This window comes from Embleya sp. NPDC005971 (assembly GCF_040629175.1).
Classification (GTDB): domain Bacteria; phylum Actinomycetota; class Actinomycetes; order Streptomycetales; family Streptomycetaceae; genus Embleya.
The window spans coordinates 110,104-161,778 of the sequence record NZ_JBEXUX010000017.1 but is presented as its reverse complement, the minus strand read 5'-3'; the positions used below and the strand labels follow the sequence as shown (position 1 = coordinate 161,778).

Below are 51,675 nucleotides of genomic sequence, written 5' to 3'. Positions count from 1 at the left end.
CCGCCGGTGACCGTGGGACCGGGCTGATCTCCGTCAATCCACGCCGACCGTTTAGCACAAGGCCACCCGCTGCCCACCAAGACGCGACCGCCGGCCGCGAACGCCCGACCCACTCGGAAAGGCTCCCCGGCGAACCCAACCCGGCCGCCCTCCCGCTCCGCCGTTGCCGGCGCCTTTCCCGCCAAGCAACACCCACCTCTCGCCGGGAAACCCAAGGCTCCCGGCCGCCGGTGACCGTGGACCCGGGCCCACCTCCACCGGCCCACGCCGACCGTTTAGCACAAAGCCACCCGCCGCCGACCAAGGCGCGACCGCAGGCCGCGAAACGCCCCGCCACTCAGCCCCACCACTCAGCCCCAGCCCCAGCCCCCAACCGAGCCCACGCAGTCGGCGAAGCAAAGTCACCACGCCCGCCGCCATGATCCACGGCACGCACGGCGGCGCCATCTCCTCCGATCCAAGAAGCGTGACCAAGGCCGATCGGCGTGCGTGGTCCGCCTGTTACGCCGGCTGCCAGAGTTCGATGCGGTTGCCCTCGGGGTCCGTTACCCAGCCGAAGCGGCCGACGCCTTCCATGTCCTGGATCTCGTCGGCTACGTCGGCGCCCTTGGCGCGGAGCTGCGCAAGCATGGCGTCCAGGTCGCGGACGCGGAAGTTGAGCATGGTCTGTTGGGAACGGGAAGCGAAGTAGTCGGTGTCGGCCTCGAAGGGCGCAAAGACCGTGAGTCCCGCTTCCTGGTGCCATACGCCGTGCTCGTCCGCATCCAGGCCGAGGAAATCCCGGTACCAGGCGCCCAACGCAGCCGGGGTCGAAGCGCGAATGAAGTATCCACCGATTCCGAGCACGCGTTCCATGCCGTGATTTTGCCAGGCGGCAGCCCGGCCGGGACCCGGACACGCAGACTGCCGGAACGGCTCGCCCGGGACTGCGGACCCCGCGCCACGGAAGCCGGGCGCCGCCCGCGCGTTCGCACCCTCCGGCGACTCGGCCCGACACCCGGACACAGGCCGGCTTCCGCCGCCTCCCCCGCCGTCACCCGCCGTGGGTCCGCAACGCCGGTGCTGCGGACCCACGGGGTGTTCCGGCGCGGAGGCCGTCGGGACGGGGCCTAGCGAGTGAGGGTCCGGACCGTGTAGGTGCCGCCGGAAGGGGGGTTTTCGACGGGAGCGTCGCCGCGCACGGTGGGGGGCTTTTGGAGTTGGGCGGCGGTGGTCTTGGGGCCGCCGGGGCTGCCCAGGCGTACCTCGCCGCGCTTGATCGCGTCGGCCGCGTTGGTCTTCGGCGCTGCCGGGGGGCTGCTGGGGGCGGTGGAGAGGTTCAACGCGGGGACCCACTCGTTGTTCGAGCCGACCCAGGCGCCGCGCCACGCGGAGCCGTCCCATCCATAGGCGGCCGTGAACGTGGCGTGCCAGAGGTTCCCACCGCAGCGGTAGTGGCTTTCGATCCCGACACGGAAGGCGGAGCCGCCGTTTCGGGCCGGGCCTTCCGTGGCGCAGGTGAACCAGACGTTACCGGGCGCATCGTAGGCAAGTAAGTGCTTCTCGACCGACAATACGCCCGTGGGCCTGTTCACGAGCGTGCAGGTGCCGTTGCTGTTTCGCTTGTAGCCGTACGTATATCCCGAAGAGAACGCGTCGGCGTTGGTTATCGATTCACCGCCGACGCACATGTTGGAGTTCGTGTAGGTCAATGCGAACTGTGAGGCGGCCGTGGCTTGGCCGGTGAATCCGAAAGCCAGGCCGGCTGCGGCGGCCGTGACTCCCGCACAGCGGGCGATCCTGCGACGCTTCATGTGTGCTCCTCCGTCATGGCCGGTACGGCTGGGGCGGAAGCGCGCTCGGGCAACACCGGTGGGGGATTGCCTGGACGTACTCGGCACGCCCGGGCAATCCCCCCTCCCTGAGCCGGCTGATCACCGCACGGAATCCTCGGTTGCCGCCCGATTCCCGTGCCCCGCGCCCCCTTTCTCATGGCGCCTGTCCACCCTCTCCCGGCCGGAACACCTTGGTCATCCGCGTTCGGCGCAGCGTTCGTCCGCATTGCGCGCACACCGCCGGCGGGTTCGACGATCGTGACCGGCCCGCTCGGTTCGCCTGCCGGGCGACCGGGGCGGGGCTATCGGCCCGGGCCTCGCGTATGCGGCCGGACTTCGTGCGGCAGGACCCCGTAGACGCTGCGGAACGCGCGGCTGAAGTCGCCGGGACGCAGCCCCCAGCGGGCGGCGGTCTCGCCGATCGTGCGGTGCCGCAGCGCCGGGTCGGCCAGGTTGGCGTGGCAACGTTCCAGACGGCGCCGCCGGATCGATGCGGCCACCGATTCCGGTTCGTCGCGGAAGAGTTCGTGCAGGCTCCGTACGGAGATGTGGTGGTGCGCGGCAATCGCGGCCGGCCCCAGTTCGGAATCGGCCAGGTGGCGGTCGATGAACGCGTGGACGCGTGCCAGCAGTGCAGCCCTGCGGGTGGCGTGAGGCAGGGCGTCGTGGGTGTCGAGGCCGGAGGCAACGACGGTCGCCGCGAGGTCGACGCCGATGGCCGCCATGCGAGCCAGGTCGCCGGGGGCGCTACCGTGCGCGGCTTCGGGAAGTTGTGCGAGGTAGGAGGCGAGGAGGCGGCCCGGCCCGGCGCGAGTCGAAAGGGGTTCGCCAAGCAGCCTGTCGGCGCTCCTGCCGGCCGGCGGGCGCGACGCGCGCGGTAGGCGGATCAGCGTCAGCCGGGACCGGCGACCGACGTCGACGAAGTCGACGTCCAGCGGATGAGAAGTGGAGAACAGTGTCATCCCGCCTGCCTCCAGGCACGCGGTACGGCGTTCCTGCGTCAACCGGATCGGGCCGCCGCGCACCAGCACCAGGTAGTAGCACTCGGGGTCGTACCGGCGGATCTGCACGGCGGAACGGCGGGCCGTCATCGGCGAGAAACCGAAGGCGGCCACCTGGCCGTCCGGCGTCTCCACGGCCTGGGCGTCGCCGCGGAACCGCGCCGTGTAAGCGCTGTCGATGGACACCGCCATGACGTGACGGCCGACCAACTCGGCCCACCAGCCGAACCGTTCCGGTTCCGGAATCGCGTCGGTACTCATCACCGACAGCCCCGTCGGACCAGGCCCCTGTTGTAACGCTCCCCCACCGACGAACATCCCGCGATCATCCCGAACCAACCGCACGCCCGGAAGAGTGTTGTGAACCACACCCACACCCCGACACACACTCGGAACGGGCCGGCCGCGACGACACCGTGACACCGATGCGCCGGAAGCAAACGTGAGGTGTCCTCGCGAAGCCATGCGCCACACGCACCCCCGGGCTGCTCCCGGCCGGACGGCGGGCGCGCGCTCGGAACGCAACACCCGTACGTCGCGACGTAGTCGGCGCCAAAGGCGCGGGCCGGCCCGATCTCCCGGTGCGGGGGACCGGGAGCATCACGATCTCCTTTGCCTTCCGCTACATCGGCTGAACGGACCCGGCAGCACCGCGGCTCCGGCTGGTCGGGACGGGGTTGTCCGGGTCGTCCAGCCATGGCTGTTCGGTGCCGTCCGGGTGGGCGGTGAGGCCGTAGCGGTGGAAGTCGGGGCGGCCCTGGTCGTGCCACCAGCGCCAGGCGGTTTCGAGTTCGGTCCACAGGCGACGTGGGCCGGATTGGGCGACTTCGAAGGTGTCGGCGCCGGGGATGTAGTCGGTGGTCGCCCAGCTCGTGACGTCCGTGTCGAAGAGCCGGAAGCGGTAGGGCTCGTCGCCGCTGGTTCCACCGTCGGTGATGTCCGGGAAGATGTCGGGGACTTGCACGCCGATGGCGAACATCGCGATCCAGTCGCCGACATCGTCGGGCGACAGCGTGGTCGAGGAACGTTCTGCGGCGGCGGGCCACGGGTTGGCCAGGTAGCGCGACCGTGGCGGCTCGACTTTGCGTTCCTGGCGCATGCGCATGAACGCCGAGGACGAGACGAAGTGGCCCGCTGCCGAGCCGTTTCGGCTTCGTCACCCGGTACGGGCGCCGTTGGTGCGGAGTGCGGATCTCCGCTTACCCGGTTCCGGGCCTCCCGCGGTCCCTCACTGGACCAGGTCGACGTGCGGGTGGCCTCCGCTCGCCGGGCAGGCGTACAACTGGAGGTGATTGGCGTCCAGCACGGTGATCTCGGGCGGATTGCACCAACTGTCCTCGGACACGCCGGAAACCCTGTCCTCGTACGGGATCCAACTCGTGCTGTCGGGGTGCCATTCGGACGAAGCGATGGTCAGCAGCGGCGTCATTGCCGTACCGCAGGCCACACAGAACCGCGGCATGGGGTCGGTGAGTCCCCAGGGGGCCCAGCCGCCGATCTTCCAACCGGGAGCGTGGGACATCGCGTTGTCATAGATCTCCTGCGGGTAGGCGTCGTCGACCACGATGCCCGCCGCCCGCCAGTGCGCGGGGTCCGTGATCTGCTGCTTCGACTCCTCGGGGAGTTCCAGGAAATCGGGGTACTCGGTGACCTGCTCCGGCGCGAGCACGCACGGCTCGGGCACGTAGAGGTCCTCGTCCGCGTCGAACGGCTCGGGCGGCGCGGCCAACACGTCGGTGACATCCGCGGCGGTCCGCCAGGACAACTCGATCGGAATGCTCGAGTCCGGCGCGTGCTCCGAAGGGCACCACAGAACCTGCAGCAGGTCGGTCCGCCCGGGCGGCCGCAGCAGGGGTATGTCCCGCGCATACAACTGGGCCACGGGCACCAGGGGGTGGAGGCCGTCATGCTCGATGCGGCAGTACCGCCAGGGTTCCTGTGCGGGCCACAGCAGGGGTCCGCCGATCGAGCTGTCGTGCACCGTGGGAGACCCGGGACGCGGGTGCAACCGGACCGCCGGGCGGGCCAGCGGAGCCAGCGCGGGGAAGACCGCGGCGATGTCGACCGGCCGCGGCGGGGTGGTACGTACGCCAATCATGGCGATGATCTTGTCAACACTCTCCGACAGCGGGCTGCCGACCTGCCCGGCCAGGCTGTTGTCCCGCCACGTGCACAGGAACTCGTACACCGCCTGGTCATCGGGTTCCAAGTGCCGGAACGGCCGCATGGTCGGCCGCGAAAGCGGTGTCCTTGGCCGGTGTTTCACCCGCTCCTCGGCACACATCCGCCCACCCTCTCCACGCTTGCCGGGTTCCGGCATCGGCGAGCGCAATCACCCCGCAACACCCCTTCAACGGCAGGGACTCACCACGACGCTTCGGCGTGGGAACGGCCGCGCCGCGCCACCGGAATCCGCCGGGGCCGAACTCAACGCCGACACCGACCATGACCATGATCACGGTCACGACCCGTGACCGCCCCTCTCCCCCACCCGACCCCACCACTCCCCCGCCAACCGCCCCGGCCACCCTCGAGCCGCCCCGATCGCAAGATCATCCCAATGTCCCGATTCGGTGTTCGACGAAACGGCGCGTAAGCTCCTCGTCCGCCTGCCGTTCGCGCCCCGTCCCGCGATCGAACCGGCGGGCGTGGCGCTGAGCTGGGCACTTCCCGCCCCCGCCCACTGATAGGCGATCACGATCAATGGTTGAGCCATTGCTTATTTCATCTATCAATTCTCCTGTGACATCGTGATCAACGTACGTCCGACCGGGATGGTGAACCTGCCTTCCCGGCCCTTCGCGGAGGAGATTCAGTGCTTACTGTCGGTAACCAGTTCCCCGAGTACGACCTCACCGGCGTTGTGTCGCTGGAAGCGGACAAGGCTTTCGAGCAGATCACCAACAAGTCCTACGACGGCAAGTGGCGCGTCGTCTTCTTCTGGCCGAAGGACTTCACCTTCGTGTGTCCGACCGAGATCGCCGCGTTCGGCCGTCTCAACGAGGACTTCCAGGACCGTGACGCGCAGCTCCTCGGCGTATCCGTGGACTCCGAGTTCGTGCACCTGGCCTGGCGCAAGGACCACCCGGACCTGACCGACCTGCCGTTCCCGATGCTCTCCGACCTCAAGCGCGAGCTGTCCTCGGCCGCCGGTGTGCTCAACGCCGACGGTGTCGCGGACCGCGCGGTCTTCATCATCGACCCGAACAACGAGATCCAGTTCGTCATGGTCACCGCCGGCTCGGTGGGCCGCAACCCCGACGAGGTGCTGCGGGTCCTGGACGCGCTGCAGACCGACGAGCTGTGCCCGTGCAACTGGCAGAAGGGCGGCGAGACCCTCGACGCCGCCAAGCTGATGGACGCCTGATCCATGGGTCTCGACGTCCTGAAGGCCGCACTGCCCGAGTACGCCAAGGACCTCAAGCTCAACCTGGGCTCGGTCGTGGGCAATTCCAAGCTCGCCGAGCAGACGCTCTGGGGCACGGTGCTCGCCTGCGCGATCGCCACGCGTAGCCCCAAGGTGCTGGCCGAACTCGAACCCGAAGCCAAGAGCCGGCTGTCCGACGAGGCGTTCACCGCCGCCAAGGCCGCTGCCGCGATCATGGCGATGAACAACATCTACTACCGGTCGATGCACCTCATCGGCGACCCCGAGTACAGCAACCTCCGGGCCGGGCTGCGGATGAACGTGATGGCCAACCCGGGTGCCCCGAAGGCCGACTTCGAGCTGTGGTCGCTGGCGGTCTCGGCGATCAACGGCTGCGGCCGGTGCCTGGAGTCGCACGAGCAGGTCCTGCGCAAGGAGGGCGTGCCGCGCGAGACGATCCAGGAGGCGATCAAGATCGCCGCCGTGATCCACGCGGTCGGCGTGACGCTGGAGACCGACCAGGGCTGAGCACGCCCTGATCGCCCCGGCGAACACCCGAGACACCCGCTATACCCGCAACATCGGTAGCACCCGTGAGAGCCCGCCCCACCCGGTGAATTCCAGGGGCGGGCTCTCACGCGTTTCCCCAAGTTCCCAACCCCCGAACTCCCCGAACCCGCCCCCCTCACCGCCGAGCCCGCGACCGCCCCGCCGGACGCGACCGAATCGCCCACCGCGAGCGCGTCACCCACAACGCACACGTCGCCCACCACAACCGCGTCAACCCCTGCAACCGCGTCACCCGCCGCAGCCGAATCGGCCCCGGCACAGACCCCGGCCCGGACCCCGCCCCGACCCCGGAGCCCGACCCAGCCCCGGACCCGACCCCCGACCACCCACCGAACGCCGACTCCTCACGCCGCCGGCTCACCGTGCCGCCCCCATCCCGACCAGCGCGACCTCCCGATACAACCCCACCGCGTCCCGCACACCCATCCCGCGATATATCCGGCTCCCGGTCGAGATCGCCGTGCGCAACACCCGCTGGGTGAACGCCGGATCCAGATCGGGGTGGAAGTCGCCGGACCGGATCCCGGCCACCAGCGCCCCGGTCCAGGTGTCGGCGACCTTGGCCCGCTGCGAGGCCAGCCGGCCGGCCGGGAGTTCGTCGCCGCGCACCTCGTTTATCGCCAGCACGGTGGAGACCCCGTGATAGGCATGCGCCTCCACGGTCCGCCCGATCAGGCCGCCCAGCCGCTCCACCGGCGCCGGTTGCGCGGCGGCGTCCTTGTCGAACGCGGTACGCAGATCGCCGAGGAACTCGCCGAGCAGCTCGGCGAGCAACTGCTCCTTGGAGCCGATGTGATGCGCGAGGCTGCCGACCGGCACACCGGCCAGGTCGGCGATCCGACGCACCGTGGTGCTCGCGTATCCGTCCTGCTCGAAGAGCAGGTTGGAGGCGATCCGGATCCGGGTGCGCGCGTCGGCCTGCGGCGGCACCCGGGCCATCCGCCGTTCGGCCTCGATCCGGGCGTCCTCGATCGGGCCGACCCGACGCAGCGTGGGCACCGCGTAGCGCGCCGGCCCGAGCAGGTTGCAGATGCGCTGCGAGGAGTGCCGTCCGGGCCGCACGATGCCGCGCACGAACACGTCCACCAGACGCCCCGCGGCCGCGTCCGGGTCGTAGCGGCCGCTCGGCCGATACCACTGGGCCATCCCCCACACTGCCGATTGCAACATCAGCGACAACAACACGGGGTGCAGGTCCCGGCGCAGACTGCCGTTCTCGACGCCCCGGCGCAACACCCGCCCCCACAGGGTGGATGCCTCGGCGGTGCGGTCGGACAGCCAGACGAAGCCCTCGCTGCGGGAGAGTCGGCGCGACTCGCCGACCACCACGATCGCCGCGTCGGGACTGTTGCCGATCACTTCGAGGCTGTCCCGCAACAGGCCGCGCAGCGTGGCGATCGGCTCCTCGCCACGCTCGACGGTGGCCCGCTGTCGGCTCATGATTTCGGCGAAGAAGCTGTCGAGTACTTCGAGCAACATCGCTTCCTTGGACGGGAAGTGGTGGTACAGGCTGCCCGAGAGCATGTCGGCGGACTCGGCGATCTGCCGGACGGTCGTGGCGCCGTAGCCCCGCTTGGCGAACAGCGCACAGGCGTGTCTGATGATCTCCGCGCGTCGATCCGCTCGCGGCTTGATGTGACGCTCCGCACCCGCTCGATCGCTCAACACGATGCCAAGCGTAGTACGCCTGGGAATCCCATGCGGAATATCACGTTCCGGTAGTCCCTACTCGCCCCACGAGCCCCACCCGAACCACCCGACCGCACACCCGAGTCGCAGTGCGAACGAGTACAAAGCGCATCGGATGCGGGCACGACGACAGTCGCAACGAGCCTTCGAGCCCTCCGGATACCACCTGGGACCGAAAACGAGGCACCCGACCCCGCGCCATCATATCCTTGACTTAGTCATACACTTGGGGCAGGGTGAGATCAGGCTGGATCAATGCGTCGCCATCCGTGGACCGGCCCCGAAGACCGGCCACGCAGGACTCGCTAGGAGCGACCCCATGGGCAACCCCGTCATCGTCGAAGCCGTGCGCACCCCCATCGGCAAGCGCAACGGCCGGCTCGCCGGCCTGCACCCGGTGCAGTTGTTGTCGGCCGTCCAGCGCGGGCTGATCGAGCGGGCCGGGATCGACCCCGAACTGGTCGACCAGGTGATCGGCGGCTGTGTCACCCAGGCCGGCGAGCAGTCCGGCGACATCGTCAAGCACGCCTGGCTGTACGCCGGCCTGCCGCACCGCACCGGTGGCACCACGATCGACTGCCAGTGCGGATCCGCCCAGCAGTCGGTGCACCTGATCGCCGGACTGATCGCGACCGGCGCCATCGATGCGGGAGTTGCATGCGGCATCGAGTCGATGAGCCGCAACCCGCTCGGGCACACCGCCAAGCCCGGCCAGAAGTCCAAGCCGGAGGACTGGGCGATCGACCTGCCCGACCAGTTCACCGCCGCCGAGCGGATCGCCCGCAACCGCGGCATCACCCGCGCCGACGTCGACGCCCTGGGCGTGCGCTCACAGGCCAACGCCAAGCGCGCGTGGGACGAGGGCCGGTTCACCTCGCAGGTGGTCCCGGTCGAGGCACCCGTACTGGACGCCGAGGGCAAGCCCACCGGCGAGACCGTGCTGGTCGACCGCGACCAGGGTCTGCGCGACACCACGATCGAGAGCCTGACCCGCCTCAAGCCGGTGCTGCCCGACGGCATCCACACCGCCGGCAACTCGTCGCAGATCTCCGACGGCGCCGCGGCGCTGCTGATCATGGACGAGGACAAGGCACGCGCGCTCGGCCTGCGTCCGCGGGCTCGGATCATCGCGCAGGCGATGGTCGGCGCCGACCCGCACTACCACCTGGACGGTCCGAACGACGCGACCGAGCGGCTGTTCGCCCGCTCCGGGATGGCGATGTCCGACATCGACCTGTTCGAGGTCAACGAGGCGTTCGCGTCCGTCGTGCTCTCCTGGGCCCAGGTGCAAAAGGCCGACCTGGACAAGGTCAACGTCAACGGCGGCGCGATCGCGCTGGGCCACCCGGTCGGCTCCACCGGCGGCCGACTGCTGACCACCGCGCTCTACGAACTGGAGCGCACCGACAAGCAGTTCGCCCTGGTGACGATGTGCGCGGGCGGCGCCAACGCGTCCGGCACGATCATCGAGCGGATCTGACGCCCACCTACCGGCACCGCACACGATCGAGCCCCGCACGCCGTCCGGCGTGCGGGGCTCGACCCGCGTTCATGGGCGAGTCGTGCGACTCGCGGCCCACTCAGTACCAGTGGTGGCTCTGCCAGAACGTCCACGCCTGGCACGGGCTGCCGTAGCGCTCGTTCATGTAGCTCAGGCCCCACTTGATCTGCGTCTCGGGGTTGGTCCGCCAGTCGGCGCCGGCCGTGGCGTACTTGCTCGCCGGCAGCGCCTGCATCAGGCCGTACGCGCCGGACGACTTGTTCGTCGCGTCGACCCGCCAGCCGCTTTCCTTCGTGACGATGTTGCTGAAGCACGTGTACGCGCTCGAACTCATCATCGACTTGGCGATCGCCTGGGCGTCGGCGGCGGACGCCGACACCTTCTCCACCGCGCCGCGGTTGTCCGAGCGGGCGGCACGCTCCTGGGCCGCCTTGCGGTCCGCGGCCTCCTTGTCGGCCGCGGCCTTGTCCGCCGCCGCCTTGTCGGCCGCGGCCTTCTCCGCTGCGGCCTTTTCGGCGGCGTCGCGCTCGGCCTTGACCCGGGCGGCCTCTTCGGCCTGTACGCGCTGCGCCTCGTCGTAGGCGGCGGTCTGCGCGTCGGCCTGGTGGGTGATCCCGGTGCTCAGTTGCTGCGCCGCAGGGGCGGCAGGAACCTCGAGAAGCTTCGTGGTGCTTGCTTCGTCTACCGTCTGGGCGTCGGCGGACGCGGAAACTCCCGTGCCACTGAATCCGACCACGGCGCCAACGGCCGTGACAGCGGTGGCGGATGCCACGGCTATCCCCCGAACCGAGATCCGGCTCACACACGTTCCTTCCGACAGGCGCGCACCGCGGTCGAGCGGCGTACGAGTCCAACCCCCGGTCTGCCCACGCTCCCGGAGGGAGCATTTCGGCCCTCGCGCCGAACGATCGGTCCGGCGCGTGTGGCGGGCGGCGTACAGCAGGTCATGTGTCGAGTCGTCGGGCAGCGCTGTACGCGAGGGTCTTACAAGTCCAGCAGCCTGCCTCAGCCAAACATTCGGAAGCAATTTTCGAAGACGTGGCGAACATCACAACTCCGGGAAGGCCAAAGGCTTTTCCCTTTCCGCCGCGGACCGTTTCCACCCGGAATATGCGGACACGGCAAGGCCCCGCCGTCGACGTCTCGAAGCAGTCGAGACGTCGCCGACGGGGCCGGCCGAACAACTCCCTCCGGGGGCCTCACCAGGCATCCGTCAGCCGGGCAGGTCCTCCAACATCTCGGTCACCAGGGCCGCGATCGGCGAGCGCTCGGACCGGGTCAGGGTCACGTGCGCGAACAGCGGGTGTCCCTTGAGCTTTTCCACCACCGCGACCACCCCGTCGTGCCGACCGACCCGCAGGTTGTCCCGCTGCGCGACGTCGTGGGTGAGCACCACCCGCGAATTGCTGCCGATCCGCGACAGCACGGTCAGCAGCACATTGCGCTCCAGGGACTGCGCCTCGTCCACGATCACGAACGCGTCGTGCAACGACCGGCCGCGGATGTGGGTGAGCGGCAGCACCTCCAACATCCCGCGGGCGACGACCTCCTCGATCACGTCGGATGTGGTGACCGCCGACAGCGTGTCGAAGACCGCCTGGGCCCAGGGGCTCATCTTCTCGTTCTCGGTGCCGGGCAGGTAGCCGAGTTCCTGACCACCGACCGCGTACAAAGGACGGAAGACCATCACCTTGCGGTGCTGGTTGCGCTCCAGCACCGCCTCCAGGCCCGCGCACATCGCCAGCGCCGACTTGCCGGTACCGGCCCGGCCGCCCATCGACACGATGCCGATCTCCGGGTCGAGCAGCAGATCCAGCGCTATCCGCTGCTCGGCACTGCGCCCGTGCAGACCGAACACGTCCCGATCGCCGCGCACCAGGCGCACCCGCTTGTCCGCGGTGACCCGGCCGAGCGCCTTGCCGCGCTCGGAGACCAGCACCAGTCCGGTGTGGCAGGGCAGGTCGACGGCCTGCTCGATGTGCGTGCGATCGTGTTCGAACAGGGCGTCGATGTCGGCGGAATCGACCGTGAGTTCGGCCATTCCGGTCCAGCCCGAGGTGTTCACCAGTTCGGCGCGGTACTCCTCCGCGTTCAGTCCCACCGCGGACGCCTTGACGCGCATCGGCACGTCCTTGGACACCAGCGTCACATCGTGGCCCTCGGCCATCAGGTGCCTGGCCACCGCCAGGATGCGCGAGTCGTTGTCGCCCAGCCGGAATCCGGGCGGGAGCACGGTCGCGTCGATGTGATTGAGCTCCACCCGCAGGGTGCCGCCGGAATCCCCGATCGGCACCGGGGCGTCCAGGCGCCCGTACTGCGTACGAAGCTCGTCCAACATCCGCAGCGCGTGCCGGGCGAAGTAGCCCAACTCCGGGTGGTGCCGTTTGGCCTCCAACTCGGTGATCACGACGACGGGCAGAACGACCTCGTGCTCGTCGAACTTCAAGAGCGCCGACGGATCGGCAAGGAGCACGCTGGTGTCGAGGACATACGTCCGGTGCTGCGGAGCACGGCGTTGGATCGTGGCCACGGAGTGCCTCGCCCCCTCTCAGGGCACGCGCACCGTGCGCCCTGATCGCTCGGAGTCCGGGCCCCGGCCCGAAGGCCGGGTGCCCGGCCCTCCTGTCGCCGTGAACTGTGGAGCATGTAGAGCACGGAAGGGCCTCCCGGGCAGGTGACGGGGTGTCACCCACATATCGCACCGGCCCACAAGGATGTGCGCCGGCCCGACGGGGTTATTCCCGTCCAGGGCACCGCCAACACAAACCGGATGATCACATGCCGATGGAAACCCGGTCGTGAACGGCGGCGGTGACCGGGTGTCAGGCGCCGTAGCGGCGATGCCGGGCCGAGTAGTCGCGCAACGCCCGCAGGAAGTCCACCTTGCGGAAGTCCGGCCAGAACGCCTCGCAGAAGTAGAACTCCGAATGCGCGCTCTGCCACAACAGGAAACCGGACAACCGCTGTTCACCCGATGTTCGGATGACCAGGTCCGGATCGGGCTGGCCGCGGGTGTAGAGGTGCTCGGCGATGTGCTCGACGTCCAGCACCTCGGCCAGTTCCTCGATCGAGGTGCCCTTGCCGGCGTGCTCCACGAGCAGCGAGCGGACCGCGTCGGCGATCTCGTGCCGACCGCCGTAGCCGACCGCGACGTTGACGAACACTCCGGTCAGGTCGGCGGTCTCGGTCTCGGAGCGCTTGAGCACCTCGCGCGTGTGTTCGGGCAGCAGGTCCAGTGCGCCGACCGGGTGTACCCGCCAGCGGCGCGCGGCGGCCAGATCGGTGACCGCGTTCTCGATGATCACCATCAGATCGGCCAGTTCCTCCGGCGGCCGATTGAGGTTGTCGGTGGACAGCAGCCACAACGTGACCACCTCGACACCGACCTCTTCACACCAGGTGAGCAGCTCGTGGATCTTGTCGGCACCCTTGCGGTGCCCCTCGGCCACCTGTTCGCCGTACGCCTTGGCCCAGCGGCGATTGCCGTCCAGGATGACGCCGACGTGACGCGGTATCACCGTACGGTCGAGCGACGCCTCGATGCGCTTGCCGTATGCGCCGTATGCGAGGTCCCGCAGGCCCATGTCCACCTGCTCCTCCGTCCGTGATCACCCGCGCCGAAAACCCTACTCCCGTCCGACACCCGCTCGACGTCACGCGGCGGAGGGCGGGCGTGAAGATGCGGTGAAGGTCGGCTCGCGGACGGCGTGTCGCGCGCTCATCCGAGGGTGGCTTTCCGAACGCCGAGGGCCCGGCGGGAGAGATCCCGCCGGGCCCGGAGCGTACCGGTATTTTGACGTCGAGTCAGCTTCAGCCGTCGAGTCGCGAGACCAGCTTGTTGTACTCGTCCCACAGGCCCTGCGGGGTGTGCGAGCCGAACTTCTCCAGGTGCTCGGGGACCAGTGCGGCCTCCTGCTTCCAGATCTCGCGGTCCACGGTCAGGAGCAGGTCCAGCTCCGTTTCGGTGAGGTCCAGGCCCTTGAGGTCCAGGGATTCACGCGTGGGCAGTACGCCGATCGGGGACTCGACGCCGTCGGCGAGTCCTTCCAGGCGCTCGACGATCCACTTGAGCACCCGGCTGTTCTCGCCGAAGCCCGGCCAGACGAACTTGCCGTCGGCGTCCTTGCGGAACCAGTTCACGTAGTAGATCTTCGGCAGCTTGTCCGCCGAAGTGGCCTGGCCGATGTCCAGCCAGTGCGCCATGTAGTCGCCCATGTTGTAACCGCAGAAAGGCAACATGGCGAACGGGTCGCGACGCAGCTCGCCGACCGTGCCCTCGGCCGCGGCGGTCTTCTCCGAGGCGACGTTCGCGCCGAGGAAGACACCGTGCTGCCAGTCGAAGGACTCGGTCACCAGCGGCACCGCGCTGGCGCGCCGACCGCCGAAGAGGATGGCCGAGATCGGCACACCCTTCGGGTCCTCCCACTCGGGCGCGATCGTCGGGCACTGGGCGGCCGGGACGGTGAACCGCGCGTTGGGGTGGGCGGCGGGGGTCTCCGACTCGGGAGTCCAGTCGTTGCCCTTCCAGTCGACCAGGTGCGCGGGGGCGTCCTCGGTCATGCCCTCCCACCAGACGTCGTTGTCGTCGGTGAGCGCGACGTTGGTGAAGACCGAGTTGCCCCACATGGTCTTCATCGCGTTGGCGTTGGTGTGCTCGCCGGTGCCCGGCGCGACACCGAAGAAGCCCGCCTCGGGGTTGATCGCGTACAGCCGGCCGTCCTCGCCGAACCGCATCCACGCGATGTCGTCACCGACGGTCTCCACCGTCCAGCCCGGAATGGTCGGCTGGAGCATCGCGAGGTTGGTCTTGCCACACGCGGAGGGGAAGGCGGCGGCGATGAACTTCGGCTCGGCGCCCGAGGGAGGCGTGAGCTTGAGGATCAACATGTGCTCGGCCATCCAGCCCTCGTCCCGCGCCATGACCGACGCGATCCGCAGCGCGTAGCACTTCTTGCCGAGCAGGGCGTTGCCGCCGTAGCCCGAACCGTAGGACCAGATCTCCCGGTCCTCGGGGAAGTGCGTGATGTACTTCTCGCTGTTGCACGGCCACGGCACGTCCGCCTCGCCCTCGCCGAGCGGGGCCCCGACGGTGTGCACGGCCTTGACGAACTCGCCGTCGGTGCCCAGGAAGTCGAGCACCGCCTGGCCCATCCGGGTCATCGTGCGCATCGAGACCGCGACGTAGGCGGAGTCGGTGATCTCCACCCCGTAGGCGGCCAGCGACGAGCCGATCGGCCCCATGCAGAACGGCACCACATACATCGTGCGGCCACGCATCGAGCCGGCGAACAGACCGCCGAGCTTGGTGCGCATCTCGGCCGGGGCTATCCAGTTGTTGGTCGGACCCGCGTCCTCCTCCTTCTCGGAGCAGATGTAGGTCCGGTCCTCGACGCGCGCGACATCCCGAGGGTCGGAGGTCGCGTAGTAGCTGTTGGGGCGCTTGTTCTCGTCGAGCTTGCGGAAGGTGCCCTTCTCGACGAGGAGGTCGGCGAGGCGCTGGTACTCCTCGTCCGAACCGTCACACCATTCGATCCGGTCGGGCTGAGTCAGCCGGGCGATCTCACTCACCCAGTCGAGTAGCTGCCTGTGTTTCGTCGGGACCTCGTTGGCCACGATCGCTCCATTTCGCGCCTGGGACGGCGAGTCCCCGGCGTCGGGGTTGAGGGTTGCGGGGATTTTATCCGGTCGGCCGGGCGCAGAACCGCCCGGGACAGGGCCCCACCTGGAAGTTGTGCCCCGTACCGGACCGAAAACCCCAAAGACGTGCGCTTTCGCGCCCCTCCGGGACAAGATCTCCCGTGATGCGTCTCACTTTGTACTTACCAGTAACCTACGTGGGCGTAAGTACACTCGGCGACATGAGTGTGGACGCGCACGCCTTCCCGGCGCCCTTGACGCCCATCAAACCCAAGCTGCGCGGCTGGATCCACGCGGGGACTTTTCCCCTCGCGGTCGCCGCGGGCATAGTTCTGGTCGCCCTGGCCGGGGACGCCAAATCCCGCGTCGCCTGCGGCGTGTTCGCACTGACCGCGGCGATGCTCTTCGGCACCTCCGGGGTCTACCACCGAGGCAACTGGGGGCCGCGCGGCGAGGCCGTTCTGCGCCGGCTGGATCACGCCAACATCTTCCTGATCATCGCGGGCACCTACACCCCGTTGACCATTCTATTGCTGGGCAAAAGCGACCAAATCCTACTGTGGGTGGTGTGGATCGGGGCACTCGCCGGGATCGGTTTCCGGGTGTTCTGGATCGGCGCGCCACGCTGGCTCTACACCCCGATCTACGTCGCGCTGGGCTGGGCGGCGGTGTTCTACCTGCCCGAGTTCATGCGCGAGGGCGGCGTCGCGGTGGTGGTCCTGGTGATCGTCGGCGGCGTGCTCTACAGCCTCGGCGCGGTGGTCTACGGGATCAAGCGGCCCAACCCCTCGCCACAGTGGTTCGGCTTCCACGAGGTCTTCCACGCCTTCACACTGCTCGCCTTCGCGAGCCACTTCGTCGCCGTCGCGCTGGTCGCGCTGGACTGATCCCCTCCCGCTCGTCGCCTCGAAGGCCCGCCGCTCCGTTCGGAGTTGCGGGCCTTCGAGCTTTTCCGGGTTTTCCCCCGAGCTTGGGCTGCTCTTTGCCGAGAAAATCGACCGTCACTCGATTTTGAGAGCTACTGTCAGAAGGCAGAAGCAATCAATAGATGGGGACTGTCATGAATGCGACGCAGCAGGGGTCGGATCGCCCGGCCGAAGCCGACGCTCCGCCCGACCCCAGGCGGTGGTGGGCGTTGGGCGCGTTGGTGGTCGGGCTCTTGGTGGTCGGCCTGGACACCACGATCATCAACGTGGCGATGCCGACGCTGAGCGAGCAACTGGGCGCGAGCACGGGCGACCTGCAGTGGATCGCCGACTCGTACATCGTGGTGTTCGCGGCGCTGATGCTCCCGGCCGGACTGATCGGCGACCGCTACGGCCGGCGTCGCTTCCTGCTCGTGGGGCTGGCGATCTTCGGCGTCGGCTCGGTGGTCGGCGCGCTGGTCGGCTCGGTCGAAGGGGTGATCGCGGCGCGCGCCCTGATGGGCATCGGCGGGGCGTTCATCATGCCGCTGTCGTTGTCCATCCTGCCCGCGCTCTTCCCGGCCGCCGAGCGCGGCAAGGCGATCTCGGTCTGGGCCGCGAGCACGGCCCTGGGCATCCCGCTGGGCCCGATCCTGGGCGGGCTGCTGCTGGAGCACTTCTGGTGGGGCTCGGTGTTCCTGATCAACATCCCGATGGTCGGGCTGGCCCTGCTCGTCAGCGTCTTCCTGCTGCCGGTCTCGCGCTCCCCCGAGGCACCGAAGGTGGACCTGACGGTCACCGCGCTGGTGGTCGCCGCGCTGACCACGCTGATCTTCGCGCTGATCGAGGCGCCCGAGTGGGGCTGGGCCGACACCCGCGTGCTCGCGCTGTTCGGCGCGGCGGCGCTGCTGATCGCGAGCGTGGTGGTGCGCGAGACCCGGGCCCGGCAGCCGATGATCGACCTGGGGCTCTTCCGCGACCGCAACTTCCTGTGGGCCACCATCGCCGCCCTGGTGCCGTCCTTCGCGATCTCCGGCGTGTTGTTCCTGGTCCCGCAGCGCTTCCAGGGCGTGGACGGCCACAACGCGTTCGGCACCGGACTGCGGCTGCTGCCGCTGCTGGGCGGGCTGTTCGTGGCCTCGCTGACCAGTACCCGGCTCGCGGCGCGGTTCGGCTACAAGGTGGTCATCCCCAGCGGCCTGTTCGTGCTCGGTTGCGGGCTGCTGTTGGGCGCGACCGGCTCGGCGGACGACGGGTACGGGCGGACCGCCTTCTGGCTCGTGGTGACCGGGCTGGGCCTGGGCACGTCGCTGGTGCCCTCGATGGACGCGGTGATGGCCAACCTGGCGCCGGAGCGCACCGGGATGGGATCGGCCCTGGTGCAGACCCTGCGCCAGGTGGCGGGCGCGCTCGGGGTGGCCATCCTGGGCAGTGTGCTGGCCTCCGCCTACCTGGACCGGATCGACACCGCCGGTCGCCCCGGCCCGGTCGCCGACGCCGCACGCGATTCGATCGGCGGCGCGGTCAAGGTGTCCGACCACGGCGCGGACCCGACGCTGCTCGACTCGGCCCGCGAGGCGTTCGTACACGGCATGAATCTGAGCCTGCTGATCTGTGGCATCGCCTCGCTGGTGTTCACCGTCGCGGTGGCGATCTTCCTGCCCCGGCGCCCCGTGGCCGCACCGGGGTCCGCGCCGGGTGTCGGTGAACCGGGAGAATCGACGCATGACCGCGAAGGAGTCCTCCATCCCTGACCTGCCCGGCTCGCCCGCGGGGTTGCGCGAGCGCAAGAAGATCAAGACCCGGCAGGCGATTCGCCGGGAGGCGTATCGACTCTTCCGCGAGCACGGCTACGACGCGACCACCGTCGACCAGATCGCCGAGGCCGCGGAGATCTCGCCCAGTACCTTCTTCCGCTATTTCCCGAGCAAGGAGGACGTCGTACTCACCGACGAGTACGACCCCCTCCTGATCGAGATCCTGCGGACGGCACCCGACGACATGAGCATGCTCCGGGTGGTGCGCACCAGGGTGCTGGACGTCCTGCGCGAGATCATCCGGGTGGACGGTGCGGAGATGGCCACCCGGATGACGCTGGTGCTCAACGTGCCGGCGCTGCGGCGGCGCACCTACGAGCAGCAGATGTCGTCCTGGACGCTGATCGCGGAGGCGTACGCCGCCCGCTCCGGGCGCTCCCCGTACGACCTGGAACTGCGCGTCGCCGCCGCCTCGATCAACGCGGCGATGGCCGAGGCGATCATGGCGTGGGCACGCGCCGGCTGCACCGGGGACCTGGTCGCCATGGTCGACCGGGCCCTCGCCCTGTTGGAGACGGGGCTGCGGCACAACCCGTGATGTCGGTGGTCGTTCGGTGCGGCCCCGGCCCGTGGGCGCCGGGGCCGCGGCGGCGCGGGCGCCGGTCTCAGGCCCGGGCCACCGCCTTGGACAGCACCTGTTCGGCCAGTTGCTCCGGGTCGGTCACCGGCGCGTCGCAGGTGAAGTGCCGACATACGTACGCCGCCGGTCGGCCGCCCACCAGCGGCCGGTCGCGCAGCAGCGGCATCGGCGACTCCTCGGCCGGGTCGCCCATCGCGACCACCGCGCCGGGGGCGGTGGACATCAGCGCGGTCAGGTAGAGCGCCCAGGTCGCGTCGTCGTCGCGCGGGCCGACCACGGCGATCTCGCGTGGCCCGTCCAGCCACGCCTCGGCGACGGCCAGGCCCCAGCCGACCATGCGCGGGGCCTGCGCGGCCAACACCTTGACCAGGCCCAGCGCGCGGCCGGCGGCCTCGCGGTGGTCCTCCGAGCCCAGGTGCGCCGCGTAGCCCAGCAGCGCGCCGGCCGCGCCGGTCCAGCCCGACGGGGTGACGCCGTCGGTGGGGTCCTGCGGTCGGCGGAAGAGTTCCTCGGCGTCGTCGGCGGTGTCGTACAGCGCCCCGTCCTCGTCCACGAAGTGCCCCAGCACCACGTCCACGAGCACGCCGGCGAAGGTCAGCCACGCGTCGTCCGAGGTCACCGCGTACAGCGCGAGGAAACCCTCGGCCACGTCCGCGTAGTCCTCCAGGACACCCGCGTTCGGCCCCGGCCGGCCGTCGCGCGAGGTGCGTACCAGCCGGTCGCCCAGCTCGTCGTCCTCGTCGCCGCCCAGATGCACCGCGAGCAGCAGGTCGGCCGCCGCGAGCGCGGCGTCGAGCAGGTCAGGGCGGGAGAACAGGGTGCCGGCCTCGGCCAGCGCGGCGATGGCCAGCCCGTTCCACGCGGCCACCACCTTGTCGTCCCGGCTCGGCCGGGCCCGCTCCGCGCGGGCGGCCAGCAACCTCGCCCGTACGTCGGTCAGTCGCTCGACGTCCTCGGGGTCGTCGAGCAGTTGCAGGACGGACATGCCGTGCTCGAAGGTGCCCTCCTCGGTCACCGCGAACACCTCGGCCGCCCACGCGCCGTCCGCCTCGCCCAGCACCTCGACCAGTTGCGCCGGGGTCCAGGCGTAGAACGCGCCCTCGACCGACTTCCCGTCCGGGTCCGGGCTGTCCGCGTCCAGCGCGGAAGCGAACGCGCCCTCGGGGGTCCGCAGTTCGCCGACCACGAAGTCGGCCGTCTCCAGCGCGATCCGCCGGGCGAACTCGCTCCCGGTGGCCCGCCACAGGTGGGTGTACACCCGGATCAACTGGGCGTTGTCGTAGAGCATCTTCTCGAAGTGCGGCACCACCCACGCCTCGTCCACCGAGTACCGCGCGAAGCCGCCGCCGAGTTGGTCGTAGATGCCGCCCCGGGCCATCGCCTCGCAGGTCTCCTGGGCCATCTCCAGCGCCGCCTCGGACTCGGTCCGGGCGTGGTGCCGCAGCAGGAACTCCAACACCATCGACGGCGGGAACTTGGGCGCGCCGCCGAAGCCGCCGCGCGCACCGTCGTAGTCGCGCGCGAGCAGGGTCAGCGCCCGGTCCAGATCCTCGGCGGTCGGCGCCTCGCCGCCCGTGTGCAGGTCGCGCGGGGCGGCCAGGGAGGTGGCGACCTGGAGGCCGGTGCGGCGCACCTCGTCGTTGCGGTCGACCCAGGCTTCGGTGATCTTGTACATGATCTGCCGGAACGAGGGCATCCCCCGGCGCGCCTCGCTCGGGAAATAGGTGCCGCAGAAGAACGGCTCCCCGTCGGGCGTGGCGAACACGGTCATCGGCCAGCCGCCCTGACCGTGGTTCATCGCGACCGTGGCCTCCATGTAGATCGCGTCCACATCCGGCCGTTCCTCGCGGTCGACCTTGATCGCGACGAAGTTCGCGTTGACGATCTCGGCGGTGGCCTCGTCCTCGAAGGACTCGTGGGCCATCACGTGACACCAGTGGCACGCGCTGTACCCGACGCTGAGCAGGATCGGGACATCACGACGACGGGCCTCCGCGAACGCCTCCTCACCCCACGGCCACCAGTCGACGGGGTTGTCGACGTGTTGGAGCAGGTAGGGCGACGTGGATCCCGCAAGACGATTCGGCATACCGCCATCCTCGCGTGCCGACCCCGGCCGGAGCCGGCAACCCCCGGCGCGTCGGCGCGGTCTGGCCGGATTCGTCGTCAGTCCCGTCTGCCGTAGAGGTGGAGGGTGATCGGGCCGCAGATGAGGGTGAGGGTGGCGGTTGCGGCGAGGGACCAGAGGATCTCGCCGGTGCCGCCGGTGCCGCCCATCAGGGCGCGGGCCGCGCTCGCGACGTGGCTGAGCGGGTTGATCTCGACGAAGGCTTGCAGCCGGCCGGGCATTGTGCTCGGCCGGACGAAGACGTTGCCGGCGAAGGACAGCGGCATCAGCACGGCGTTGGCGATGCCCAGGACGACGGCGGGGTCGCGGACGGCCGGCGCCAGGATCCGCAGCGCCTGTGGACGCTGTTCGCCGTCCAGGAGCCGGAGTTGCAGGGTGCCCGATCCGACCCGGGACTTGAGCTCGGTGCTGGTGCCTTCGGCCACGATCCGGCCGTGGTCGACGACCGCGATCCGCTCGGCGAGCCGGTCGGCCTCCTCCAGGTACTGGGTGGTGAGCAGCACCGTGGTGCCGGCCGCGGCGACCCGACGGACCAGCTCCCACACCTGGTTGCGGCTGCGCGGGTCGAGGCCGGTGGTCGGCTCGTCCAGGAACAGCAGGTCGGGAGTCACGATCAGGCCGGCGCCGATGTCGAGCCGCCGGCGCATGCCGCCCGAGTAGCCGCCGACCGGGCGGCCGGCCGCACCGGTCAGGTCGAACGCGGCGAGCAGGTCGTCGGCGCGCCGGCGGCAGGCGGACCGGGACAAGCCGTGCAGTCGGCCGAGGATCAGCAGGTTCTCGTATCCGGTCAGGTCCTCGTCGAGGGAGGCGAACTGGCCGGTCACCGCCACTCGGGCCCGAATCGCGTTCGCCTGGGTCCTCACGTCGTGACCGAGGACCCGGGCGGTGCCGCCGGAGGGCCGGGTCAACGTGGCCAGGATCCGGATCGTGGTGGTCTTGCCCGCCCCGTTGGGCCCCGATCCCCCGCCGAGCGCCACGACACCCGCGGTCCGGCCGGGTCGTCGTCCGTCGGTCCCACTCCCATGGAATTCACACGGAACCCGCGTAGACCCCGACCAGGGCCGGAACGACGGCCGTGCCGAGGTCGTGGATCGCGTCGAAATGGGCCCGCAGTGCGGGCGTTCGCGCACGAGAGGCTTCGGCAGCGGCTTCAATGGGGTCGAGGCGACGTTGGGAATCGGGGGCATTCCATGATGCGGGTGACGGCGGTGGGGGCGGCCCTGATCGTGAGCGGTGCGCTCGTGGTCGGGTGCCAGGGGGGTTCGTCCAAGAGCGGTCCGTTCGGCCTGGGGGCGACCGACTCGCCCAGTGCGAGCGCGAGTACGGATCGGCCCGGTCCGCCGCCGCCTCCCCCGCTCGACCCGGTCACCTCCGCGCCGCCGACGACCAGCGCGCCCCCGAGCCCCACCACGACCACCCGCGCCGATGTGCAACTGAGCGCCGCGCAGGCCAAGACGCTGGTCGCGGGGGTCGCCCTGGTGCCCAAGGACTGGGGTCCGACCTACGTCCCCCAGGAGCGCAACTACGAGTACGGCGGCCTGGATCGGGTGGTCACCGGCACCGACTGCAAGCAGGTCGTCCAGGGCACCACGGCGGGCGCACTCGCGACCCTGTCGCGCTACGTGTACATCCCGGACGGCCAACCGAGCGTGGACAACCTGAGCAAGACGCTCGCGACGTCCTCGGCGACCGTCTACTCCAGCACCGCGGCGGCGCAGACCGACATGCGGATCGGTATCGCCGACGGCCGACGCTGCCCCAACCAGGTGCTCGTCGGAGACGAGAAGCTGAACGACATCCAGGTCTATGACCTGACCGTGCCGGGCATCGACGAGGTGCACCTGGCGCGCGCCAAGTGGTTCGCCAAGGGCGGCGGATCGCCCTTCCAGTACGTATGGGTGACGGCCCGTCAAGGCCAGATGGTGCTCACCGCGGCGGTCGTGGACCGAGGCGACAAGACCTTCGAGTCGGCCAAGGACCAGGCCATCGACGCACTGGCCAGGATGGTCGTGCGCACCCGGACGCAACTGCGCTGACCCGGCGCGACCACGCTGATTACCATGGGGCTCCACGCTTCACGGGGGGTCGTCGGCATGTATGGCACAGGCATACGCACAGGCACCGGCATACGCACGGGCGGCATACGCACGGGCGCCATACGCGCAGGCGGCGGAAACCGGGCGGCGGTTCGCGCGATCGGTCCGGTGCTGGGCGTCCTGCTGCTCGCGGGCTGCGCCGACGGCGGCGACGACCCGTTCGCGATCACCCCGAACGGCGCGCCCAGCGGCACCTCCCCGGTGGTCAAGGGCCCCGGCCCGACCACCACCCGTCCGTCCGCCACGCCGGCCACGTCCGCACCGCCGAGCCGCACCCCGGAACAGGCCCAGGCCCTGGCCGCGTCGCTCGCCCTCACCCCGGAGGACTGGGGTACCGGCTTCGCCAAGCAGGGCACCTACGAGTTCGCCGGCGAGACCTGGACGGACTACGCCGCCGACTGCACCCAGCAGACCGTGCCGTTGGCACCGAGCATCACCGGCCAGTGGGTGCGCCAGGTGCAACTGTCGGACACCGCACAGACCAAGGTGCTCTCCAGCGGCAGCACCACGGTGGTCGTGCACAAGGACGTGCGCGGCGCGCACGAGCAGGTACAGAACGCGCACCAGGTCAAGGACCGCTGCCCGACCCGCACCTACACGGACGGCACCCAGGCCAAGGACACCCCCGGCGCCGAGCAACCCCCGTTCGCCGAGGCCGACGAGGTGTTCGCCGAGGAGGGCCTGATGTACCCCAAGGGCGGCGGCGGACCGTACCCCTACGTCGTGTTGACGCTGCGCAAGGACACCGTGGTGATGTCCGCCTACTTCAGCGCTCCCGCCGCCGACCGCATGCCCGAGGTACGCACCCGCACCACCCAGGCGGCCCGCCTGATGCTGGACCGTCTGCTGCGCCGGTAGCGCTGTCCGCCCGAACGCGCGCCCTCGCCCGAGTGACGCGTCAGCGCCCGCCCGCCCGGGCGACTAACGTTCCGGTCATGACCCAATCGCACGGCTTTGAGACCCTGGCGATCCATGCCGGGCAGGAACCCGACCCGCTGACCGGGGCCGTGGTTCCGCCGATCTACCAGGTGTCCACGTACAAGCAGGACGGCGTCGGCGGGCTGCGTGGCGGCTACGAGTACAGCCGTTCCGGCAACCCGACCCGTACCGCGCTCGAAGAGTGCATCGCGGCCCTGGAGAACGGCACCAGGGCACTGACCTTCGCGTCCGGTCTGGCCGCCGAGGATTGCCTGTTGCGCTCCCTGTGCGCACCCGGCGACCACGCGGTGATCCCGGACGACGCCTACGGCGGCACCTTCCGACTCTTCGCGAAGGTCGCCTCCCGATGGGGCATCGACCACACCCCCGCGCACGCCGGCGACCTCGACGCGGTGCGCGCCGCGATCCGGCCGGGCGTGACCCGGCTCGTGTGGTGCGAGACGCCGAGCAACCCGCTGCTCGGCGTCGCCGACATCGCCGCGCTGGCGAGCGTCGCGCACGACGCGGGGGCGCTGCTCGTGGTGGACAACACGTTCGCCTCGCCCTACCTCCAGCAACCGCTGACGCTGGGCGCCGACGTCGTGGTGCACTCCACGACGAAGTACATGGGCGGGCACTCCGACGTCATCGGCGGCGCGCTCGTGGTGAACGACACCGCGTTGGCCGCCGAGTTGGTGTTCCACCAGAACGCGATGGGCGCGGTGCCCGCGCCGTTCGACGCGTGGTTGACGCTGCGCGGTCTCAAGACCCTCGGGGTCCGGATGGACCGGCACTGCGCGAACGCCGAGCGGGTCGTGGACCTGCTGTCGCGCCACCCCAGGGTGCGCGAGGTGCTGTATCCCGGGCTGCCCGGGCACGCGGGACACGACGTCGCGGTCAAGCAGATGAAGGCGTTCGGCGGCATGGTGTCGTTCCGGGTGAACGGCGGCGAGGATGCCGCCGTACAGGTGTGCAACCGGACCGAGTTGTTCATCCTGGGCGAGTCGCTCGGCGGCGTCGAGTCGCTGATCGAGCACCCGGGCCGGATGACCCACGCGTCGGCGGCCGGCTCGCCGCTGGAGGTGCCCGGCGACCTGGTCCGGCTGTCCGTGGGCATCGAGTCCGCCGACGACCTGCTGGCGGACCTGGAGCAGGCGCTGCGCTGACCCTTCGACCGGCCTGCCTAACGCGTCGTCTCCGAGCACGCCGAGCACGCGGTCACCAGGTTGCCGGTCTCGTCGTAGACGGTGATCGAGACCGGGATGTCGGTGGCGAACGCCCACAGGTAGGCGACGCCGGGCAGGCCGGGCGGGCGGTCCAGGCGCATCTGTTGCGCGCCGGCGGCCTCGCGCAGTTCGCCGCGTACCGCCGGGGCGGGCATGCTCTGGCCGACCAGGACCGCGACCACCAGGCGCCGCCCGGTCGGCGCGTACACGCCCGGGTCCAGGGCCATCGTGTCCAGCCGGCCGGGAGTCGGCAGGAAGTGGCAGATCGGCGCGCCCGGCGCGGTCGGTTCGCTCGGCTCGGTCACACTGCCCAGACACCACGACGAACCGTATTCGGGACCCGCGTCGCCGATCCACACCGCGCCGCCGAGCCCGACGTCGGTCCGCGGCGACCGCGGCGTCTCGTTCTCGACCGGCCACAGCGGGGTCGGGGCCGGTGGCGCCGGCGGCAACCCGCCTCCGCCGCCGGTCCCCGGGGTGGCCAGCCACCCGCCGATCGCCGCACCGGCCAACAGGCCCGAGGCGAGCAGGTGCCGCAGCCGGTGCAGGTACGCCCGCCGCCGTACCCGGTGGGCCAGGTTCGCGGGCAGCGGCCGGTACGGGAACCGCGGCGGCTCGGGTATCTCCTCCGGGTCCGCCGCCCCCGGCGTCGGCGCCGTCACGCTCATCGGATCGGTTCCGCGCTCGCGACCGACCGCGCGCGATCGGGCGCCGGCAGGCCGGCGGCCGGCATCCGGGCCATCCCGCGCCGCCACGCGAGAGCCACCGTCTCGATCGGCAACCCCAGCGCCTCGGCCGCGTCGTACTCGTCCAGGCGGGCGTACAAACGCAGCACCACGGCGGCCCGCTCGACCCGGCCGAGTCGATCCAGCGTGGTGAACGGTTCGCCCCCGTCCGGGAGTTCGCCCCGATAGCCGCGCGGCCCCGGCCGCCAGGGGTCCAGGTATCCGGCCATCAGCGCCCGCCACGCGGTGCGGACCGGATCCTGGCCGGGCGATCTGTTCCAGTGCACACACGCATGCGCCAGAGCCCGCTCGACCCGACGCTCGGCACGTCGGCGGTCGCCGGTGAGCAGGTCGGCGGCCTGCAACAGTTGGGTGCCGACGGTCTGCACGAAGAGATCGAACTCGCGAGCGTCGCGCCTGTGCACGGTCCCTCCCGCAGGTCTGCCGAGCGGATGCCCTGGGGCCGGCCCGTTGCCGTCGCCGCTCACTTGTGTTGCTGCCCCACACCTGTTCGGGTAGTCGCGTATCGCGACATGTCGGCCCCTGTCGGCTGTCGCCGCCGGCCGAGCCCCCACCGGGCGCGACGACGACACCACACTTCGTTGTCGCCACGGTAAAACGTGCGGCCCTCGAAGGGGGGTGGAATCGAGCGGTCGGGCCCGCCGATCTTGGTCCGCGCAATATCCTTCGGAGCACCACATCCGATCGACGAACGAGCGGCGATGACAGCGGACCAGGCCCATGACGACCCCACCGGCTCTGCCGACCCGCTCTACGACCGCCTGCAGCACGAGGTGGCGTTGTTCGCGCGCCGCGCCGAGCAGACCCGGCTCGGTGCCGTAGGCGAACTGCGCAACTCGATGGACCGGGCGGCCTACCTGCTGCTCGGCCGGCTGGAGACGGGCGGGCCGATGGGCGTCAAGGCCCTCGCGCAGGCGATGACGATCGACTCGTCCACGGTGACCCGGCAGGTCACCCCATTGGTCGAACAGGGCCTGGTGGATCGGGTGCCCAATCCCGACGACGGCCGCGCCGTGCTGCTCGAACTCTCCGCCGAGGGCCGGGATCGGCTGCACCAGGTGCGCAACGCCCGGCAGCGCCTGATGGCGGAGATCTGCGCGGGCTGGAGCCTGGACGACCGCGAGCGGTTCACCGAATTGCTCACCCGATTCAACGCCTCGATGGAGCGCCGGCAGAGCCGCAACCCGGCCGGCTCCTGAACTCCCGGGACCACCGGGGCGGAAGGAGACCCGGCGCATCCGCACGGGCGGTTGGTGCGACACTCGGCGTATGAGCAGCCCAGCCCCGGCCACGGTGACCCTCCACGACATCCGCATCGCGCGAAAGATGCTGGAGAGCGTCATTCGCGAGACCCCGATCAGGCCGTGTCGGGCGCTGACCGACCGAATCGGCACGCCGGTCCACCTCAAGTGCGAGAACCTGCAACGCACCGGGTCCTTCAAGATTCGCGGCGCGTACGTGCGGATCGCGGGTCTGTCCGAGGCCGAGCGCGCCCGCGGCGTGGTCGCGGCCAGCGCCGGCAACCACGCCCAGGGCGTCGCGCTCGCGGCCCGCACCCTGGGCGTCGCGTCCACCGTGTTCATGCCGGCCGGCGCGCCGCTGCCCAAGGTGGCCGCGACCCGCTCGTACGGCGCCGAGGTGATCCTGGGCGGCGACAACGTCGAGCACGCGCTCGCCGCCGCGCGCGCGTACGCGGACGAGACCGGGGCGGTGTTCATCCACCCCTTCGACCACCGCGACGTGGTGGCCGGTCAGGGCACCGTCGGCCTGGAGATCCTGGAGCAGTGCCCCGACGTCAAGACCATCCTGGTGGGCACCGGCGGCGGCGGCCTGTTGGCCGGAATCGCCGTCGCGGTCAAGGCACTTCGCCCCGACGTCAAGGTGATCGGCGTCCAGGCGGCGTCGGCCGCCGCGTACCCGCCCTCGCTCGCCGCCGGCGCACCGGTGTCGCTGCCGTCGTTCGGCACGATGGCCGACGGCATCGCGGTCGGCCGCCCCGGCGAGGTCCCGTTCGCGCTGATCCGCGAGCACACGGACGGCATCCGCACGGTGGGCGAGGAATCCCTGTCGCAGGCCCTGCTGCTGTGCATGGAGCGGGCCAAGCTGGTGGTCGAGCCCGCCGGCGCCGCGTCGGTGGCGGCGCTGCTGGAGTCCGACGAGCCGGTCGAGGGCCCGGTGGTGGCGGTGTTGTCCGGCGGCAACGTGGACCCGCTGCTGATGTTGCGGGTGCTCCGGCACGGCCTGGCCTCGGCCGGGCGCTACCTGTCGCTGCGAGTGCGCATTCCGGACAGCCCCGGCGCGTTGGCCACCCTGCTGGGCCGGTTGGCGGAGACCGACGCCAACATCGCGGCGGTGTCGCACGTGCGTACCGACGCGACGTTGCGGGTCGGCGAGGCGGACGTGGACCTGCAGTTGGAGACCAAGGGCCGCAGCCACTGCGCGGCCGTGGTCGAGGCGCTGTACGGCGCGGGGTACACGGTCAGCAAGAGCTGAACCGTCGGCGAGCGCCGAGCCGTCGACGGGAGTCGAGCCGCCGGGGCCGGTGCCGATCCGCGCCCGCAGGAGAGCATCGCCGGGTCGGCCGTTCGGGGTCGTCGTCGCGTTGTCGGTGCCGTGTGCTTGGCTGGCAAGCCAAGCCATGTCCGTCCACGGAGGACGCGGCCGAGAGGCAGTCGGGGTCGTCGACGCACGAGCGGGCGATCACGGAAGCGCCGTCGACCGGATACGCAGAGTTACGCTTCCGGAGAAAAACGGTCGCATGCTCGGTGCGTTGGGCGCATGGTGGAGATCTGAATCGATCGGCCCGCCCCCATGCCCCATCCGCACGAGGAGTGATCCACCGATATGCAGGAAGCGATCGTCGCCGAAGGTCTCGTCAAGACCTTCGGCTCGGTCCGAGCGCTCGACGGCGTGGACGTGAGTGTGCCCACGGGCACCGTCCTGGGCCTGCTCGGACCGAACGGCGCAGGCAAGACGACATGCGTACGTGTGCTGACCACCTTGCTCGAACCCGATTCCGGGCGAGCCGTGGTGGCCGGTCACGACGTGCTCAAGAACCCCAACGCGGTCCGCCGCTCGATCGGCCTGTCCGGCCAGTTCGCCGCCGTCGACGAGTATCTGACCGGCCGGGAGAACCTGCGGATGGTCGGCGAGCTGTACCAGCTCAGCGGTCGAGACGCCAAGCGTCGGGCCGACGAACTGCTCACCCAGTTCGACCTGTCCGAGGCGGGGGACCGACCCGCCAAGACCTATTCGGGCGGCATGCGCCGCCGGCTCGACCTGGCCGCGGCGCTCGTGGTCAGCCCGCCGGTGATGTTCATGGACGAGCCGACCACCGGGCTCGACCCGCGCAACCGCATGGCGTTGTGGCGGGTGATCGAGGAACTGGTCGCGGGCGGCACCACGTTGCTGCTGACCACGCAATACCTGGAGGAGGCCGACCACCTCGCGCACGACATCGCGGTGGTCGACCACGGCAAGGTGATCGCCCGCGGCACCGCCGACCAGCTCAAGGCCAAGGTCGGCGGCGAGCGGGTCGAGGTGGTCGTGCACGATCCGGAGCGCCTCGCCGACGCGAGCGAGATGCTGACCTCGTTCGGCAAGGGCGAGTTGGGCGTGGTCAAGCTCCAGCGGCGGATCACCGTCCCGGTCACCGGCGGCGCCAAGCTGCTCGCCGAGATCATCCGCGAACTCGACGCGCGTGGCATCGAGATAGACGACATCGGGCTGCGCCGGCCCACCCTGGACGACGTGTTCATCTCGCTGACCGGCCATGCCACAGAGGGTGAGGGCAACACCGGCACCGGCAACGAGGACGACGAGCACCCGAGCGAGGACGGCCCGCAGCGTGGCCGTGCCAAGGCGGTGAAGCAGTGATGGCAGCGATGGCAGTAACGGCCGGGACGGCCCTGCCGACCCAAACCCCCGCGGCCGCGCCGCGAAACCCGACCGGACTGGAGGTCGAGGGCCGGTGAGCACCGAGACGACAACCCTCGCGTCGAAGACATTGGCGCCCGCCGCCCGCGGCGATGTGGCGCGCTCCATCCACGATTCCCTGGTCATCGCCCGCCGGAATCTGATTCGGATGACCCGGATTCCGGAGATGATCCTCTTCGGCGTCATCCAGCCGGTGATGTTCGTGGTGCTGTTCACGTACGTCTTCGGCGGTTCGATGAACGTCGGTGGCAGTACCGACGCCGACGTCTACAAAGACTTCCTGATGGCGGGCATCTTCGCACAGACCGTCACGTTCGCCACCGCGGGATCGGCCGCCGGCATCGCGGACGACATGCAGAAGGGGCTGATCGACCGGTTCCGCTCGCTGCCGATGGCGCGCGGTGCCGTGTTGACCGGCCGCACGGTGGCCGATCTCGTCCAGACCGCCATCACGATGCTCGTTCTCGCGGTCGTCGCGCTGATCGTGGGCTGGCGCACCGGATCGGCCGATCCGACCACCGCCGGGCGGGTGCTGGCCGGCTTCGGCCTGCTGCTGCTCCTGGGCTACGCCTTCACCTGGATCGGCGCGCTGATCGGGCTGTCCGTACGAACCCCGGAGGCGGCGACCTCGGGCGGGATCATCTGGCTGTTCCCGGTCACGTTCATCTCGAACGCCTTCGTGGACTCCAGCCAGATGACGCCCTGGGTGCGGCACATCGCCGAGTGGAACCCGTTCAGCGCGACCGTTCAGGCCGCGCGGGTGTTGTTCGGCAACCCGGGCGTCGTGCAGTCCGACGCCTGGCCGATGCAGCACCCGGTCTGGGCCTCGCTGCTCTGGTCGGCCCTGATCATCGTGCTCTTCCGAGCGCTCGCGGTCCGCAAGTACCTCCGGGCGACCGGCTGAGCACGGGCCTCGCCCGGGAGAACGCAAGCGGCCCGGCTCCCGAATACCGGGAGCGCGGGCCGCTTCGGGTCGTTGCTCAGCCCTTGTAGGGCTTGGCCGCCAGGACCTCGACACTGGTGCTCTTGCCGTTCGGCAACGCGAAGGTGGCCTGGTGGCCGACCGACTTGCCGTTGATCGCCTTGCCCAGCGGGGACTGCGGCGAGTAGACGTCCACGTCGCTCACGGCGTCCTCGCGCGAGCCGAGCAGGAAGGTGGTGGGGTCGTCCCGGTCGCCGTTGAAGATCACGGTGACGACCATGCCGGGCTCGACCACGCCGTCGTCCGCGGGGGCCTCGCCCACCTTGGCGTTCTGGAGCAGGCCGATGAGCTGGCGGATCCGCAGCTCCTGCTTGCCCTGCTCCTCCTTGGCCGCGTGGTAGCCCGCGTTCTCCTTGAGGTCGCCTTCCTGGCGGGCCTCTTCGATCTTCACGGCGATTTCGGAACGGGCGGGACCCGACAGGTGTTCCAGCTCGGCCTTCAGCCGGTCGTACGCCTCCTGGGTGAGCCAGGTGACGCTTTCGCTGGTCTGGGTCACGGGGTGCTCCTCGTAGGTCTGCGACAGGGTTGCGTACACGGTGCGTACGAAAGAGGTACACGCGACCCGACCGGCCCTCGGGACGAGCCCGGGCGGCACGGGAGGGGTCACATATACCAGCGCCCCCTCACCGTCCGCGGTGTGAACACCTCGGGTCGTGAGGGGACGAAGCTTCGAGAGTAACAATCTCCCGACGTCTCGGGCAGTCACCCGGACTCGGGCGGCATCCGGCGGCTCGGGCGGCCGGCCCCTGCCCGGCACCCGGCCGGCCGATCAGCCGACGGTGTGACAATCCTCCAGCTCGGCGGTGTTGGGCCGGCCCGCCGTCTGGAGCGTCTCGGTGCGCTCGATGCGCTTGTCGCCCTTGGCGAAGCGCAGTTCGCGGCGGCCCACCTCGGCGCCGTCCCGATCGCGCGAGCGCAGTACGCAGACGGCTTCCTTGTCGGCGTCCTTGCGGATCTCCACCCGGACCTCGACCGAGGAATCCGAGGTGACCCTGAAGCTCGGAATAGACCCGCGCACGCCGGGGTTCGCCACATCGAGGCCGATCCACACCGTCCCGGCCACCAGCACGACCATGAAAACCGCGAAGGCGATCCGCAGCTTGCGATCGCTTCGGGTGGCGCCCTTGCCGTAACGGGTGACGGGCGTTGCGCTCACCGGGTCTCCTGGTCTCCTGCGGGACGGGTTCGGGTTTGCGCCCGAGCGAGATCTATCGGCCACTATATGTCCGGTGCAAGAGCGGCCCTCGACAGGTCCCGGCGGTACGACCCGGCGGCTGGGACACGGGGCACGGATGAGGAGCGACGTTCCGGTGAGTGACGATCGGCTGAGGCTGATGGCGGTGCACGCGCACCCCGACGACGAGTCGAGCAAGGGCGCGGCCACCATGGCGCGCTATGTCGCCGAGGGGGCCGAGGTCCTCGTCGCGACCTGTACCGGCGGCGAACGCGGCTCGGTGCTCAACCCCGCTCTCCAGGGCAACCCGGAGATCGAGGCCAATATTCACGAGGTACGCCGCAAAGAGATGGACGCGGCACGCGCGATCCTGGGCGTGCAGCAGGCGTGGCTGGGCTGGGAGGACTCGGGGTTGCCCGAGGGCGACCCGCTGCCGCCGCTGCCGGACGGCTGCTTCGCGGTGCTGGACGTGGACAAGGCGGCGGAGCCGCTGGTCCGGTTGATCCGTGAGTTCCGTCCGCATGTGGTCACCACGTACGACGAGAACGGCGGCTATCCGCACCCCGATCACATCCAGACGCACAAGATCACCATGGTGGCCTTCGACGCCGCCGGCGACCCGGACGCGTACCCGGACTCCGGCGAGCCGTGGCAACCGCTGAAGCTGTACTACAACCAGGGCATCTCCCGGGCCCGGATCGAGGCGCTGCACGAGGGCATGCTCAGCCGCGGCCTGGAGTCGCCGTACGGCGAGTGGCTGGAGCGGTGGGGCGACCGCGACGAGCGGGACATCACCACCCGCATCCCGTGCGCCGACTGGTTCGAGACCCGCGACCGGGCGCTCATCGCGCACGCCACCCAGGTGGACCCGGACGGCTTCTGGTTCCGGGTGCCGATCTCGGTGCAGCGCGAGGTGTGGCCGACCGAGGACTACGAACTGGTCCGCTCGCTGGTGGACACCGACCTGCCCGAGGACGACCTGTTCGCGGGCGTCCGGGTCGGCGTGCGGCACTGACGGTCGGGAAATCGTCCGAACGAGGGCCCGGAGAACTTCTCTCCGGGCCCTCGGTGCATACGTCCTGCCGATCGGATGTCACTCTTGTTCACCAGGGGTTCCCATCCAGGAGGTAGTTCGTCATGACACCGCTCGCGCTCCAGCTCGCGGTCGAGGAGAGCAAGGTCACGCCCGGCCTGCTCGGGTTCGTGGTGGTCGCCGCGATCGCGGTCGCCACCTGGCTCCTGCTCAAGTCGATGAACAAGCAGCTCAAGCGGGTGAACGTCAACCAGAGCAACTGGCCGGCCGACACCCCCCGCCCGTCCCTCGCCGCGCGGGAAGCGGCCAAGGGCGACGAGGACACCCCCGGCGCCTGACCGGGCGAGGGGGCCGCGGGCGCACTCCGGAGTGCTCCGCCACCCGAATCCGACGGGTCGAGTCGCCCCGGCACCCTGCCTCGCCTTCCGAAATGACATGATTTGTGGGTCTTCGGGAGGTGGGATCTTGTTCGGCGGCTCCAGGCGCTTCGGCGGCTCCGGTGCATCGGGCGCGCCCGGCCGGCGGGCCGAGCCCGTGCAGCGACTGTTGTTCGGCGGCGTGTACGGGACGGTGCTGGCCAGTGCGATGGCCGCCGCCCTGACGCAGGACAGCGGGGTGCCCAACCCCGGCTACGACGCGTTGTGGGTGCTGCTCGCGGCGCTGGCGTCGGCCGCGGCGCACGGCTACGCGCATGCCATCGCGCACCGCACCGCGGACCCGACGGCGGTCGCCGCGAGCACCGCGCGGTCCGTGCTGACCGAGTGGCCGCTGGTGGCCGCGGTACTGCCGACGGTGGCCGCGCTGCTCGGCGCGCGGGCGGGGTGGTGGGGCGAGGAGGCCGCGATCGAGGTGGTGCTGCTCCTGAACACGGCGACCCTGTTCGGCTGGGGCCTGTCGGCGGCCCGGGTGGCCGGCCGGAGCTGGGCCGCGGCCTGCCGGGTCGGCGGCGTGGACATGCTGCTCGGACTGTTCATCGTGGGAGCCAACACGCTGAGCAAGTAGCCCCGAAGACCGAATGATCGAGAAGCGCGATGCTTCGTCTCTTGTTCGTGGGGCGGATGCTGTGTCATATATGTCTAGACCAATTTGCTCTCGTTGGAGAGAGGCATCGTGGCGCGACGAATGGCATGGATCGGCTTGGCCGGGTTGGCCGTTGCGCTGGGGGCGGTGGGCTGTTCCGGGGACGGGAAGGACACCTCGGCGCCGGCGGTGCCCGGTGAGGTCAGCGCGCTCGCGTCGAGTTCGGTGACGGTGCACGTGATGTGGCGCGCCGATCCGGACGTCGCGGTCTTCGAGGTGTATCGCGGGGACGCGAAGGTGCTGGACGTGAAGGGCGGACGGCACATGGTCGACGTCGGCGGGCTGACCCCGGGGACCGCGTATTCGTTCTCCGTGCGGGCGCGGGACCGGGCCGGGAACGTGTCACCGGCCAGTGCGGCGGTGCCGGCCACCACGCTGTCCGTGGCCCAGGGCGAGCGGGTGCCGCCGACCGCGCCGCGCGACGTGCGCGGGCAGGCCCGCGGGTCCGCCGGCGCGACGCTGGCGTGGGAGGCCGCCACGGACGACGTGGGGGTGAGCGCTTACGACATCTGGCAGGCCGGCGTGCGGGTGCACAGCGTCGCCGGGGGCCTGACCACGGCGGTGGTCAGCGGCCTGCAACCGGGCACCGAGTACCGCTTCACCGTCACCGCCCGGGACGCGGCGGACAACAAGTCGCCGGAGAGCAACGCGGTGACCGTGGTCACCGAGCAGGGCGCCGGGGACGGTCGCGACACCGCGCCGACGGGGCTGCGGGCGGTGCCCCGGAGCGCGGAGGACGGCACCTACGTCGACCTGAGTTGGACACCGCCGGACGTCGACGGGACGGTCGCGAGCTACGAGGTCTACCTGGACGGGAAGTTTCTGACCACGGTGATGTGGGGCGTGGCCCCGCCGCCCGGGACGGCGCGGTACAGCCTTCCGCTGGGCGACCGGCCGGTGGCCGGGCATGTGCTCAAGATCCGCGGCCAGTTGCCCGACGGGAAGTGGGGTGCCTTCTCCGCCGACCTGCCCCTGACGGACCCGCCCTCGGGCGGCCCGGCTCCGGCGGCACCCGCACCGAGCGGGCCGGGCGGCTCCTGAGGACGAGCCTCGGGAGCGGCCCGGACGATGGTCAGCGCGAGCGCGCCGCGCGGGTCGCGCGGGTGGACCTGGTGGAGCCCGTCGGGTTCTCCGGGATGGTCGGCATCGCCGAGCGCGGGGCGCGGGCCGCGCGACCGCTCGGCTTGGCGACCGGGCCGATCTCGCGGGTCAGCCACAGGCAGATGACGTTGACGACGTAGTTGAGCTCGGCCTTGTCCAGCGGCCGGCCCTTGGGGATGGCGTGCAGTTCTTCGAGGCAGCCCCGGCAGCAGGTGCCGGTGGCGTGCTGGGCGACGAACACCGGGTGCCCGCGGTACGGGGTCTGCCGGCCTTCCTTGCTGGGCTTCGCGGGGCCCAGGCGACGCGCGACCAAGTCGTACGCGTACCAGCGCACACCCGATTCGCCCAACGTCACGGCGACCGTACGCTCCCGGCCGGGCAGGTGGAACTTGGCGCGGGAGGGCAGCTTGCCGATCGCGTCCAGGCGGGCGTCGAGCGGCTCGGGCCTGGCGCCCTTGGAGGTCTTGGTTGTCATATCGCCTCCAACGGTAACCCGTCCGGCTCAGCCCAGGTACTTGTGGAAGAGCGTGCTGGTACGCAGCACGCCCGACGGGTCCGCGGCATAGGCGGGGATGGCGCCCGACTCGACCCAGCCGGCGCTCTTGTACAACCGCTCCGCGTCGCTGCCGGTCCGGGCGTCCAGGGTGAGCAGGCTGCGGCCCGCCGCGGCGGCGAACTGCTCTGCGGTGGACAGCAGTTCGCGGGCTATCCCGTTGCCTCGGGCGCGCCGGTGGACCAGCAGTCCGAACACCGAGGCGCGATGCCGACTGTCCGGCATGCCGGCGAATCGGAGCTGGATGGTCCCGGTGACACCCTCGTGGTCCGCGGTCACCCAGACCGCGGTGCGATTGCTGCGTATCTCGGTCCCCTGGGCCGCCCACCACTCGGCGGCCGCGTCGATCGGCAGCGGCGCGAGGAACCCGACCCCGGCCCCGTCCTCGACCGCGTCCACGAGCAACGCGGCCAGACCGGGGGTGTACGTGACGAGATCGATCGCGGAAAGCCGGACGGGCGTTGTCATACAACCATTCTCGCGCGCCTTCGCCCGGTGTCCGAACGAGCCCCGGACAACCCCGGAACACGGTGGTTCGGGAAGCGGGCGTGCGGTGACCCCGCATGTGGAGCCGCGCTCGGCCGCGTTCGAGGAAGCGCGGCACCGCGCGCACCCGGCGACGGTCGCCGTCGGCGGGCCGAGTCCGGGTCGAAACGGCGATCGGCGCGGGCCCCGGGGAGGGGCGCCGCGCCGATCGGGGGTGGGGCCGCGGTCAGACCAGGGCCGGCTCGTGGTGGGTGGGGGACGGGTCCGGGACGAGGGCTTGGTTTTCCCGGGCTCGCTTGGGGAGGAGGAAGCCCAGGGCGAAGGCGACCGCCGTCAGGCCCAGGGCCAGCAGCGTCGTGCGCTCGACCGCGTCGACCGAGGAGCGGACGTGGGTGTCGGCGCCCGCCTTCGCGACCGCCTCGGCGGAGGCGGGGGTGACCGGGACGGTGGTGCAGCTCGCCGGGAGCCGGTCCGGGTCGGTGGCGTTCTCCCGGTCGTCCACGCACGCCCGGAGCCCGGCCACGATCGCGTCCTGCGTGCTCACCGGGACACCCGCCGCGGTCAGCTCCGTGCGCAGCCTCGGCGCCGCCTCGTCGTCGAAGTTGTGGGTGGCCTGGGCGCCGATCACGCCGAAGAACACCGTGCCCAGGACCGCGATGCCCAGCGAGGCACCGAGCTGCTGGAGGGATTCGAGCGCCCCGGACGCCGAACCGACCTCGTGGTCCTCGACCTCGCCCATGATGATGTCGAAGACCGGGACGAAGATCATCCCCATGCCGAGCCCGAACAGCCCGAGCGCGGGCAGCAGGTCGCCGGTGCCCACGTCCACCCCGGCGTGGTCGAAGACCAGGTACATCCAGGTGATGCCCGCCGCCATCACGGCCAGCCCGATGTGCAGGATGCGCCGCCCCAGCTTGCCCATCGTCACCCCGCTGAAGCCCGAGCCGACGAACGCGCCGAGCGCCCACGCGCCCATCGTCAGGCTCGCCCGGGTCGGGGTGTAGCCCAGGCCGAGCTGGAGGAACAGGCCGATCGCCATCGAGATCCCGACGATCGCGCCGAAGAACACCATCACGAACCCGACGCCCGACGCGTACGACCGCCGACGGAAGACACCCAGCCTGATCAGCGGCACCCGACCGGCCGCCTCGCGCCGCAACTGGTGGACCGCGAACGCGCCGAGCACCGGCAGCGACACCGCGCACTCGATCAACGACCAGGTCGGCCAGCCCAGTTCGCGACCCTGCACGAGCGGGTGCACGAGCATGAAGGTACCGACCCCGGCGATCAGCATGCCGCCCACGTCGAGCCGCCCGCCCGCCTCGCTCGGCGCCACCTTCGGCAGCGTGCGCCGGCCGATCAGCAGCGCGAAGGCGCCCAGCGGGATGTTGATCAGGAAGATCATCCGCCACCCGGTGCCGAACAGGTCGCCGTCCACCAGCACACCCGCCACGATCGGCCCGAGCACCGTGGACAGCCCGATCGCCGGACCGAACACCGCGAACGCCTTGCCGATCTCGGCCGGCGGGAACAGGTCCCGGAGCAAGCCGAAGGTCTGCGGAATCATCAGCGCGCCCAGCAGGCCCTGGAGCACCCTCGCGATGATCAGCGTCTCCGGCGACCAGGCGAGCGCGCAGGCCACCGAGAGCACCACGAAGCCGACCACGCCGACCATCAGCATGAACTTGCGGCCGTACATGTCGCCGAGCCGCGCGCCGGTGAGCAGCCCCACCGCGAGCGCGAGCGTATAACCGGCCGCGATCCACTGGATACTGGCGTATCCCCCGCCCAGATCCGCCCGGATCGCGGGCGCCGCGACGCCCACCACGCTGGAGTCGAGCAGGTTCATCAAGGTGGCGGCCAGCACCGCCAGAAGTCCGAGCCAGCGCTGCCTGGGGCCTACGGAGGACGGGGAGATCGGGGTTGCGAGGGTCTTCTCGCCGCTGTTTTCCACGTCTCCGAGGCTAAATCCGAAAGAGGCAGGATTCGTTCCTGTTTCGGTCGGCCGGAGCCGGCAGACTGCGGTTCATGTTGGAAACCTCGGCGCGACTTCTGCGCATGCTCTCGCTCATGCAGACGCGGCCCGACTGGACCGGCCCGGAACTGGCCGAACGCCTCGGCGTGAGCGGGCGCACGGTCCGCTACGACATCGAGCGGTTGCGCGGCCTGGGCTATCCGGTGCACGCGCGGCGCGGCGTGGTCGGCGGCTACCGGCTCGGCGCCGGCAAGGCGCTGCCGCCGCTGCTGCTGGACGACGAGGAGGCGGTCAGCGTCGTGGTCGGCCTGCGGATCGCCGCGGGCAGCGTCGTGGACGGGATGGACGAGGCGATGTTGCGCGCGCTCACCAAGCTCGACCAGGTGCTCCCGTCCCGGCTGCACCGCCGGGTCAAGGCACTGCAGAAGTACACCGTCCCGGTTCGCCAGACCGGTCCGGCCGTGGACATGGACGTGATGACCGTACTGGCCGGCTCCTGCCGCGACCACGAGCAACTGCGCTTCGGCTACAGCTCGCACGACGGCAAGGAGACCTCGCGGGTGGTCGAGCCCTATCGGCTCGTGCACCGGATGGGCCGCTGGTACCTGGTCGCGTGGGACATGAAGCGCGAGGACTGGCGCACCTTCCGGATGGACCGGATCACCCCGCGCCCGCCGCACGGACCCCGCTTCACGCCGCGCGAACTGCCCGCCGACGGCGACGTGGCGGCCTTCGTGAACCAGGGCGTGGAGAGCGCGCGCGGCCAGGTCCGGGCCCGGGTGCTGGTGCGTGCGCCGATCGCCTCGGTGGCCGATCGGGTGCCACCGGCCTTCGGCTCGTTCGCGGTGGTCGACGACGACACCTGCGTGTTCGAGACCGGGGCGTCCAGCATCGAGAACCTGGCCGTCTACATCAGCCTGTTGGACGCCGACTTCGAGGTCGAGGACCCGCCCGAACTGGTCGCCTACATCCGCCGGTTGGCCCGGCGCTACACGGGCGCGACCCCGGGCGCCGACCCCGACCCGGCGGGCGACGCGACCGCGCCCGCCGTCCCCGCGCCCTGACGCGACGGCGCCCCCGACCCCTTCGGCACGAGGGGATCGGGGGCGCCTGTCGAGCGGGAGCGTCAGACCGAGACCGGTTCGCGCTCCGCCGTCTTCTGGAGCGGGACGTGCGGCGCGGCCGGCTCGTCGGGCGCTTCCAGGTCACGCGGGTTGTTGTACATCTCCAGGTCCAGCGTCTTCTCGCGCGCCGAGACCAGGATCGGCACGACCACCTGCCCGGCCACGTTGGTGGCGGTGCGCATCATGTCCAGGATCGGGTCGATCGCCAGCAGCAGCGCGACGCCCGCCAGCGGCAGGTTCACCGTGCTGAGCGTGAGGGTCAGCATGATGATCGCGCCGGTGAGACCGGCGGTGGCCGCCGAGCCGATCACCGAGACGAACGCGATCAGCAGGTATTCCTTGATGCCCAGGTTCACGCCGTAGACCTCGGCCACGAAGATCGCGGCGATCGCCGGGTAGACCGCGGCGCAACCGTCCATCTTCGTGGTGGCGCCGAACGGCACCGCGAACGAGGCGTAGTCCTTCGGGACGCCGAGGCGCTCGGTGACCTTCTGGGTGACCGGCATGGTGCCGACCGAGGAGCGCGAGACGAACGCGAGCTGGATGGCCGGCCACGCGCCCTTGAAGTAGTTCAGCGGGTTGACCTTGCCGACCAGCGCGAGCAGCAGCGGGTAGACCACGAACATCACCAGCGCGCAACCGATGTAGATGTCGGCGGTGAACGTGCCCAGCGGCTTGATCAGGTCCCAGCCGTAGGTGGCGACCGAGGTGCCGATCAGGCCCAGCGTGCCCAGCGGGGACAGCTTGATGACCCACCACAGCGCCTTCTGGACGATCTCCAGGACCAGTTCGGCGCCCTTGACCAGCGGCTCCGCCTTGGCGCCGACCGACAGGATCGCGGAGCCGAGCACGACCGCCAGGAAGACGATCTGCAGGACCTTGACCTCGGAGAACGCGGTGACGATGTTGGTCGGGATGATGCCGGTGAGGAAGTCGAGCCAGTCACCGTTGGTCTTCGGCGCCTTGCCCGGGTCGGCCGGCAGCTTGAAGCCGTCGCCGGGGTTGGTGATCAGGCCGATGGTGAGGCCGATCGCCACCGCGATCAGCGACGTGATCAGGAACCACAGCAGCGTGCGCGCGGCCAGCCGCGCGGCGTTGTTGACGTTCCGCAGGTTGACGACGCTGACCAGGATCGCGGTGAACACCAGCGGCGGTACGGCCAGCTTGAGCAACTGGACGAAGATCGTGCCGATCTGGTCGAGCGTCTCGGTCAGCCACGAGACGCTGTACTCCTTGGCGATGAAGCCGAGGACCACACCGAGCACGAGGCCGGCGGCGATCTGAGCCGAGAAGGGGGTTCTCTTCAGGGACTTGAGTGAATCCACAGCAGACAAGGCAGGGCTCCTGAACGGGCACCGTGGGGACGGGGGTGGCGGTACGGAGCGGCCGTGGACCTGCGCATCAATTGGCACGAAAGTGCCCACAGGAAGAACTACGAAGAAGCGTTACACCGAGACTTCGCGCAGAACGGCCGCAGGAGGCCGGCGTGCGGGCGGTCGGGGGCGACGAGCGTGAAGGCGTCAGCCCGACGGGGGCACGGCGGCAGTCAGCCGCAACACAGCGCGGTGGCGCAACGGCCCAGGTCGACGTGCCGACGGGACACGAGCGGGAAACCCACCGCCGCGTCCGTCAACTGCGTGTCGCCTGCACCAAACATGAGAGTGAGGATAGCGACACTAAACCGATAAACGCAAAGAATTACGGAACGGACACCGCCGGACACCCACGGACACCGCCGGCCACACCTCGCTTAAGCGGCTTCCCCGACCTCGACAAGGCGGCGAAACCCCACGAAATCCCGGGCCCGGAGGCTCGGAGGCTCGCGAACTCGGCAGCCTAGGAGGCTTCCTTGGCGATCCGGGTGACCGGGGCGGCCACCGCCTCGTCCTCGGCGCGGTTGTCCTCGGCGATCCGCTGCTTCGCCCGCTGCACCCGCTCGTACAGCGCCTCGGACATCGCGTCCCGCTCCGCGTTCAGGAACTTGTAGCTGATCACCGCCGACCCGGCCGCCGCGACGGCGATCGCGATGAAAACGTTCCCACTGCGGTCCAGGTCGAAGAGCGCGAACACGACCATGACCACGGCGAACAGCGCGGCGAAGATGCCGAGTCGGTAGAGCGAGTAACGCAGCGTGGGATTCGACATGGTCACCTTCGGTTCCCCTGGCCAGAGCGGTACGTACGGGTGGCGGTCGACGCGAGTCGGGCCGTCCCCTCCAGTCAAGCATCCCGGATTCGGAGCGCGGAGCCGGGCCCCGCCACGCGTCACGGGCCGAGCCCGTGGACGCCGTCCAGGATCATGTTCTCCCAGTAACTGCCCGGCTCGGCCCACGCGAGCGGATCGACCGAGGACAGCAGGTCGACCACGATCGGCTCCCACACGTCGTGGATGCGGATCCCGAAGCGTTCGCCCTGCCGGCGCATCCGCCCGATCACCCACATGGTGAAGGCGAGCGTGGACAGATCGGTGTTGAGCGTGTCCATCCCCGGCTCGTCGGCACCGGTGTACCAGCGCCGAACCACCCCGGTACGACCGTCCACGAGCAGGTCGCCGTCCTCGCTGACATAGCCGAGCACGACCAGGTGCTCCGCGTCCGGCGGCGGCTCCGGTTCGTCGTCCCAGTCCGCCCGGCGCTCGGCGATCAACTCGGCCAGGGTCGGCAGCGGTTTGTCGTCGCTGCGCATGTCCAGGTACGCCCACGCGTCGATCAGCCCGATGTCGAGCAGGAAGCGTCGGGTCGGCTCGTGCACGATCGCGGCCGGCAGGTGCTGTTCCTCGTAGCCGGAGAACTCGTTCTCGTACACCAAGTCGAGCATCTCGGGCGTGATCCGCACCGCCAGGCCCTCGCCCGGCACCGCCGCCCGACGCAGTTGCCACAGTGCGAAGGAGGTGTGCCAGAACGAGTTCCGCGGATCCAGCTCGGGTTCGGTCTCGCCGAGCAGATCGATCAGGTCCTCGCCGGTGCGCACCGGGCCGCGACCGGTCCGGATCGCCTCCACCAGACCGGCGTTGCGCACCAGGGTGGACACATCCATCGACATCGGCTCCCGGCCGTGGGCCGACCGCTCCTCGGCGAAGACCCGACCGGTCGTGCCGTCGAGCAGCACCGCCCGGGGCGAGGTACGCGGCGAGCCGTACGCGCCGAGCACGATCAGTCCGTCCCGGAAGCCGCCCGGATCGAACCGGATCAGCGCGGCCTCGCGCGGCAGTCCGACCTCGGCCAGGAAGCGCCGGGTGGGCTCGTGCCCGACCTCGGGCAGGTCGTACCGGATCACCTCGGCGAACCACTCCTCGGCGTCCGTCCGGGTGAGCGGGATACGCAGTGCGTCAGCCATCCAGCAGCCCTCCGGGCTGATCGTCGAACACGTTCGGCCGGTAGGGGGCGGGCCCCTCGACCGTGATCGGATCCAGGGTGCCCGGCACGGCGGTCATGATCTCGGCCAGGCCGTCGTAGTCGCGGGTGAGCGCGAACTCGCGGTCGTAGGCCCGGACCCGGGTGATCATCCACGACGCGAAGGCGAGGGTGGACGGACCGGTGCCGACCGCGAACGGCTCCGGGCCGACGTCGCGGTACCAACCGCGGACCCGGCCGTCGCGCGCGGCCGGCACCGGGTCGATGTCCCGGACAACGCGCCGATCCGCACCTGGCACCACGCGTCCGGCGGCGGTGGACGATCGTCGTCCTCGTATTCGTCCAGGTCGCCGGCCACAGCGGATACAGCCGCAGCAGGGCCGATGCGCCCGCCGTCCCCGCCTCCCGCAGGAATCGGGCGGCGGCCGCACGCGCGGTGTCCCCCATCACGCCCTCCCCCGTGCCCTACCGATGTCGCCGGTGCGAGATCAGAGCTTCATCGGCTGCGGCACGTCCCGCCGGGCCGGGTCCGGGCCCTCGTACTCGCGCAGCGTCTCGTAGCGGGTGTTGCGCTCGACCGGGCGGAAGCCGGCGTCGCGGATCAGCTCCAGCAGGTCGTCGCGGGTCATCTTGTTCGGCGTGCCGAAGTCGTCCGCGTCGTGGGTGATCTTGTACTCCACGACCGACCCGTCCAGGTCGTCCGCGCCGTGGTTGAGCGCGAGTTGCGCGGTGGCCAGGCCGTGCATGACCCAGAAGCACTTCACGTGCGGAACGTTGTCGAACATCAGCCGGGAGACCGCGAACACCTTGAGCGCCTCGGCGCCGGTGGCCATCTCGGTCCGGGCCTGGAGCCGGTTGCGGACGATGCCGTCCTTGCTGTCGTGGAAGTCGTGCTGGTAGCGCAGCGGGATGAAGACCTGGAAGCCGCCGGTCTCGTCCTGGAGTTCGCGCAGCCGGATGACGTGGTCGACCCGGTGCCGGGGCTCCTCGATGTGGCCGTAGAGCATCGTGCACGGGGTCTTGAGGCCCTTGGAGTGCGCGAGCCGGTGGATCCGCGACCAGTCCTCCCAGTGCGTGTCGTGGTCCACGATGTGCTGCCGGATCTCCCAGTCGAAGATCTCCGCGCCGCCGCCGGTGAGCGACTCCAGGCCCGCGTCCATCAGTTCGTCCAGGATGTCCGACGCGGACAGGCCGGAGATCTTCTCGAACCAGTGGATCTCGGTCGCGGTGAACGCCTTGAGCGCGACGTTCGGCAGCACCTCCTTGAGCGCGCTGAGCGACCTCGGGTAGTAGCGCCACGGGAGGGTGGGGTGCAGGCCGTTGACGATGTGCAGTTCGGTGATCCCGTCCGGCTCCATCTCCTTCGCGAGCCGCACGGCCTCCTCGATCCGCATCGTGTACGCGTCCTTTTCGCCCGGCTTGCGCTGGAACGAGCAGTAGGCACACGACGCGTTGCACACGTTGGTCATGTTGAGGTGGCGGTTGACGTTGAAGTGGACCTTGTCGCCGTTCTTCACCGTCCGCACGTGGTGCGCGAGCCAGCCGAGCCACGCCAGGTCGTCGCTCGCGTAGAGCGCGATGCCGTCCTCACGACTGAGGCGCTCCCCGGCGAAAACCTTGTCCTCGATCTCCTTGCGCAGGCCCGCGTCCATGTGTCGGCACTCCCTCTAGATCTTCTCGTTTGCCGCTGCACGGCTCGTACGAGGTTACGCCCGGTGTGCCGGGCGTCCGCTCAGGCCATCACCTCGGCGTACAGTGCCGGGTCGACGTTGCCGCCGCTGACCACGGCGACGTGCTCGCGGCCGGCGGGCAGCGCGTCCTTGCGGAAGAGGTAGGCCGCGGTGGCCACCGCGCCGGCGGGTTCGGCGACCAGCCGGGCGCGTCGACCCAGGAAGCGCATCGCCTCGCGGATCTGCTCCTCGGTCACCGTGACGATGTCGTCCACGTACGCCTGGATGTGCGCGAACGGCAGCACGCCGACCGAGGTGGTGCGCAGGCCGTCGGCGATGGTGCGGTAGGTGTCGGCGGTGGACCACGCGGTGCGCACGCCGGTACGGAAGGACTCGACCGCGTCGGCGGCCAGTTCCGGCTCGACGCCGATCACCTTGGTGCCCGGGCTGGTCAGCTTGACCGCGGCGGCGATGCCGGAGATCAGGCCGCCGCCGCTGACCGGGACCAGCACGGTGTCCGCGGTGGGCAGGTCCTCGACGATCTCCAGGCCGGTGGTGCCCTGGCCGGCGATGATCCGCGCGTCGTCGTAGGGCGGTACGAACGCGTAGCCGTGCTCGGCGGCCAACTCGCCGGCGGCGGTGTCGCGCCGGTCCGGGGTGACGATGACCACCTCGGCGCCCAGCGCGCGGGTGGCCTCGATCTTGACGGTCGGTGTGGTGTCCGGCATCACGATCACCGCTCGGGCACCGAACAGGCGGGCCGCGTAGGCCACGGCCTGCGCGTGGTTGCCGCTGGAGTGTGCGACGACCCCGCGCGAGCGCTCGGCGTCGGTCAAGGCCGCGATCGCGTTGTACGCGCCGCGGATCTTGAACGCGCCGATCGGCTGGAGGCTCTCCGGCTTGAGCCACAGCGGTCGGTCCGCGTCACCGTGCAGGGACGGCAGCAGCGGGGTGCGTACGGCCGTGCCGGCGATGCGTTCGCGTGCGGCCCGAAGGTCTTCGAGAGTCACCAGGTTCGTCATGTCCGCCACCCTACGAGGGGATCCGGGCACGTCGAGGGGGTGCGGTGGGCTCGCGGACCGTCGTGCACGCCGACCGTGCGGCTACTCCGTCGGTTCGGGCAGCTCGGCCGCGCGGTACTCCCATTTGGTGGAGAGCACCACGGTGGTGCGGGTGCGGGCCACGCCGCGGGTGCCGGACAGGCGCCGGACCACGTTCTCCAGCCCCTCCATGTCCGAGACCCGGACCTTGAGCATGAACGAGTCGTCGCCGGCGATGAACCAGCAGTCCTCGATCTCGTCCAGGTCGCGCAGTCGGCGGCTGACGTCGTCGTGGTCGGCCGCGTCGGAGAGCTGGATCCCGATCAGCGCGGTCACCCCCAGACCGAGCGAGACCGGGTCGACGGAGGCCCGGTAGCCGGTGATCACGCCGGCCTGTTCGAGCCGGTTGATGCGATCGGTGACGCTCGGGCCGGACAGGCCGACGAGTCGGCCCAGCTCGGCGTACGAGGCCCGTCCGTTGCCGCGCAGCGCCTGGATCAGCTTGCGGTCGACGGCATCCATGTCCGTTTCCTCCAGGTAATCGATGGTGTCCAGCGGGGGGCGTTCAGGGGTCTGCGACATGGCGAAGGTGCAAACCCGGGTCAAGCCTGTAATTCATTGGACGATTCTGATTCTAACCCTTAGAATCAAAGGCATCGGGAGCTACAAGCCTCCGATGACGATTCGTGGGGAGACGACACCGTGTACACCCTGGAGATGGCCCGCGCACACATGCAGGAACTGCATGCCATTGCGGAACGCTCACGTGCCACCCAACCGTCGAACACGCTCAAGCGTGTGAAGCGTCTGGTCGGCCGCCGCAAGTCCGGGCGCTGATCGCCCGGCAGATCCGGCAAGACCGCCAAGGCTCCCGTCACCACGGGGGCCTTTTTGGTCTCTCCGGGTTCGGTGTCCTCGGGTTCGGTCTCGCCGAGTTCGGTCTCGCCGGGTGTGGTCTCGCCGGGTGTGGCGTCTTCGCGTTCGGTCTCTTCGGGCGAGGGTGATGACCGGTGGTCTTCGGCCGCGCCTCACCCGGCCGCCTCGCGTCGGGCGCCGCCCAGTTCGCCGTCCCACCGTCGGTAGAGGGTGTGCGGGACACCGAGTACGTCGAGCGCCTTGCCCGCGACGAAGTCGACCAGGCGCTGCACGTCCTGGGCGCCCGCGTAGAAGGCCGGGGACGCCGGCAGGATCACCGCGCCGGCGTCGTCGAGCCGGACCAGGTGGCGCAGCGTGGTGCCGGTGAGCGGGGTCTCGCGCGGCACCAGGACGAGCGGGCGACGCTCCTTGAGGGTGACGTCGGCGGCGCGCTGGAGCAGGTCCTTGGACAGGCCGATCGCGATTCCCGCGACCGAGGCGGTGCTGGCCGGCACCACGACCATGCCCTTGGCCGGATACGACCCGCTCGCGGGTCCCGCGCCCAGATCGCCGGCCGCCCAGTAGCGGACGCGGTCCAGCAACGCGTCGTCGAGCCCGGTCCACGCGGCGAGGTCGGCGCGCCAGTGCGCGTCGCGGAAGGCGATGCCGGTCTCGTCGAGCAGGGTCAACCGGGCCGCCCGGCTGACCACCAGGTCCACCTGCTCGCCCGCGTCGAGCAGCCCGCGCAGCACCGCCGCGGCGTACGGCGTACCGGAGGCTCCCGATACGCCGACTGTCCACGGACGTCGTCCCGTACTGTCCCGCTCCTCGTCCATGGCTCCTATTGTGGCTTCGTAGCGGTACTGCCAACCGCAGGGGAGGGGTCTGCATGTCCCGCATATCCGTGTCGGGAGTCCGCGACGCGGCCCTGGTCACCGCAGTTCTGGTCGGCGCGATCTGGGTCGTGCAGCTGATCAACTACACGACCGACGACTCGTTGCTCACCCACGGCGTCACCCCTCGGCGGGCGGACGAACTGCCGGACGTACTCAGCGCGCCGTTCCTGCACTTCGGCACCGGACACATCGTCTCCAACACCTTCCCGCTGATGTTGCTCGGTTTCCTGGCCGCGCTGCGCGGGATCACCCGCTTCCTCGCCGTACTGCTCACGATCACCGTGATCGGCGGCCTCGGCGTGTGGTTGACCGCACCGGACAACACGAACACGGCGGGCGCGAGCATCCTGGTCTTCGGGTTGTTCGGCTACCTGATCGTGCGGGGGTTCGCCGATCGGCGGGTGCTGGATGTGCTGATCGGCTTCGGCGTGTTGGGCTTCTACGGCAGTTCGTTCGCGATGGGGGTCACCCCGCTCGCGGAGGGAGTGTCCTGGCAGGGCCACCTGTTCGGGCTGATCGGCGGCGTGGTGGCGGCCCTCGCCTTCCGCCGTCGACGCGATGTGTCACAGCTCTCGCCCGCCGACCTGCCCATCGGGTAATGCAGTGGACGCGACTGCATACCATTTCGGTAGACGCTTTACCAGGCTTCCTCACCACGCCTTTGCTCGTCCTCGATCGGGAGTTCACCTGTGCATTCGCTTCGGATATCCGCCGCGGTCCTGACCGTTCCGCTGGTCCTGCTCGCCGCCGGCTGTGGCGAGTCCTCCTCGGGAGACCCGCTCAAGCCCGCGGCCGCCGGTGGCGACGCGCTCGACCCGAAGGGTCCGTCCAACGAGGGCCTGACCGTGGAGGCGCTGTCCAAGCAGGCCGAGACCGGCTTCAAGGACCTCACGAACCTGCGCATCGAGGGCACCGGAAAGATCTACGACCTCCCGATCGGCGTGGACATCCGGGTCGGCACCGCCGAGCAGGCCGAGGGCCGGGTCACCCTGCAGGACAAGGCACTCGAGCTGATCGCGGTCGACAAGACCACGTACATCAAGATCGCGCCCGGCACCGTCCAGACCGTCCTGGACCTGGGCAAGCGGGCCGAGGCCGCGTCGTCGTCCGGCGCACCCGAGTCGGCCGAGGACAAGGCGCTGGGCGAGCAGTTCACCAAGATGTTCGCCGAGGGCGCCAAGCTCGTCGAGGGCAAGTACATCAAGATCGGCGGCAACGAGGCCGGCAAGCTCGGCCAGGACCTGCTCAAGGGCGGCACGCCGTCGCTGGACGGGCTGTTCGGTTCGGATTCCGACTCGGGCGACTCCGCGGACTCGTCCGACGAGCCGCCGATGACCAAGGGCCCGACCACGGAGATCAACGGGATCAAGGTGATCCCGCTGATCTCCAAGGACGAGGACGGCACGACCGTGACGATGTACGTCGCGGCCAACGGCAAGCCGTTCCCGGTCCGGTTCACCGCCGACGACAAGAGCGACGGCACCAACGAGGTCACCCTCGACCTCAAGTACTCCAAGCTCCCCGGCGGCGTCTCCCCCAAGGCCCCGGCCCCCGGCGACACGGTCGACCTCAACGGCCTCCTGAAGACCTTCGGCGGCGGCCTGGAAAACATGTTCGGCGAGGACAAGACGGCCTGACCGACACCGCCCCCTTCGCGCCCGGATCGCACTCGGGGGCGTGAGTCACCACCGTTTCGAACGGGCCTGCCCCGTTGCTCCCTGGGGGCAACAGGGCAGGCCCGTTTCGCAGTTCGACGCAACCCCCGAAGCCGCAGCGCACTCTCCGATACGCCGCCGACCCGGCGCCCGACGGCGACGTCGGCCGGCCCCTGAGCCAAGTCGCCTACAGCAACCCGGATTTCCCGGGCGAGTCCGCCCACCACGTGCTCGGCGTCGGGTCGTACTCCCGGGTCCGGTCGTTCACGCGGCGGCCGTTCCGGCTACGGCCGAAGCCCGGCACGCGCAGGTCCCGCAGGGCGCATACGAACCGCGTGATGCCGCCGAAGCCGCGCCGACGAGGTTGCCTCGCGTTCCGTTCCGGCATTCCAGGGTGGTTGTGTCGTCCCTGGTCAGAGGGCGTTTCGTTGTTCCGGTGTCCCCGATTGTGGGTCGGCTGTGGTGGCCGGGACGGGTTGCGGCGCAGGCTCGGGGTCGTTCCGGCAGCACACCCGAAGCTCGAAGGGGATCGACCGCATGTTCGGCATCCGTACCTCCCGCACCCGTCTCGTCGGCGCCGCCTCCGTCGCGCTGGCCGCGTTCCTGCTGACCGGGTGCGACACGGGCGACGACAAGGCCCTCGCCCCGGCCGCGAGCACGCCGCCCGGGGCTCCGTCAGCCGCCGCGTCGGGCCCTCCGGCCGCGTCGCCCGCCGCGTCCGTTCCCGCCTCGCGGCCCTCGTCCTCGAACGGCAAGCCCGGCCCGGCCACCACCCAGGGCCCGGCCGGTCGGCCCGACTCCGGGGGCGCGGTCACCTGCGAGGGGTCCAACACCAAGACCGTCGCGGCGCCGCTGAATCGGCCGATCAACCACATGCTGCTCACCGTCACCAACACCGGCGGCAAGACGTGTTACCTCTACGGTTCTCCGGCCGTGCGCTTCGGCGAGGCGCAGTCGGTGCCGCCCGTCATCGAGGAGTCGAAGCCGCAGGCGGTCGTCACCCTCAAGCCGGGCGAGTCCGGTTACGCCTCCGTCAACCTGTCCGCCGCCGACGGCAGCGGCGGCGAGGGCCACACCGAGAACTCCCTGACCGTGTATTTCCACGGTCCCTCCGGCAACGAGAGCGTCGGTTCGGGTGCCCACCCGTCGCTGCCCGCGAAGGGGGCCTACGTCGACGGCTCGCTCAAGGTCACGTACTGGCAGCAGTCGATGGACGACGCCGTCACCTGGTAGGCCCCCGGGTGCGACACGGCGCGGGGATGCGGAGCCCACCGGCCCCGCACACCCGCGCCCGCCCGTGCGATCTCAGCGCGCGCCCCGCACCAACCGCCCCGGTCGCGCACCGGTGTCCACGCCGGCCCGCCGCGTCACCTGCCCCGCCACGATCGTGGCCACGTAGCCGGTCGCCGCCTGGAGCATGCGCCCGCCGCCCGCCGGCAGGTCGTGCACCATCCGCGGGCGGTGCAGCGTGAGTGCGTCCAGGTCGATCACGTTGAGGTCGGCGCGCTTGCCCTCGGCCACCACGCCGCGGTCGGAGAGACCGTAGAGGGCGGCGGTGTCCATCGTCTGCTTGCGGATCAGGAATTCCAGCGGCAGCCGCTCGCCGCGGGTGCGGTCCCGGGCCCAGTGGGTGAGCAGGAAGGTCGGCTGCGAGGCGTCGCAGATCATCGAGCAGTGCGCGCCGCCGTCGGCCAGGCCGAACACGCTCGCCGGGTGGGTGAGCATCTCCCGGATCGCCTCGTGGTCGCCGTCCGAGTAGTTGAACATCGGGACCATCAGCGTGGTCCGCGCGTCGTCCGCCAGTTGCAGGTCGTACAGCGTCGACAGCGGGTCCTCGCCGCGCGCCCGGGCGATGGCCACCACCGTGCGGTCCGGCAGCGGCTCGTAGTCCGGGACCGCGTCCATCGGGTACATCCGGTCCAGCATGAACTGCATCGCCAGGTTGACCGAGTCGCCCGGGACGTTCGGGTCGCTGGGCAGGTCGGTCTCGGCCAGGATCGCCGCCTTGACCTCGGGCCGGGCCAACTCGGCGGCGAACGCCGCGTCGTCCAGTTCGCCCGCCATCCGCCGGTCGTCGATCGCCCGGAACGTCGGTCGCTTGCTGAACGCGTTGCGGGTGCCGAACCCGGTCAGCATCCCGAACGGGCGGCCCGCGATCTGCGGATGCAGTTGCGCACCCGCCTCGTTCGCGGCCTGCGACTCGGCCATCAGCTCGCGCCACAGCTCGGGGGCGGCGTTGACCTGGAGCAGCGCGAACGAGACCGGCATGCCGATCTCGGCGGCCAGCCGGCGCATCCAGGCCACCTCGGAGGCGGGCTTGACGATGTCCTCGCCGGACGAGCCGGTCGGGGCCAGCTCGAACACGGCCCGCCCGCCCGCGGCCATCGCCCGGCCCAGGCCGAAGAGTTCGTCCTCGGTGGCGAACGTACCGGGCACCGGTTCGCCGCCCATCGCCTTGTGCGCGACGGTGCGCGACGTGGAGAAGCCCAGCGCGCCGGCTTCGATCGCCTCCTTGACGATCACCGCCATCGCCTCGATGTCCTCGGTCGTGGCCGGTTCGTTGCGCGCGCCGCGATCGCCCATCGCGTAGGCCCGGACCGCGCCGTGCGCGACCTGGACGCCGATGTCGGCGGAGAAGGTGCGCTCCTCCAGCACGTCCAGGTATTGCGGGAACGTCTCCCAGCCCCACGTCATGCCCTCGGCCAGCGCCGTCCCGGGGATGTCCTCGACGCCCTCCATCAACCGGATCAGCCAGTCCTCGCGGCCCG

Annotated in this window: 50 protein-coding genes (1 of these 50 only partly in view); 22 read left to right on the top strand and 28 right to left on the bottom strand. The window is 70.4% G+C overall.

All coding sequences use genetic code 11. The annotated features are described in order from the left end of the window. Window positions 1-501: 501 nt before the first annotated feature. The 5 genes from ABZ374_RS17790 to ABZ374_RS17770 all read right to left on the bottom strand — a co-directional run bounded on the left by ABZ374_RS17790 (window position 502) and on the right by ABZ374_RS17770 (window position 4,913). On the bottom strand, window positions 502-855 hold the full coding sequence (locus ABZ374_RS17790) for a VOC family protein (protein WP_360311920.1): 354 nt from the start codon (window positions 853-855) through the stop codon (window positions 502-504). 254 nt (window positions 856-1,109) lie between these two features. Further along, the gene (locus tag ABZ374_RS17785; protein WP_360311918.1) at window positions 1,110-1,793 is read right to left on the bottom strand and encodes a hypothetical protein; all 684 of its coding nucleotides are present in this window, start codon (window positions 1,791-1,793) and stop codon (window positions 1,110-1,112) included. A gap of 323 nt (window positions 1,794-2,116) precedes the next feature. Continuing rightward, entirely contained in the window at window positions 2,117-3,076 is a 960-nt protein-coding gene (locus tag ABZ374_RS17780) for a helix-turn-helix domain-containing protein (RefSeq protein WP_360311916.1), read from the bottom strand. A 361-nt stretch (window positions 3,077-3,437) separates the two neighbouring features. After that, window positions 3,438-3,914: a hypothetical protein gene (locus ABZ374_RS17775; RefSeq protein WP_360311914.1), complete on the bottom strand. Its 477-nt coding sequence runs from the start codon at window positions 3,912-3,914 to the stop codon at window positions 3,438-3,440. A 129-nt stretch (window positions 3,915-4,043) separates the two neighbouring features. Continuing rightward, window positions 4,044-4,913, bottom strand: a complete 870-nt coding sequence (locus tag ABZ374_RS17770) for a hypothetical protein (protein WP_360311930.1) — start codon at window positions 4,911-4,913, stop codon at window positions 4,044-4,046. Window positions 4,914-5,630: 717 nt separating this feature from the next. On the opposite strand from ABZ374_RS17770, the gene ABZ374_RS17765 reads away from it, so the two are divergent. Both ABZ374_RS17765 and ABZ374_RS17760 read left to right on the top strand, forming a co-directional pair. After that, the gene (locus ABZ374_RS17765) at window positions 5,631-6,182 is read left to right on the top strand and encodes a peroxiredoxin (protein WP_078976832.1); all 552 of its coding nucleotides are present in this window, start codon (window positions 5,631-5,633) and stop codon (window positions 6,180-6,182) included. A gap of 3 nt (window positions 6,183-6,185) precedes the next feature. Further along, window positions 6,186-6,710, top strand: coding sequence for a carboxymuconolactone decarboxylase family protein (locus ABZ374_RS17760; RefSeq protein ID WP_360311911.1), 525 nt, complete (start codon window positions 6,186-6,188; stop codon window positions 6,708-6,710). A gap of 399 nt (window positions 6,711-7,109) precedes the next feature. Here the strand turns inward: ABZ374_RS17760 and ABZ374_RS17755 are convergent, their stop codons facing one another. After that, window positions 7,110-8,420 carry a TetR/AcrR family transcriptional regulator gene (locus ABZ374_RS17755; protein ID WP_360311909.1) on the bottom strand — a complete coding sequence of 437 codons (1,311 nt, stop codon included), beginning with the start codon at window positions 8,418-8,420 and terminating at the stop codon, window positions 7,110-7,112. A gap of 340 nt (window positions 8,421-8,760) precedes the next feature. Here ABZ374_RS17755 and ABZ374_RS17750 point away from each other — a divergent pair, with 340 nt between their 5' ends. Next, the gene (locus ABZ374_RS17750; protein WP_360311907.1) at window positions 8,761-9,921 is read left to right on the top strand and encodes a steroid 3-ketoacyl-CoA thiolase; all 1,161 of its coding nucleotides are present in this window, start codon (window positions 8,761-8,763) and stop codon (window positions 9,919-9,921) included. Window positions 9,922-10,021: 100 nt separating this feature from the next. On the opposite strand, the gene ABZ374_RS17745 is transcribed toward ABZ374_RS17750, so the two are convergent. The 4 genes from ABZ374_RS17745 to ABZ374_RS17730 form a co-directional block, all read right to left on the bottom strand. After that, the gene (locus ABZ374_RS17745) at window positions 10,022-10,714 is read right to left on the bottom strand and encodes a transglycosylase SLT domain-containing protein (protein WP_360311905.1); all 693 of its coding nucleotides are present in this window, start codon (window positions 10,712-10,714) and stop codon (window positions 10,022-10,024) included. 441 nt (window positions 10,715-11,155) lie between these two features. Continuing rightward, window positions 11,156-12,472 carry a PhoH family protein gene (locus ABZ374_RS17740; protein WP_360311903.1) on the bottom strand — a complete coding sequence of 439 codons (1,317 nt, stop codon included), beginning with the start codon at window positions 12,470-12,472 and terminating at the stop codon, window positions 11,156-11,158. Window positions 12,473-12,764: 292 nt separating this feature from the next. Then, window positions 12,765-13,526, bottom strand: a complete 762-nt coding sequence (locus tag ABZ374_RS17735; RefSeq protein ID WP_360311901.1) for an isoprenyl transferase — start codon at window positions 13,524-13,526, stop codon at window positions 12,765-12,767. Between the two features lie 226 nt (window positions 13,527-13,752). Beyond that, window positions 13,753-15,555, bottom strand: coding sequence for a phosphoenolpyruvate carboxykinase (GTP) (locus ABZ374_RS17730; RefSeq protein ID WP_360311899.1), 1,803 nt, complete (start codon window positions 15,553-15,555; stop codon window positions 13,753-13,755). Between the two features lie 245 nt (window positions 15,556-15,800). Here ABZ374_RS17730 and ABZ374_RS17725 point away from each other — a divergent pair, with 245 nt between their 5' ends. The 3 genes from ABZ374_RS17725 (at window position 15,801) to ABZ374_RS17715 (ending at window position 18,839) form a co-directional block, all read left to right on the top strand. Beyond that, window positions 15,801-16,466 carry a hemolysin III family protein gene (locus tag ABZ374_RS17725; protein WP_360311897.1) on the top strand — a complete coding sequence of 222 codons (666 nt, stop codon included), beginning with the start codon at window positions 15,801-15,803 and terminating at the stop codon, window positions 16,464-16,466. Window positions 16,467-16,639: 173 nt separating this feature from the next. Further along, the gene (locus ABZ374_RS17720) at window positions 16,640-18,238 is read left to right on the top strand and encodes an MFS transporter (protein ID WP_360311895.1); all 1,599 of its coding nucleotides are present in this window, start codon (window positions 16,640-16,642) and stop codon (window positions 18,236-18,238) included. Beyond that, complete coding sequence (locus ABZ374_RS17715; protein WP_360311893.1) at window positions 18,210-18,839, top strand: TetR family transcriptional regulator; 630 nt, start codon at window positions 18,210-18,212, stop codon at window positions 18,837-18,839. Before ABZ374_RS17720 ends, ABZ374_RS17715 begins: the two co-directional genes overlap by 29 nt. 67 nt (window positions 18,840-18,906) lie before the next feature. On the opposite strand, the gene ABZ374_RS17710 is transcribed toward ABZ374_RS17715, so the two are convergent. Continuing rightward, window positions 18,907-20,970: a thioredoxin domain-containing protein gene (locus ABZ374_RS17710; protein WP_360311891.1), complete on the bottom strand. Its 2,064-nt coding sequence runs from the start codon at window positions 20,968-20,970 to the stop codon at window positions 18,907-18,909. A gap of 77 nt (window positions 20,971-21,047) precedes the next feature. Beyond that, window positions 21,048-21,986 carry an ATP-binding cassette domain-containing protein gene (locus ABZ374_RS17705; protein WP_360311889.1) on the bottom strand — a complete coding sequence of 313 codons (939 nt, stop codon included), beginning with the start codon at window positions 21,984-21,986 and terminating at the stop codon, window positions 21,048-21,050. A 213-nt stretch (window positions 21,987-22,199) separates the two neighbouring features. Here ABZ374_RS17705 and ABZ374_RS17700 point away from each other — a divergent pair, with 213 nt between their 5' ends. From ABZ374_RS17700 to ABZ374_RS17690, 3 genes are all read left to right on the top strand, one after another. Continuing rightward, complete coding sequence (locus ABZ374_RS17700; RefSeq protein ID WP_360311887.1) at window positions 22,200-23,045, top strand: hypothetical protein; 846 nt, start codon at window positions 22,200-22,202, stop codon at window positions 23,043-23,045. A gap of 168 nt (window positions 23,046-23,213) precedes the next feature. Beyond that, window positions 23,214-23,963, top strand: a complete 750-nt coding sequence (locus tag ABZ374_RS17695) for a hypothetical protein (protein WP_360311885.1) — start codon at window positions 23,214-23,216, stop codon at window positions 23,961-23,963. 77 nt (window positions 23,964-24,040) lie between these two features. Then, the gene (locus ABZ374_RS17690; protein ID WP_360311883.1) at window positions 24,041-25,189 is read left to right on the top strand and encodes a cystathionine gamma-synthase; all 1,149 of its coding nucleotides are present in this window, start codon (window positions 24,041-24,043) and stop codon (window positions 25,187-25,189) included. Window positions 25,190-25,206: 17 nt separating this feature from the next. On the opposite strand, the gene ABZ374_RS17685 is transcribed toward ABZ374_RS17690, so the two are convergent. Both ABZ374_RS17685 and ABZ374_RS17680 read right to left on the bottom strand, forming a co-directional pair. Continuing rightward, window positions 25,207-25,917 (bottom strand): hypothetical protein, encoded by a 711-nt coding sequence (locus ABZ374_RS17685; protein WP_360311881.1) that lies wholly within the window; start codon window positions 25,915-25,917, stop codon window positions 25,207-25,209. Continuing rightward, on the bottom strand, window positions 25,914-26,399 hold the full coding sequence (locus ABZ374_RS17680; RefSeq protein WP_360311879.1) for a hypothetical protein: 486 nt from the start codon (window positions 26,397-26,399) through the stop codon (window positions 25,914-25,916). The genes ABZ374_RS17685 and ABZ374_RS17680 overlap by 4 nt, the downstream gene beginning before the upstream one ends. 297 nt (window positions 26,400-26,696) lie before the next feature. Between ABZ374_RS17680 and ABZ374_RS17675 the strand changes: the two genes are divergently transcribed. From ABZ374_RS17675 to ABZ374_RS17660, 4 genes are all read left to right on the top strand, one after another. Further along, window positions 26,697-27,194: a MarR family transcriptional regulator gene (locus ABZ374_RS17675; protein WP_360311877.1), complete on the top strand. Its 498-nt coding sequence runs from the start codon at window positions 26,697-26,699 to the stop codon at window positions 27,192-27,194. A 70-nt stretch (window positions 27,195-27,264) separates the two neighbouring features. Next, the gene (gene ilvA / locus ABZ374_RS17670; protein WP_360311875.1) at window positions 27,265-28,488 is read left to right on the top strand and encodes a threonine ammonia-lyase; all 1,224 of its coding nucleotides are present in this window, start codon (window positions 27,265-27,267) and stop codon (window positions 28,486-28,488) included. Window positions 28,489-28,839: 351 nt separating this feature from the next. Then, a complete protein-coding gene (locus ABZ374_RS17665) occupies window positions 28,840-29,871 on the top strand; it encodes an ATP-binding cassette domain-containing protein (protein WP_360311873.1) in 1,032 nt (343 codons plus the stop codon). A 130-nt stretch (window positions 29,872-30,001) separates the two neighbouring features. Further along, window positions 30,002-30,835, top strand: coding sequence for an ABC transporter permease (locus ABZ374_RS17660; RefSeq protein ID WP_360311928.1), 834 nt, complete (start codon window positions 30,002-30,004; stop codon window positions 30,833-30,835). Between the two features lie 76 nt (window positions 30,836-30,911). On the opposite strand, the gene greA is transcribed toward ABZ374_RS17660, so the two are convergent. Continuing rightward, window positions 30,912-31,409, bottom strand: coding sequence for a transcription elongation factor GreA (greA, locus tag ABZ374_RS17655; RefSeq protein WP_360311871.1), 498 nt, complete (start codon window positions 31,407-31,409; stop codon window positions 30,912-30,914). A 273-nt stretch (window positions 31,410-31,682) separates the two neighbouring features. Further along, window positions 31,683-32,069, bottom strand: a complete 387-nt coding sequence (locus tag ABZ374_RS17650; protein ID WP_360311869.1) for a DUF4307 domain-containing protein — start codon at window positions 32,067-32,069, stop codon at window positions 31,683-31,685. Window positions 32,070-32,247: 178 nt separating this feature from the next. Between ABZ374_RS17650 and mca the strand changes: the two genes are divergently transcribed. The 4 genes from mca to ABZ374_RS17630 all read left to right on the top strand — a co-directional run bounded on the left by mca (window position 32,248) and on the right by ABZ374_RS17630 (window position 35,241). Further along, on the top strand, window positions 32,248-33,102 hold the full coding sequence (mca, locus tag ABZ374_RS17645) for a mycothiol conjugate amidase Mca (RefSeq protein WP_360311926.1): 855 nt from the start codon (window positions 32,248-32,250) through the stop codon (window positions 33,100-33,102). Between the two features lie 122 nt (window positions 33,103-33,224). Continuing rightward, window positions 33,225-33,458, top strand: a complete 234-nt coding sequence (locus tag ABZ374_RS17640; protein ID WP_360311867.1) for a hypothetical protein — start codon at window positions 33,225-33,227, stop codon at window positions 33,456-33,458. Window positions 33,459-33,585: 127 nt separating this feature from the next. Beyond that, window positions 33,586-34,122 carry a hypothetical protein gene (locus ABZ374_RS17635; RefSeq protein WP_360311865.1) on the top strand — a complete coding sequence of 179 codons (537 nt, stop codon included), beginning with the start codon at window positions 33,586-33,588 and terminating at the stop codon, window positions 34,120-34,122. A gap of 120 nt (window positions 34,123-34,242) precedes the next feature. Beyond that, entirely contained in the window at window positions 34,243-35,241 is a 999-nt protein-coding gene (locus ABZ374_RS17630) for a fibronectin type III domain-containing protein (protein ID WP_360311863.1), read from the top strand. Between the two features lie 31 nt (window positions 35,242-35,272). On the opposite strand, the gene ABZ374_RS17625 is transcribed toward ABZ374_RS17630, so the two are convergent. The 3 genes from ABZ374_RS17625 to ABZ374_RS17615 form a co-directional block, all read right to left on the bottom strand. Further along, window positions 35,273-35,776: a DUF4186 domain-containing protein gene (locus ABZ374_RS17625; RefSeq protein ID WP_360311861.1), complete on the bottom strand. Its 504-nt coding sequence runs from the start codon at window positions 35,774-35,776 to the stop codon at window positions 35,273-35,275. Between the two features lie 27 nt (window positions 35,777-35,803). Continuing rightward, window positions 35,804-36,322: a GNAT family N-acetyltransferase gene (locus ABZ374_RS17620; protein ID WP_360311859.1), complete on the bottom strand. Its 519-nt coding sequence runs from the start codon at window positions 36,320-36,322 to the stop codon at window positions 35,804-35,806. A 244-nt stretch (window positions 36,323-36,566) separates the two neighbouring features. After that, window positions 36,567-38,294 carry an MFS transporter gene (locus ABZ374_RS17615; protein ID WP_360311857.1) on the bottom strand — a complete coding sequence of 576 codons (1,728 nt, stop codon included), beginning with the start codon at window positions 38,292-38,294 and terminating at the stop codon, window positions 36,567-36,569. Window positions 38,295-38,368: 74 nt separating this feature from the next. On the opposite strand from ABZ374_RS17615, the gene ABZ374_RS17610 reads away from it, so the two are divergent. Then, window positions 38,369-39,379, top strand: a complete 1,011-nt coding sequence (locus tag ABZ374_RS17610) for a YafY family protein (RefSeq protein ID WP_360311855.1) — start codon at window positions 38,369-38,371, stop codon at window positions 39,377-39,379. A 62-nt stretch (window positions 39,380-39,441) separates the two neighbouring features. Here the strand turns inward: ABZ374_RS17610 and ABZ374_RS17605 are convergent, their stop codons facing one another. The 7 genes from ABZ374_RS17605 to ABZ374_RS17575 all read right to left on the bottom strand — a co-directional run bounded on the left by ABZ374_RS17605 (window position 39,442) and on the right by ABZ374_RS17575 (window position 46,023). Then, window positions 39,442-40,773, bottom strand: coding sequence for a dicarboxylate/amino acid:cation symporter (locus ABZ374_RS17605; protein WP_360311853.1), 1,332 nt, complete (start codon window positions 40,771-40,773; stop codon window positions 39,442-39,444). A gap of 502 nt (window positions 40,774-41,275) precedes the next feature. After that, complete coding sequence (locus tag ABZ374_RS17600; RefSeq protein ID WP_360311851.1) at window positions 41,276-41,584, bottom strand: DUF4229 domain-containing protein; 309 nt, start codon at window positions 41,582-41,584, stop codon at window positions 41,276-41,278. Between the two features lie 119 nt (window positions 41,585-41,703). Beyond that, complete coding sequence (locus ABZ374_RS17595; RefSeq protein ID WP_360311849.1) at window positions 41,704-42,774, bottom strand: SUKH-4 family immunity protein; 1,071 nt, start codon at window positions 42,772-42,774, stop codon at window positions 41,704-41,706. Then, a complete protein-coding gene (locus tag ABZ374_RS17590) occupies window positions 42,767-43,048 on the bottom strand; it encodes a hypothetical protein (RefSeq protein WP_360311847.1) in 282 nt (93 codons plus the stop codon). The genes ABZ374_RS17595 and ABZ374_RS17590 overlap by 8 nt, the downstream gene beginning before the upstream one ends. Window positions 43,049-43,279: 231 nt before the next feature. Then, on the bottom strand, window positions 43,280-44,443 hold the full coding sequence (gene mqnE, locus ABZ374_RS17585) for an aminofutalosine synthase MqnE (protein ID WP_360311845.1): 1,164 nt from the start codon (window positions 44,441-44,443) through the stop codon (window positions 43,280-43,282). A gap of 80 nt (window positions 44,444-44,523) precedes the next feature. After that, window positions 44,524-45,483, bottom strand: coding sequence for a threonine/serine dehydratase (locus tag ABZ374_RS17580; RefSeq protein WP_360311843.1), 960 nt, complete (start codon window positions 45,481-45,483; stop codon window positions 44,524-44,526). Between the two features lie 81 nt (window positions 45,484-45,564). After that, a complete protein-coding gene (locus tag ABZ374_RS17575) occupies window positions 45,565-46,023 on the bottom strand; it encodes an Lrp/AsnC family transcriptional regulator (protein WP_026219445.1) in 459 nt (152 codons plus the stop codon). A gap of 180 nt (window positions 46,024-46,203) precedes the next feature. Here ABZ374_RS17575 and ABZ374_RS17570 point away from each other — a divergent pair, with 180 nt between their 5' ends. Then, window positions 46,204-46,338: a hypothetical protein gene (locus ABZ374_RS17570; protein ID WP_020556503.1), complete on the top strand. Its 135-nt coding sequence runs from the start codon at window positions 46,204-46,206 to the stop codon at window positions 46,336-46,338. A 191-nt stretch (window positions 46,339-46,529) separates the two neighbouring features. Here ABZ374_RS17570 and ABZ374_RS17565 read toward each other — a convergent pair whose 3' ends face one another. Beyond that, a complete protein-coding gene (locus tag ABZ374_RS17565; protein WP_360311841.1) occupies window positions 46,530-47,192 on the bottom strand; it encodes a UbiX family flavin prenyltransferase in 663 nt (220 codons plus the stop codon). Between the two features lie 53 nt (window positions 47,193-47,245). On the opposite strand from ABZ374_RS17565, the gene ABZ374_RS17560 reads away from it, so the two are divergent. The 3 genes from ABZ374_RS17560 to ABZ374_RS17550 all read left to right on the top strand — a co-directional run bounded on the left by ABZ374_RS17560 (window position 47,246) and on the right by ABZ374_RS17550 (window position 50,140). Then, the gene (locus ABZ374_RS17560) at window positions 47,246-47,851 is read left to right on the top strand and encodes a rhomboid family intramembrane serine protease (RefSeq protein ID WP_360311839.1); all 606 of its coding nucleotides are present in this window, start codon (window positions 47,246-47,248) and stop codon (window positions 47,849-47,851) included. Between the two features lie 90 nt (window positions 47,852-47,941). Beyond that, the gene (locus ABZ374_RS17555; protein ID WP_360311837.1) at window positions 47,942-48,889 is read left to right on the top strand and encodes a hypothetical protein; all 948 of its coding nucleotides are present in this window, start codon (window positions 47,942-47,944) and stop codon (window positions 48,887-48,889) included. Window positions 48,890-49,444: 555 nt separating this feature from the next. Next, complete coding sequence (locus tag ABZ374_RS17550; RefSeq protein WP_360311835.1) at window positions 49,445-50,140, top strand: DUF4232 domain-containing protein; 696 nt, start codon at window positions 49,445-49,447, stop codon at window positions 50,138-50,140. 72 nt (window positions 50,141-50,212) lie between these two features. On the opposite strand, the gene ABZ374_RS17545 is transcribed toward ABZ374_RS17550, so the two are convergent. Next, window positions 50,213-51,675, bottom strand: partial view of an amidohydrolase family protein gene (locus tag ABZ374_RS17545; RefSeq protein ID WP_360311833.1) — the 3' portion only. 313 nt of this gene lie beyond the right edge of the window; only the last 1,463 of its 1,776 coding nucleotides appear in the window; the start codon falls outside the window, past its right edge; the stop codon is at window positions 50,213-50,215.

Bases quoted from the DNA above. Each gene is read 5' to 3' on its own strand.
- ABZ374_RS17790 (WP_360311920.1), bottom strand. From the start codon at position 855: ATGGAACGCGTGCTCGGAATCGGTGGATACTTCATTCGCGCTTCGACC.
- ABZ374_RS17785 (WP_360311918.1), bottom strand. From the start codon at position 1,793: ATGAAGCGTCGCAGGATCGCCCGCTGTGCGGGAGTCACGGCCGCCGCA.
- ABZ374_RS17780 (WP_360311916.1), bottom strand. From the start codon at position 3,076: ATGAGTACCGACGCGATTCCGGAACCGGAACGGTTCGGCTGGTGGGCC.
- ABZ374_RS17775 (WP_360311914.1), bottom strand. From the start codon at position 3,914: ATGCGCCAGGAACGCAAAGTCGAGCCGCCACGGTCGCGCTACCTGGCC.
- ABZ374_RS17770 (WP_360311930.1), bottom strand. From the start codon at position 4,913: ATGATTGGCGTACGTACCACCCCGCCGCGGCCGGTCGACATCGCCGCG.
- ABZ374_RS17760 (WP_360311911.1), top strand. From the start codon at position 6,186: ATGGGTCTCGACGTCCTGAAGGCCGCACTGCCCGAGTACGCCAAGGAC.
- ABZ374_RS17750 (WP_360311907.1), top strand. From the start codon at position 8,761: ATGGGCAACCCCGTCATCGTCGAAGCCGTGCGCACCCCCATCGGCAAG.
- ABZ374_RS17735 (WP_360311901.1), bottom strand. From the start codon at position 13,526: ATGGGCCTGCGGGACCTCGCATACGGCGCATACGGCAAGCGCATCGAG.
- ABZ374_RS17725 (WP_360311897.1), top strand. From the start codon at position 15,801: ATGAGTGTGGACGCGCACGCCTTCCCGGCGCCCTTGACGCCCATCAAA.
- ABZ374_RS17720 (WP_360311895.1), top strand. From the start codon at position 16,640: ATGAATGCGACGCAGCAGGGGTCGGATCGCCCGGCCGAAGCCGACGCT.
- ABZ374_RS17715 (WP_360311893.1), top strand. From the start codon at position 18,210: ATGACCGCGAAGGAGTCCTCCATCCCTGACCTGCCCGGCTCGCCCGCG.
- ABZ374_RS17710 (WP_360311891.1), bottom strand. From the start codon at position 20,970: ATGCCGAATCGTCTTGCGGGATCCACGTCGCCCTACCTGCTCCAACAC.
- ABZ374_RS17700 (WP_360311887.1), top strand. From the start codon at position 22,200: ATGATGCGGGTGACGGCGGTGGGGGCGGCCCTGATCGTGAGCGGTGCG.
- ABZ374_RS17690 (WP_360311883.1), top strand. From the start codon at position 24,041: ATGACCCAATCGCACGGCTTTGAGACCCTGGCGATCCATGCCGGGCAG.
- ABZ374_RS17685 (WP_360311881.1), bottom strand. From the start codon at position 25,917: ATGAGCGTGACGGCGCCGACGCCGGGGGCGGCGGACCCGGAGGAGATA.
- ABZ374_RS17675 (WP_360311877.1), top strand. From the start codon at position 26,697: ATGACAGCGGACCAGGCCCATGACGACCCCACCGGCTCTGCCGACCCG.
- ilvA (WP_360311875.1), top strand. From the start codon at position 27,265: ATGAGCAGCCCAGCCCCGGCCACGGTGACCCTCCACGACATCCGCATC.
- ABZ374_RS17665 (WP_360311873.1), top strand. From the start codon at position 28,840: ATGCAGGAAGCGATCGTCGCCGAAGGTCTCGTCAAGACCTTCGGCTCG.
- mca (WP_360311926.1), top strand. From the start codon at position 32,248: ATGGCGGTGCACGCGCACCCCGACGACGAGTCGAGCAAGGGCGCGGCC.
- ABZ374_RS17640 (WP_360311867.1), top strand. From the start codon at position 33,225: ATGACACCGCTCGCGCTCCAGCTCGCGGTCGAGGAGAGCAAGGTCACG.
- ABZ374_RS17630 (WP_360311863.1), top strand. From the start codon at position 34,243: ATGGCATGGATCGGCTTGGCCGGGTTGGCCGTTGCGCTGGGGGCGGTG.
- ABZ374_RS17625 (WP_360311861.1), bottom strand. From the start codon at position 35,776: ATGACAACCAAGACCTCCAAGGGCGCCAGGCCCGAGCCGCTCGACGCC.
- ABZ374_RS17620 (WP_360311859.1), bottom strand. From the start codon at position 36,322: ATGACAACGCCCGTCCGGCTTTCCGCGATCGATCTCGTCACGTACACC.
- ABZ374_RS17610 (WP_360311855.1), top strand. From the start codon at position 38,369: ATGTTGGAAACCTCGGCGCGACTTCTGCGCATGCTCTCGCTCATGCAG.
- ABZ374_RS17600 (WP_360311851.1), bottom strand. From the start codon at position 41,584: ATGTCGAATCCCACGCTGCGTTACTCGCTCTACCGACTCGGCATCTTC.
- ABZ374_RS17595 (WP_360311849.1), bottom strand. From the start codon at position 42,774: ATGGCTGACGCACTGCGTATCCCGCTCACCCGGACGGACGCCGAGGAG.
- mqnE (WP_360311845.1), bottom strand. From the start codon at position 44,443: ATGGACGCGGGCCTGCGCAAGGAGATCGAGGACAAGGTTTTCGCCGGG.
- ABZ374_RS17580 (WP_360311843.1), bottom strand. From the start codon at position 45,483: ATGACGAACCTGGTGACTCTCGAAGACCTTCGGGCCGCACGCGAACGC.
- ABZ374_RS17575 (WP_026219445.1), bottom strand. From the start codon at position 46,023: ATGGATGCCGTCGACCGCAAGCTGATCCAGGCGCTGCGCGGCAACGGA.
- ABZ374_RS17565 (WP_360311841.1), bottom strand. From the start codon at position 47,192: ATGGACGAGGAGCGGGACAGTACGGGACGACGTCCGTGGACAGTCGGC.
- ABZ374_RS17560 (WP_360311839.1), top strand. From the start codon at position 47,246: ATGTCCCGCATATCCGTGTCGGGAGTCCGCGACGCGGCCCTGGTCACC.
- ABZ374_RS17550 (WP_360311835.1), top strand. From the start codon at position 49,445: ATGTTCGGCATCCGTACCTCCCGCACCCGTCTCGTCGGCGCCGCCTCC.